The 57,671-nt window shown below is 69.9% G+C and carries 41 protein-coding genes (2 of these 41 cut by a window edge); 18 read left to right on the top strand and 23 right to left on the bottom strand.

All coding sequences use genetic code 11. The features are described 5' to 3' along the window. The 3 genes in view from ACQPXB_RS21975 to ACQPXB_RS21965 are tightly spaced (at most 33 nt apart) and all read right to left on the bottom strand, a layout consistent with a single transcriptional unit that may run on beyond the window. Positions 1–176, bottom strand: partial view of a hypothetical protein gene (locus tag ACQPXB_RS21975; RefSeq protein WP_432855275.1) — the 5' end (the start) only. The gene continues 307 nt to the left of window position 1, outside the view; 176 of the gene's 483 nt are visible here — the first part of the coding sequence; its start codon is at positions 174–176; its stop codon lies off the left edge, out of view. Next, positions 173–3,373, bottom strand: coding sequence for an RHS repeat domain-containing protein (locus ACQPXB_RS21970; protein WP_432855272.1), 3,201 nt, complete (start codon positions 3,371–3,373; stop codon positions 173–175). The genes ACQPXB_RS21975 and ACQPXB_RS21970 overlap by 4 nt, the downstream gene beginning before the upstream one ends. A gap of 33 nt (positions 3,374–3,406) precedes the next feature. Continuing rightward, positions 3,407–6,754, bottom strand: coding sequence for a DUF6531 domain-containing protein (locus ACQPXB_RS21965; RefSeq protein ID WP_432855269.1), 3,348 nt, complete (start codon positions 6,752–6,754; stop codon positions 3,407–3,409). Positions 6,755–7,787: 1,033 nt separating this feature from the next. Here ACQPXB_RS21965 and ACQPXB_RS21960 point away from each other — a divergent pair. From ACQPXB_RS21960 to ACQPXB_RS21945, 4 genes are all read left to right on the top strand, one after another. Continuing rightward, positions 7,788–8,771: a recombinase family protein gene (locus ACQPXB_RS21960; protein ID WP_432855266.1), complete on the top strand. Its 984-nt coding sequence runs from the start codon at positions 7,788–7,790 to the stop codon at positions 8,769–8,771. A 1,183-nt stretch (positions 8,772–9,954) separates the two neighbouring features. Next, complete coding sequence (locus tag ACQPXB_RS21955) at positions 9,955–12,069, top strand: hypothetical protein (RefSeq protein ID WP_432855263.1); 2,115 nt, start codon at positions 9,955–9,957, stop codon at positions 12,067–12,069. A gap of 1,190 nt (positions 12,070–13,259) precedes the next feature. Continuing rightward, positions 13,260–13,727 carry a hypothetical protein gene (locus ACQPXB_RS21950; protein WP_432855261.1) on the top strand — a complete coding sequence of 156 codons (468 nt, stop codon included), beginning with the start codon at positions 13,260–13,262 and terminating at the stop codon, positions 13,725–13,727. 269 nt (positions 13,728–13,996) lie between these two features. Next, the gene (locus ACQPXB_RS21945) at positions 13,997–14,683 is read left to right on the top strand and encodes a ZIP family metal transporter (protein WP_432856737.1); all 687 of its coding nucleotides are present in this window, start codon (positions 13,997–13,999) and stop codon (positions 14,681–14,683) included. 84 nt (positions 14,684–14,767) lie between these two features. On the opposite strand, the gene ACQPXB_RS21940 is transcribed toward ACQPXB_RS21945, so the two are convergent. Both ACQPXB_RS21940 and ACQPXB_RS21935 read right to left on the bottom strand, forming a co-directional pair. Continuing rightward, positions 14,768–15,559 carry an MBL fold metallo-hydrolase gene (locus tag ACQPXB_RS21940; RefSeq protein ID WP_432855258.1) on the bottom strand — a complete coding sequence of 264 codons (792 nt, stop codon included), beginning with the start codon at positions 15,557–15,559 and terminating at the stop codon, positions 14,768–14,770. Positions 15,560–15,714: 155 nt separating this feature from the next. Further along, positions 15,715–16,620 (bottom strand): PDR/VanB family oxidoreductase, encoded by a 906-nt coding sequence (locus ACQPXB_RS21935; RefSeq protein WP_432855255.1) that lies wholly within the window; start codon positions 16,618–16,620, stop codon positions 15,715–15,717. A 372-nt stretch (positions 16,621–16,992) separates the two neighbouring features. Between ACQPXB_RS21935 and ACQPXB_RS21930 the strand changes: the two genes are divergently transcribed. Genes ACQPXB_RS21930 through ACQPXB_RS21910 form a run of 5 tightly spaced genes read left to right on the top strand, consistent with a single transcriptional unit; the run spans position 16,993 to position 22,133 of the window. Continuing rightward, positions 16,993–18,078, top strand: a complete 1,086-nt coding sequence (locus ACQPXB_RS21930) for an ABC transporter ATP-binding protein (protein WP_432855252.1) — start codon at positions 16,993–16,995, stop codon at positions 18,076–18,078. Continuing rightward, the gene (locus tag ACQPXB_RS21925; protein ID WP_432855249.1) at positions 18,075–19,460 is read left to right on the top strand and encodes an ABC transporter substrate-binding protein; all 1,386 of its coding nucleotides are present in this window, start codon (positions 18,075–18,077) and stop codon (positions 19,458–19,460) included. The genes ACQPXB_RS21930 and ACQPXB_RS21925 overlap by 4 nt, the downstream gene beginning before the upstream one ends. Then, positions 19,457–20,335 (top strand): metallophosphoesterase, encoded by an 879-nt coding sequence (locus ACQPXB_RS21920; RefSeq protein WP_432855246.1) that lies wholly within the window; start codon positions 19,457–19,459, stop codon positions 20,333–20,335. The genes ACQPXB_RS21925 and ACQPXB_RS21920 overlap by 4 nt, the downstream gene beginning before the upstream one ends. 3 nt (positions 20,336–20,338) lie before the next feature. Beyond that, positions 20,339–21,277 carry a carbohydrate ABC transporter permease gene (locus ACQPXB_RS21915; protein ID WP_432855243.1) on the top strand — a complete coding sequence of 313 codons (939 nt, stop codon included), beginning with the start codon at positions 20,339–20,341 and terminating at the stop codon, positions 21,275–21,277. 10 nt (positions 21,278–21,287) lie between these two features. Next, on the top strand, positions 21,288–22,133 hold the full coding sequence (locus ACQPXB_RS21910; protein ID WP_432855240.1) for a carbohydrate ABC transporter permease: 846 nt from the start codon (positions 21,288–21,290) through the stop codon (positions 22,131–22,133). A gap of 33 nt (positions 22,134–22,166) precedes the next feature. Here the strand turns inward: ACQPXB_RS21910 and ACQPXB_RS21905 are convergent, their stop codons facing one another. The 7 genes from ACQPXB_RS21905 to ACQPXB_RS21875 form a co-directional block, all read right to left on the bottom strand. Further along, positions 22,167–22,679 (bottom strand): AAA family ATPase, encoded by a 513-nt coding sequence (locus ACQPXB_RS21905; RefSeq protein WP_432855237.1) that lies wholly within the window; start codon positions 22,677–22,679, stop codon positions 22,167–22,169. 278 nt (positions 22,680–22,957) lie between these two features. Then, positions 22,958–24,181 (bottom strand): MFS transporter, encoded by a 1,224-nt coding sequence (locus ACQPXB_RS21900; protein ID WP_432855233.1) that lies wholly within the window; start codon positions 24,179–24,181, stop codon positions 22,958–22,960. A gap of 22 nt (positions 24,182–24,203) precedes the next feature. Next, entirely contained in the window at positions 24,204–25,403 is a 1,200-nt protein-coding gene (locus ACQPXB_RS21895; protein WP_432855230.1) for a cytochrome P450, read from the bottom strand. Between the two features lie 8 nt (positions 25,404–25,411). Further along, the gene (locus ACQPXB_RS21890; RefSeq protein WP_432855227.1) at positions 25,412–27,568 is read right to left on the bottom strand and encodes a beta-ketoacyl synthase; all 2,157 of its coding nucleotides are present in this window, start codon (positions 27,566–27,568) and stop codon (positions 25,412–25,414) included. A 28-nt stretch (positions 27,569–27,596) separates the two neighbouring features. Continuing rightward, positions 27,597–34,478 carry an SDR family NAD(P)-dependent oxidoreductase gene (locus ACQPXB_RS21885; protein WP_432855224.1) on the bottom strand — a complete coding sequence of 2,294 codons (6,882 nt, stop codon included), beginning with the start codon at positions 34,476–34,478 and terminating at the stop codon, positions 27,597–27,599. A gap of 95 nt (positions 34,479–34,573) precedes the next feature. Then, a complete protein-coding gene (locus ACQPXB_RS21880; RefSeq protein WP_432855221.1) occupies positions 34,574–35,191 on the bottom strand; it encodes a GDSL-type esterase/lipase family protein in 618 nt (205 codons plus the stop codon). Positions 35,192–35,204: 13 nt separating this feature from the next. Continuing rightward, positions 35,205–36,404, bottom strand: a complete 1,200-nt coding sequence (locus ACQPXB_RS21875; protein WP_432855218.1) for an NAD(P)/FAD-dependent oxidoreductase — start codon at positions 36,402–36,404, stop codon at positions 35,205–35,207. Between the two features lie 247 nt (positions 36,405–36,651). Between ACQPXB_RS21875 and ACQPXB_RS21870 the strand changes: the two genes are divergently transcribed. Then, complete coding sequence (locus ACQPXB_RS21870) at positions 36,652–37,182, top strand: PaaI family thioesterase (RefSeq protein WP_432855215.1); 531 nt, start codon at positions 36,652–36,654, stop codon at positions 37,180–37,182. A 105-nt stretch (positions 37,183–37,287) separates the two neighbouring features. Here the strand turns inward: ACQPXB_RS21870 and ACQPXB_RS21865 are convergent, their stop codons facing one another. The 8 genes from ACQPXB_RS21865 to ACQPXB_RS21830 form a co-directional block, all read right to left on the bottom strand. Beyond that, on the bottom strand, positions 37,288–39,042 hold the full coding sequence (locus ACQPXB_RS21865; RefSeq protein ID WP_432855212.1) for an AMP-dependent synthetase/ligase: 1,755 nt from the start codon (positions 39,040–39,042) through the stop codon (positions 37,288–37,290). Positions 39,043–39,055: 13 nt separating this feature from the next. Further along, positions 39,056–40,393 (bottom strand): acetyl-CoA carboxylase biotin carboxylase subunit, encoded by a 1,338-nt coding sequence (locus ACQPXB_RS21860; RefSeq protein ID WP_432855209.1) that lies wholly within the window; start codon positions 40,391–40,393, stop codon positions 39,056–39,058. Further along, positions 40,390–40,875, bottom strand: coding sequence for an acetyl-CoA carboxylase biotin carboxyl carrier protein (locus ACQPXB_RS21855; RefSeq protein ID WP_432855206.1), 486 nt, complete (start codon positions 40,873–40,875; stop codon positions 40,390–40,392). Before ACQPXB_RS21855 ends, ACQPXB_RS21860 begins: the two co-directional genes overlap by 4 nt. Continuing rightward, positions 40,872–42,605 (bottom strand): acetyl-CoA carboxylase, carboxyltransferase subunit beta, encoded by a 1,734-nt coding sequence (gene accD, locus ACQPXB_RS21850; protein ID WP_432855203.1) that lies wholly within the window; start codon positions 42,603–42,605, stop codon positions 40,872–40,874. Before accD ends, ACQPXB_RS21855 begins: the two co-directional genes overlap by 4 nt. Further along, the gene (locus ACQPXB_RS21845) at positions 42,602–44,176 is read right to left on the bottom strand and encodes a PfaD family polyunsaturated fatty acid/polyketide biosynthesis protein (RefSeq protein WP_432855200.1); all 1,575 of its coding nucleotides are present in this window, start codon (positions 44,174–44,176) and stop codon (positions 42,602–42,604) included. Before ACQPXB_RS21845 ends, accD begins: the two co-directional genes overlap by 4 nt. Positions 44,177–44,228: 52 nt before the next feature. After that, positions 44,229–45,161 carry a LysR family transcriptional regulator gene (locus ACQPXB_RS21840; protein WP_432855197.1) on the bottom strand — a complete coding sequence of 311 codons (933 nt, stop codon included), beginning with the start codon at positions 45,159–45,161 and terminating at the stop codon, positions 44,229–44,231. A 107-nt stretch (positions 45,162–45,268) separates the two neighbouring features. Beyond that, on the bottom strand, positions 45,269–46,141 hold the full coding sequence (locus tag ACQPXB_RS21835; protein WP_432855194.1) for an alpha/beta hydrolase family protein: 873 nt from the start codon (positions 46,139–46,141) through the stop codon (positions 45,269–45,271). Beyond that, the gene (locus ACQPXB_RS21830) at positions 46,141–46,662 is read right to left on the bottom strand and encodes a YiiD C-terminal domain-containing protein (protein ID WP_432855191.1); all 522 of its coding nucleotides are present in this window, start codon (positions 46,660–46,662) and stop codon (positions 46,141–46,143) included. Before ACQPXB_RS21830 ends, ACQPXB_RS21835 begins: the two co-directional genes overlap by 1 nt. A gap of 117 nt (positions 46,663–46,779) precedes the next feature. On the opposite strand from ACQPXB_RS21830, the gene ACQPXB_RS21825 reads away from it, so the two are divergent. From ACQPXB_RS21825 to ACQPXB_RS21790, 8 genes are read left to right on the top strand one after another with little or no spacing between them, the layout of a single operon-like run. Next, on the top strand, positions 46,780–47,781 hold the full coding sequence (locus tag ACQPXB_RS21825; RefSeq protein ID WP_432855189.1) for an acyl-CoA desaturase: 1,002 nt from the start codon (positions 46,780–46,782) through the stop codon (positions 47,779–47,781). Positions 47,782–47,792: 11 nt separating this feature from the next. After that, positions 47,793–48,053 (top strand): acyl carrier protein, encoded by a 261-nt coding sequence (locus ACQPXB_RS21820; protein ID WP_432855186.1) that lies wholly within the window; start codon positions 47,793–47,795, stop codon positions 48,051–48,053. Then, entirely contained in the window at positions 48,050–48,940 is an 891-nt protein-coding gene (locus ACQPXB_RS21815) for a class I SAM-dependent methyltransferase (protein WP_432855183.1), read from the top strand. Before ACQPXB_RS21820 ends, ACQPXB_RS21815 begins: the two co-directional genes overlap by 4 nt. Beyond that, positions 48,937–50,160 (top strand): cytochrome P450, encoded by a 1,224-nt coding sequence (locus ACQPXB_RS21810; protein WP_432855180.1) that lies wholly within the window; start codon positions 48,937–48,939, stop codon positions 50,158–50,160. Before ACQPXB_RS21815 ends, ACQPXB_RS21810 begins: the two co-directional genes overlap by 4 nt. Further along, the gene (locus ACQPXB_RS21805; RefSeq protein WP_432855177.1) at positions 50,157–50,891 is read left to right on the top strand and encodes a thioesterase II family protein; all 735 of its coding nucleotides are present in this window, start codon (positions 50,157–50,159) and stop codon (positions 50,889–50,891) included. The genes ACQPXB_RS21810 and ACQPXB_RS21805 overlap by 4 nt, the downstream gene beginning before the upstream one ends. A gap of 2 nt (positions 50,892–50,893) precedes the next feature. Then, on the top strand, positions 50,894–53,023 hold the full coding sequence (locus tag ACQPXB_RS21800; RefSeq protein WP_432855174.1) for an AMP-binding protein: 2,130 nt from the start codon (positions 50,894–50,896) through the stop codon (positions 53,021–53,023). 3 nt (positions 53,024–53,026) lie between these two features. Then, positions 53,027–54,235, top strand: coding sequence for a cytochrome P450 (locus ACQPXB_RS21795; RefSeq protein ID WP_432855171.1), 1,209 nt, complete (start codon positions 53,027–53,029; stop codon positions 54,233–54,235). 29 nt (positions 54,236–54,264) lie between these two features. Further along, positions 54,265–55,062: an alpha/beta fold hydrolase gene (locus ACQPXB_RS21790; RefSeq protein ID WP_432855168.1), complete on the top strand. Its 798-nt coding sequence runs from the start codon at positions 54,265–54,267 to the stop codon at positions 55,060–55,062. 3 nt (positions 55,063–55,065) lie between these two features. On the opposite strand, the gene ACQPXB_RS21785 is transcribed toward ACQPXB_RS21790, so the two are convergent. From ACQPXB_RS21785 to ACQPXB_RS21775, 3 genes are all read right to left on the bottom strand, one after another. Then, the gene (locus ACQPXB_RS21785; protein ID WP_432855165.1) at positions 55,066–56,001 is read right to left on the bottom strand and encodes a LysR family transcriptional regulator; all 936 of its coding nucleotides are present in this window, start codon (positions 55,999–56,001) and stop codon (positions 55,066–55,068) included. 382 nt (positions 56,002–56,383) lie between these two features. Continuing rightward, positions 56,384–56,710 (bottom strand): hypothetical protein, encoded by a 327-nt coding sequence (locus ACQPXB_RS21780; protein ID WP_432855162.1) that lies wholly within the window; start codon positions 56,708–56,710, stop codon positions 56,384–56,386. Positions 56,711–56,729: 19 nt separating this feature from the next. Next, a protein-coding gene (locus ACQPXB_RS21775; RefSeq protein ID WP_432855159.1) for an RHS repeat-associated core domain-containing protein crosses the window boundary here: on the bottom strand, positions 56,730–57,671 show its 3' end. The gene runs 4,182 nt beyond the window's last position; only the last 942 of its 5,124 coding nucleotides appear in the window; its start codon lies off the right edge, out of view — the gene reads right to left on this strand; its stop codon occupies positions 56,730–56,732.

Raw genomic sequence — 57,671 nt, 5'->3', positions numbered from 1 at the left:
GAACCGAGCAGGATCACGTCGCCGTGCATGACGCGGAACGAACATTGTGCGTGGATCGTGTGGTCGGCCCCCGCATCATCGGGCCGGAACACGACGACCACGATGTTCACGATCCGCCTGATCTCGACCAGGCGCATGCCTGCCAGCGCCTGAACCGCTTCGGCGATCGGGTTCATTCACCACATCCGAACATACGAAGTCCTTCTCGCAGGATCTCCTGGTACCGGCCGCCCAGGTCGTGGATGTTGCCGTGCCAAGCCCGCCGGTCCGCGTTGGTGAGCGTCTTCCCCGTGAGCTGCCGCACCCGTCGCACGATCTCGTTCCAAGCGCTGTCCGCTTCTTGCTGCTGATTTTCCCGGCTCGACGACGTGGTCCTGCCGTCATCGTCGTAATTGTCTCCCGAATCCCAGTTGCGCAGGACCGAGTCGTCGAGACCACCTCCGCCGGTCGCAGCGTACATCGTGCCGCCCATGAGGACCGCCGCGCCCGCGCCGGCCGCAGCGGCGACGCCGATGGCCAGCCCCGCGCCGACCTCGGCGACGCCGACACCCGCCGCGACGATCGCGCCGCACGGTTCCAGGATCGCGCAGCCGATCCCGCCGATGATCGCGCCGCCGATCGCGAGTCCCAGCCCGATGCTGTCCCAGAAGCTGAGGCCAGTACGGTCGGCGTACTGAAGCGGGTTGCCCCCGGCGTACGTGTACGGCGTGCGGGTCGTGTCGAGCAGCGGGTCGACACTGATGAACAACGCCGTCGCCGGGTCGTAGTATCGGGCGCGCAAGTAGACGAGCCCGGATTCGCTGTCGGTGTATTGCCCCGTGTAGCGCAGCGGTGTGCTGGCGCTGCCGGACGAGGTGGCCACGCCGTACGGCGTGTAGGTGTAGCTGCCGGCGACTGCCCCGGCACCGTCCAGCAGCGCAAGTGTGGAACCGATCTGGTCGTGGACGAACCAGGAACTCGAGGACGTGCCGATCTGTTCGATCGGCAGCCGTCCGGGGCCGTAGAGGTAGCTCGTGGTTCCGTCGGTCAGGATGTTCGGCGTGCCACCGTTGTCCCAGACAAAGGTCGTGGTCACCCCGCCGACGGTCTTCGACGTCCTCAGGCCGTCGCCGTTGTAGCGATAGGTCGCCGACGTCGACGGCCCGGTGAACGTCGTCAGTCGGGCAGCCTGGTCGTAGCCGTAGGTCGCCGAACCGGCGGTCTTCCGGTTGCCGACGCCATCGAAGGTCACGGTGGCGGCCCCTGCGGGCGGGGTGGCGCATGTCGGGTTGGGGGCGGTGGCGCCGGGCAGGGTCCAGCACAGCTGGCCGGCCGCATCGAACGACTGGGTGGTGGCGCCGACGGTGGTCGGGTTGTCCGCGGCGTCGGTGCTGTAGGCCGCCGACCCGTCCGACGCCAGTTGCTCTTTCGCGTTGTAGCCGAAGCTTTGCGACGCAGACCCCACGGCCCGGTTGGACAGCTGCCCGACCGGATCTCGGCCGTAGGTCGCCGAGAAGACGGTCGTCGCGCCGGTGACGGCCGTGGTCGAGATCAGCTGATCAGCGTCGTCGACACCGTCGGTCACCGTGGTGCCGTTCGGATAGGTCGTGGTCCTCGGCGTGCCGTCGTTGTCGTAGCCGAACGTGGTCTTGTTGTCGTTCCAGTCGACCACGGTCTTGAGCCGACCGGCGTCATCGAAGGTACGGACCACAGGGCTGGCGTGCCCTGGGTAGGTGATCGACGTCTGGTTGCCGTCGTCGTCGTAGCCATACGCGACCGCCGCTCCGGAGCCCTGGGTCTGGGCGACGACCTCTCCGAAGGCGTCGTAGGTCCACGTCGACGTCCCGGTGAAGTCGGTCATCGTCACCCGATGCCCGTCCGGGTCGTACCCGTACGTGACGTTGGGCGTCACACCGTCGGAGTACTTCACCGACTGCGTTTCCCCGGCCGGGTCATAGCCGATCGTGGTGACGCGGCCTGTCGCGTCGGTGCTGGTCACGACACGACCGGCCGGGTCCAAGTGCGACCTGGTGGTGCGATTGTCGGGATCAGTTCGGGAATTCTCCCGCCCCTGGCCGTCGTAGCCGTAGGTGGTCTTGGCGTTCAGGCCGTTGACGGTGTCGGAGATCGTGCCGTCGGAGTTGTAATCGGTGATTTGCGTTGTGTTGTCGGGCTGGGTGACTTTCACCCGCTGGCCGGCCGGGTCGAACGTCGAGACCGTGGTGTGGTGGTTGGCGTCGGTGGTCGATGTCTTGTTGCCGTCGGCATCGTAGGTTGCCGAATTCGTGTGGTTGAGCGGATCGGTGGTGGCGATGACGTTGCCGTCGGCGTCCTGCCGGTAGGAGGTGCAGCCCTTGGCCGGTGGCGTGCAGCCGGGGTTCACGCCGGCTGCGGTGCCGTTTTCGTCGACTGTGGACGTGAGCCATCCGGTCTCGGTGTCGTAGCCGGACTGCGCTTTGTCACCCGCCGCGTCGGTCACCGAGATCTTGTCGCCGAAGGCGTCGAACGCAGCGGTGGCGGTTTTGCCGTTGGGGTCGACTACGCGAGTTCGATCCGAAGGGTGCTGGGCGTCGTCGTAATAGAAGTTGGCGGTGCGGATGGGCGCGGGCCCGAAGTTGCCCGTGGTCGATTCGACGACGTTGTTGGCCCGGGTGATCGTGGTCGAGGTCAGGTCGAGTACGCCGGCCGCGCCGACTGGAATGTGCCCCGACTGGTCGTACTGGTTGACCGTCGCGACACCGTTCGGGTCGATGGTTTCCAGCAGGTTCCCCGCGCCGTCGTAGACGTAGTTCGTGGTGAAACCGAGGGCGTTCGACTCGGATGTCTTGTTGCCCTGGTCGTCATAGGTGAACGTCTCCGCGCCACCGTCGGGGTCCGTCTGCGTGGTGACGCCGAGGGTGACCGGGTCGTAGGTGTACGAAGTGGTACCGGCATCGGACGTGCCATACCCCTTGGTCTCCGAGATCAGCAGACCGTTCTGGTACGTATCCAGTTTCTTGTGACCGGCCGGATCAGTCGTCAGGGTCTGGCCGGTGGCCAGACCGCCGTCCGGGCCATAGGTGAACGTCGTGGTGTGGCCGTTCGGGTCGGTTTGTGTGTGCACCCGCTCAGCGCTGTCGTAGACCATGGACGTGACCGCGGTCGGCGAACCGGCGAAGTTCGCCGGCGTCCGCATCGACGTCATCAGGTGGTTGGCGTCGTAGGTGTACTTCGCGTGATCGTCGTCCTTGAGCACCGGCGTGCGGGTGGTGCCCACGCCATAGACGTCGGTGAGGTTTCCGCTGTCGTCGTAGCCGTAGGTGATCTGTCGGCCGGCGGTGTCGGCCAGCCCGGTGATGTGGCTGCCGGTCCAGGTCAACGTGTACTTGCGGCTGTTGGGATCGGTGACCGTCAACAGGCGACCGGAACCGTCGTAGGTCAGCGTCGTCTAGTAAGGTGGCGACGCCTTACTGCCGGCCAGGTCCGTCTCCGCCGTCAACCGCCCGCTCGCGGCGTCGAAGGTGAAGATCGACCTGCCGCGCCTCGTGTACACGTAGTTCGAGCCCGCCTTCACTAGCGTGGCGTCGAAACGCGGTGCTGCGGGAGAGTACATACCAGCGGTGTCGAGGAAGGTGACGGCTGAGCCGTCTTCTTGCTTGACCGTAACGTTCCCTGTCGGGCCGTCGGTGGCTGCCGACAGGTTGTAGGAGAAGGTCCATCCCCAGCCGAACGGGCCATCAGCGGCCAGCGACTCGTTGGGGCCGTTGGGGTCGGCGATGCCTTCGGCGTAACTGCGGGAGAAGTTCAGCGCCGCGCTGCGTCCCGGCGTGGCAAGGTCCGGGAACTCTTGACCGAAGTAGCCGGTGGACGTATCGACGGGGTCGCCGGCGGTGCGCGTCGCGCAGCCACACGCGATGAACGCGGGGTTGCTGCCCCGCGGTGCGTCCTGAATCCCGGGCAGGCCGCCGATCGGCTGGCCGGGCGTGCCGCCCTGCGGGACGAACGCGACCGCGTCGAAGGCCACGTCGAAGTCGGAGTTCCCGAAGCCGCCGTTGTCGATCGAGCTGCCGTTGTTGTTGAGGGTGACGTTGCCGCCGTTCTGCATGGCGAACGTGCCGATCGTGACCCACTGCTCGGAGTTCCAGGCCTGGTTGACCCGGATCTTCCACGGGGCGACGCCTCCGCCGGGGTTGATGTTGTAGACGACGTTCGTGGCTTCGGCGCCGAGGCCGGGCAGGTGCAGTTTGACCTTGTAGTACTGCAGTGAGGGTAGGTTCGGCGTCCACACGCCGGTGTTGATCAGTGCCGGGTTCGAGCCGTCTTCGGTGTGGGTGAACAGCACTCGGCCGCCGAGGCCTGTGCCGAGTTGGTGGGTGTCGATCGCGCCGATCGGGTCACCCGCGGAGTTGGTGCCGTAGGTGTACGTGAACGTGCCGTTGCTCGACCAGTTCGCTGCTCCACAGCCCTGCAGGTTCAACCGCGACGGTTCGTCGTCGACGATGATCGACCCGCTCGGCACCTTAGACGTGTCCTGGCTGCAGGTCGGTGGGTTCTGCGTCGGGTTCGCCGGTTCCGACCCGCCGGAGACCGCGTACGGACTGGTCGCACACGTCGTGGCACAGTTCGGGATCCACGTCACGGGGTTGTGCCACCAGCACTCGAAGTCGTCGAGCATGCAATGGCTCGCACCCGGATTGGAGGAGTTGGTGGCATTGGGATCGCACTGGTTGCCCGTGAGCGAGCACATCGCGGTGAACGGCGCCGGCTGCACCCAGTTCTGCCCACCGTTGTAGGTCGGCTTCGCATACGCCTGACTGCCATAGCGAATCAGCGGGCTCGCGGTCCAGCCCAGCACGCGTTCCTGGTAGGGCCAGCTCGCGGGGTGCGCCGCGTCGGCGTAGGTGTCCTGCAGGTACGGGTCGCGGTTGGGCGGGTAGTCCAGGTTCGCCGGGTTGTTGGTCCAGCCCAGACCCCACGTGCCGTGCGGGCTGGTGCAGGACGGGCCGGGGGTGCAACCGGTGGTGTTGCCGTTGGCCGCGTTCGGCTGGATGCCCGAGTTGTATGCCCAGGCCGCGAAGTACCAGTTCTCCAGGTAACGCGGGTCGGCGTTGTTGGCGGTAATCCCGGCGGAGTAGAGCTGGTTCCAGGTGCTCTCGAGGATCTGCAGGCCAGCGGCGATGTTCTCCTGGTAGTCGACCGCGACCTTCCACTGGCCGTGCTCGGACAGCGAGTGGTCGCCGATGTGCATCCCATCGGTGACCTGACTGATGCCGTAGCCGCAGCCGGAAGCGGCGTAGTCGATGGAGACGATGTCGCCGCCGGCGCCGTAGTAGCTGGCGATCAGCGGGTCTCCTGCGGTGCCGGCCGGAGCGTGCCAAGAGGCCTGCGACCAGTTCGACTCCTGAGCCATGATGCCCTCGAAGATCGACCGTGGCACGGTGTTCGTGCCGCCCGCCGGGTGTGACAGCGGGATCAGCGGGAAGTCGCTGTTCGGCGCATAGGCGACCAGGCCCATGTTGTCGAAGCCGGCTGGGCGCGTGTAGGCGCTCCCGGTGAGCAGACCCTGCTCGGCCATTTGCACGGCCCAGTTGACCTGGGCGGGGTTGGGCTGCATGACCTGCCGGTTCGCGTTCAACGGAGGCACTGCACAGTTCGGCGTCTGTGCCTGGGTGGCGTTCGGCGCTGCGGTGGCCGCCGAAGCTGCGTCGCCCTTCGGGCGCAGCCGATTCTGGTGAGGCGCCTGCGCGAGCGTCGGTGCAGCGGAGTATGTGGGTACGGCAGTGGCCGCGGCAGTGGTGGCGGCCGGGATCGCGGGCGTGAGTACCTTGCCAGTCTTCGTCGCCAGTAGCGCAGGCGCAGTCTTCCGCCCGTCGGCATCCGGGCCGAGAAGGGCGTCACCGTCCAAGGACGACGCTTCGGCACCGTGCGCGAGAGAAGTATCGCGCACGCTCCGTACGCCCGCGGCAGCCAGCGCCGCGGCTGCTCCCGGGGTGGCGCCGGAGAGCACTGCGTGACCGGCGCGGCCCTGGAACAGCTGAACGCGAGTCAGGTTGCCGGAGCCGAGCGTGGTGACCGTGCCGGCGTGCTCGTGTGCCGCGGTCGCCGTGCGCGTACCCGGCTTCGCATGCAGGAAGCTAACGCCACCGTCGGCGGCCGGGCGTACGTCGTAGACGTCGCCGGGCAGAGTGGCCACCACCGTGGGAATTCCCTTGGCGGAGATGGAGACCAGCCGGTTACCCGCGACACCGACGACGCCGAAGGCAGTGGGGACAGCGGAGGTAATCTGCCCCGGGGACGTCGTGTCCGCGCCGATCTTGCCGGTAGCCAGGTTCGCAGTGAGCAGCCGGGTCTGCCCGTCGAGGGCGACGGTGAACACCGCGGCGTCCCCCGTGCCGCAACCCGGTGAGTAGTACTTGAGGCCGACGCCACCGGCCAGAGCGTGCACTACTCCCGTGCCGAGGTTGACGGAGTAGGCGAACGCACCATGGTCACGCGCGGCTTGGGTGTTCACCGCCGAGGCCGGCAGGATCGCGACCGCGGCGTACTTCCCATCGCCGGACACGCACTGGTAGCCGGTCCACGAACCGTCATCGAACCCGGCCGGGTGGATCAGCGCGACCTCCTGCCACGCGAACCCGGCGATCTCCCGACCCAGCTCGACGTGATAGCCCTGCGCATCGCCATACCCATCGACCGCGACGTCGGCGGATTTCACCGCGTCCGGACCAAAATCCGCCGGTTTCGGCGACGCGGCAGGCTGCGCGGACACTGCCGGCTTCGGCGCCGCGCCGACCACCGAAGTGGTCGCCCCGAGCAACGCCAGCACACTGAGCAAAACCGTGAGAATCCGGAAACCGGACATTCTTCGAACACGATCGATCCCACCGGACACGGCAGATCCTCCCCTGAACGACCGGCCGCCGGAATTGCGGGCGCCGCAGGGAAATCTAACCGCCTGACCTCCAGCTACCATCGTCCGTTGGAGTGATCTTCGGAACGGCATACGGAGAATTGGGCATTATCATCTCTTGAGGATTCGAATGTATACCCAATGGGATAAAGATGCCGAACACGCAAAAGGGACCACGTCACCTTGCCGGCTTCGCCGTCGCAAACATCGGCAGTCGGAACTCGATAACACCTGCGCGGCCTGAGGATCGACGTCCCGGCAACTCCCGGAAGGCGCCGATACACCGAAAGGAAGATAGGAAACCGTCGAGCCGAACGGATCAGCGACCCCGCGTCAACGCGGCAAATGTCCAGCATGCCCGCGCACCCAGCCCCACGGCGCCTGGGTCAGCGCCCGTGCGGCCATTCGGGTGCAGTACAGCTCCAAGCCCGTCATCGGCCTCCGGCAGCCGCGTTCCGCCCTCGACCAGACCCACCTCAAGCACCGAGGTACACGATGATCAGTACTGCCGTGACAGGCACGGTGTCTCCGCGTCGTGCCGGCGCCCGGCGTCGCGAGCACACCGTTGGGAGCCACGGGCTGAGGTTCGCGTTCTACGGGCGGATGTCCACGGTCGAGTTCCAGCACCGGGAAACGTCGTTGGGGTGGCAGCGAGAGGCCGCCGAGGAGACGATCCGAGGGCGCGGCGTGATTGTGGCGGAGTACTTCGACGAAGGATGTTCACGTCGGCTGCCGTGGCGTCAACGGTCGGCCGCGGCACAGCTGATAGCAGCTGCGGAGCAACCGAACCGTTCGTTCGACGCCGTTGTCATCGGCGAGTACGAGCGAGCGTTCTACGGAGACCAGTTCGACACCGTGCTGACCACGCTGCGGGAGCGAGGTATCCAACTGTGGCTGGCTGCCCGAAGCGGGCGGTCCGGTGAACCTCGACGACCCCGTGCACCAGGCGCTGATGCTCTTGCTCGGGTCCCAGTCGCGTCGCGAGGTGTTACGGGCTCGGCACCGGGTGCTGGCTGCGATGCACGTCCAGTCCTGTGTTCAAGGCAGGTTCCTCGGCGGCCGGCCACCCTACGGCTACCGCCTGACCGATGCCGGCCCCCACCCGAACCGGGCCCACGCGAGCTGGGGGCGCCGCCTGCACCGCCTGGAACCCGATCCAGCTACCGCACCGTGGGTGCGGTGGATCTTCCAGCAACGAGCCACCGGACGCAGCGTGGCCGGCATCGCGCGAGAGTTGAACGAACGCGCCGTCCCATGCCCGTCAAGCGCCGACCGCGACCGCAACCGACACCGGACGAAGCACGAGTGGATCGTCCGGACAGTGGTGGGAATACTCGGGAACCCTCGATACACCGGGCGCCAGGTATGGAACCGGCACGGCGCCAGAACAATCGATCCGGCCCACCACCGTGCTCAAATCCGGCCATCGGCGGCGCGAGGTTGGGCACAGTCGGAGAAGATGAGCCATCCAGCCCTTGTCGACGACGCGACGTTCCTGGCGGTCCAGGGCATGCGCGCGGCCCGGCCCACGCAGCGCGGGGACACCAGGACGTACATGCTGACGGGACTCGTGCAATGTCAGTTATGCGGCCGCCGCCTGGACTCGCACTGGGTGAACGGCCGCCCCGGCTACCGCTGCCGCCACGGCCACACCAGCGCCCGCAACCGCCCACCAGAACTCGCCAAGAACGTCTACGTCCGCGAAGACCACCTACTCAACGACCTTAGCGCCCGATTCCCCGCGACGGCCGACGAGGATGGAGCCTCGATCGCCGAGTACCTGAGATCGAATGACCTAACGATCCTGTATGGCGGTCCCACACAAGAAGTCAAGGCATGCAGCCCACCATGCGCACAGGTTGCAACAGCCAAGACCGCTCGAGAGCAGTTTCTGTTGCTCTGACCCTGCCGCGACGCGCGACTTCATGGGGTAATTGAGTGTCCGAGGGGGGACTTGAACCCCTTCGCATGGGAGATCTCCCAAGTTTCGGGAGATCATGTCACCACAGTAGCTGACGCGCCCGTGATGTGCGCACTCCCCCAGCACCCGACTCTCCATACAGCCGGTGGTTGATCACGTTGTCTCAGTGCCGGTGATTGCTGCGTCGCAAGCTGAGCGGCCTGCCCGGCCGCCGAGGCTCAAGCCGAGCCAGGTCTGTCGGCAAGTGCCGACCGGGCGTTCATCGACAGTCGAGCTGACCCGCGGCAGGCGCTGCAATCCCAGACCATCGGGATCGGCGAGGGCAGGGGCTCGGAAGACTTTCTACGGGACCACCGCCACCACGAGCTCGCAACTCTCGGCCAGTTCCAATGCAACGAGCTCGACGTGCACCCAGTTGAACCGCATAGCCGACGCTGGCGGCAGCCCACACCTCCCCGACTCACCAGCAACCAACGCCGCGCTCCTTTTCCCTGAACGCGATCCCGGCCGACGGTGAGGCGCTGCTGGGAGCCGTGATCGCTCTGCGATTCCATCCAGCCGGCGAAAATACGGAGGACCCGGCCCTCGGGCCGCGAGCCTGGCTGGATCCAGGACAACGAACCCGTGACTGTCCCGTGCGCGACACCCCCATGACGTTCACGCCTGAACTGGCGGAGGCGACCTGGCCTCGTCCGCGGAGATAAGGCCTAAACCCTCGTGCGCGATCCGCAGGCATCTGCGCAGCCGCGGCGTCACCGCCGTGATCCCCGAACCGGCCGACCAGGCCGGGCACCGCACACGCCGCGGTTCCCGCGAGAGCCGCCCGCCGCCGTTCGATCTGGTCGACTACCGACGTCGCAACGTGGTCGAGCGTCGCTTCACTCCGCTCAAGAATGGCGCAGTCTGACGACACGCTACGACAAGCTCGCCATCGTCTATCGATCAGCGGTCGTCCTGCCCTCTGTGGTCACCTGGACCACAGCATTGTCAGGCACACACTAGCGGCTGGGAGATCCCCGCCGGAGGCGGCGCGACCCTGGCCAAGTAGTCGCCCATGGAACAGGACAACAACATAGCGCCAACGCAGCACCGATGTGTGGTCCGGCCTGCGCCAGAAAGCCACCAGCAGTCGAGCAAGATCCCTCGGCCCAGATACAGTCAGCTTGTGGCCCGCCAGTACACTTCCCGCACGATCAAGCTCCTTTTTGCCCGCGCGCGTCGGTGCGCGTTTCCAGGCTGCACAGAAGGGCTGGTCCTCGAAGACCGGGACCGGCTCACTGTTGTCGCGCAGATCGCACACATCCGATCCGAGAAGCCCGACGGACCCCGCCACGAGCCCACCTATGCTGATGAGCTGATCAACGAGGAAGAGAACCTGCTGCTCCTGTGCGGCAAGCACCACAAGCCGGTGGACGACCACGAGTCCGTATATCCGGTCGCAGAGCTTCTCTCGTGGAAGCGCGAGCAGACTGCGGCTGGTGGAGACCTTTCGGAACATCAGGTCGAGCGGATCTTTCTCCACGATGACCTCAATCGCCTAGGTCCCGACGCCTTCGAAAAGATGTGCCAAGCACTGACGATGCACGTACTGGGTCCTGAAACCAAGATCTTCGGCGGCCCGAGGCGTGGCGCCGAGGGAGATGCCACATTCAACGGACGAACGACAGGGTTCCCGACACATGACGCACCATGGGATGGCTTCATCGTCATGGAGGCGATGTACGGCGGCGCGAGCCGGACGCTCAGGCACCGCATCGAGCGTGAATTCGAACGCTGGGCCAGTCAGACAGCTCGAGGCGATCGGCGACCGGACTACATGATCTTTGCGACCAACCTCCAGCTGACTGCCGATGATCCTGAACTCGGGCGGTTGACCGCTCTGATCGATTTTCACGCCGGACAGGCCGGGCTCCGCGGCTGGCGGCTCTGGGATGGGACTCAGCTCGCCGAGTTTCTCGACGTCTATCCGAATGTCCGTCGCGCGGTCGGCACCATCTCCACTGCGAACGAGATTGTCGCCGCTGTCCTGGCACAGCTCCCCACCACGCCCGTTGCCGAAGGGGTGTTCCGGCCCGGCGAACCAGGCAATGAAGCGGCGTTCCAGCCCGCCTACGAAGCGGCCGGAGGGGCCCGCAGCCTGGGACACGCTCTGGGGCACGTGCAGCAAGATCGGATCGGCTGGTCCCAGCACTTCTCCGGCGGTATCAACGGTGAACCCGCCGTGCTGTGTGCGCGTTACGGCAAGAACGTCGTAGCCGTAGCAAGGGCAGTGTGGAATGACATCGGGGGTATCGGGGGCGGGATTGCTGGCGGCGGCGCGGCCGGGATCGGGTTCCCAGTGTCCGGTGCCCCATCTCGGGACGGCTACATCGGTTCCGACGCTGAGTCGATCGAGCTGGCCGGCGGCCAGTGGGGACCTGAGAAGGGCGGACGGCTACTGCGCTCACCACGCGAACCGGCCCGCTGGCAACCTGGGCTGGCGTTCGACAGCAACGCATCGAAAGACCGAGACACCTGGGCAACTCTTGCTGATCAGCGCGATCTCCGAATACGTGTAGCCGCCCGGATTCCCCTGTGCGCCGAGTTGTGGCGGATCTCCAGGCGAGGACGCATGCTCGCGGCAGTCGACGCCACGGGGATAACTGCAGTCTTCCATGCGCTGGCGGACCAATACTGCCTTGAAATGCCGGCCGGCTCATGGCAGGAGATCGGCGAACCCGACGGCCATAACAACAGCCGGTTCGCGAGCTACCAGATCACCGCCAACGACAGCGACGGCCGCACCGCACTCGCGCTCTGCATCCGGCTGACACTCCCCGACGGCCTCAACGTCGACGTCCACACCACCGTCGACCTGCGCGTGGACTTTGCCGCACTCACCACCACGGCCGCGCCGCCCGCGGAATCACCTTCGGCGCGCCGCCTCACAGTGGACGCACTGAAGGCCTTCTTCGTTCACGCCTGGCCGACAGCGACAGACGCGCTGCTGCTCGCTGCAACTGACGATCCGCTTGCCTTGCCGCCAGCCGGCGCTGCCCGGTTGGAACTGCACATCCAGAACGAACAACTCGGTCACTCCGACCGCCGTCCGACGATCCCCATCCTGGATATGGTTGACTTTTCGTCTCTTGGGTCGCCACGGGGTACCGGCCCTCGCGCTTTGTCGGTCGGAGTGACCGCAGCTCTGGGCCTGCCGGCGGATGCGATCGCTCAAGCTGTTGACGACGCGTTGCAATGGATGGTCGAGGACGCCGGATTCGTGACACCGGAGCCGACCTGACTCCCCTAGTGACCGCGAGCTGCGACGACGTGGTGTGGGCGATGGACTTGACTAACCCGCCGGGCGATCCCGAGCGCTGCCAGTCGCAGCGTCGCGCGGCTGGTCACGCACGGCGTGGACCGTGTGACGGTTCTCCGCCTACGCCGAACGGTTGGTCACGACACCACGGACGGATCCCCCCTGAAAGCGATCACACACGGCCAACAGCGCCCTCGCAAGCTGAAACCCTCGGGGCGGTTCGGCGTGGCCAGTCGGCCTTGCCTCCGCATCTTGGACCGCGTGACTCAGCTAGCTGCCGCTGAGGCAGTCGCGGTGAACGTTCCTCGACACAGTGAAGGAAACGCCGATTCTGAGACGCGCCTTCCCGAGACTCTGGGCGACGACATAAAATCAACAAGCTGAATTGTGCGCGCCTTCAGCCAACGGATTCGGTGCGCCGGAGTCTAGCTCAGCAACTGTGTCTCGATTGCAACAAAACGCTATGAAATTTCTGCGGAATCGGTGATTTCAGCGCTGACGTCGCGCGCTGCGCCTTGCCCAGGGTTCGTGGTGGACGCAGCGCACCCCGTGCCCCGGCTGGACGACCAGATTCCAGTCCGCGCTGAGGACGGCTGGCGGCCGGAGGCCGGTGAGAACGGGATAACACCACAGGCGGCGAGACCGCCGAGCTCGCCCCCACCCTCGCTGCCCGCGGCGAGACCGCGCACACCACCGAACTCCTCGGTACGCTCGACACTGTTTCCGCTGGCGACCGCTCGTACTGGACCGGCTACAACTACGCCACCGACACGATCTGGCCGCGAACGCACCACGTGGACCGCCGGAGCCGCGCTCTTGGCCCACGCTGCTCTCCACAGCGATCCGGCCACGGTTGACACGTTCACGCCAGCCGCTCGGTGATTGTTGCGCCGACGCGCTACCTCCGCCGGCAACTGCGCTGACATCCCGCCTCCGAGCTGCCGCCTCAGCCGACACCAGGGCGTACTCCACCGCCACGCGCCGCCCGGACACCGGTCCACCAACATCCCGCCCTTGCCTCGACAACGCCGCTCATCCGGAGGTTGAACCCGACCGCACCCGTCGGCCAGTGACCGGCAGAGCCCGCCCCGTGCCTGTTACCGCGACGGGCTCACGCGAGTGGGTTGGGGTGTGGGGTCAGATGTTCTTGCCGGCGGTGATGGACACCGCCGATGCTGTTGATGAACAGGATGATCGAACACCAGGCCGCAGCCGGCGGTGGACGTCTCGTTGTCGCGGCGGACAAGCTCGGCCGCGCTCTGGGCGGCCTTCTGGCGGCGTTCCTGGGTGTCTTCCTAGTCGAGCAGCAGGGTGATCTGTTCGGTGATGCGTGTCTGCAAGCGGTGATAGGCGTCGGAGTTCGGGTCGAGGGAGCCCAGCAGTTTCGTGTCCTGCTCGATCTTCTTGCGCAGTGTCTTCAGGTTCGGCACGGACGCCGGGGGATGATTTCCTCCCACATCCACCGGATCTGGCCTGGCAGCAAGATGTTCAACGGCCAGTCGCGGTGTGAGGTTCCCGCGGCTACCGGCCGCGCGAACTGGGCCATGATGATCGAGAGTGGCCGCGGCGCCTCGGGCGTGTCCGGCTACGTCGGCGACGGCGCCAATCGCTGGCCCTCCTCGTGGCGCGGCACCCGGTGACCGTGCATGGGCCGCAGCGCGTAGTTCGTCAGCCGGGCCTTGAGCTCGGTCATGAAGTCCTGGTTGTCGTTGCTCAGGCGATCAGTTGAGTTGGGTTCCCCGCGACGGCCCCGCGAGAACCAGGAACCACGCCATGCCCTCTGCTCAGGTCACTCTCCTTGGCGCCATCGCCGGGTTCACCATCTACCTCGGGACTCCCGATCGGACGGCTGCGGGCACCGCTGCCTCGGCTGAAAGCGCTGCTGAGCGCGACCGCGACCGGGATCTTGGTGTTTCTGCTGTGGGATGTACTCGCCCACGCCTGGGAACCGATCGACAAAGATTTGTCCGACCACAACATCGGCTCCGCCGCAGGCAACGGCGCAGTTCTGGCGGTCGCACTCGGGATCGGCCTCGTCGGCCTGGTCTACGTCGACGAAGCGGCCACGCGACGTCACGCCGCACCCCAACCTGCCGGTCCCGGTGCCGCCACCGCGGACGACATCGCCGCCTCGACCGGCCTCGGCTCGGCCGGGCGGCTGGCCCTCACCATCGCGGTCGGGATCGGCTTGCACAACTTCGCCGAGGGGCTCGCGATCGGGAACTCCGCCGCCGCTGGTGAACTCAGTCTCGCCGTGCTGCTCGTGATCGGATTCGGGCTCCACAACGCCACCGAAGGCTTCGGCGTTGTCGCCCCGCTGACCGGACGCCGGCCTTCCTGGCGCTACCTCGCCCTGTTGAGATTCATCGGCGGCGGACCGACGTTTCTGGGCACCCTCGTCGGCCAGAGCTTCACCAACGACACCCTGTCCATCGCATTCCTCGGCCTCGCCGCAGGCTCGATCCTCTTCGTGGTGATTGAACTCCTGGCCGTGGGTCGGAAATCCGGTGTCAAAGTGATCACCACCTGGGGCCTGCTGCTGGGCCTGGTCCTGGGCTTCGCCACCGACGCGATCGTCACCGCGACCGGCGCCTGACGTCGCTTCGTTATCGGATTGGCCGGTCGTGCGCCGATGATCTTAGATGTCATCGCGGGACTCTCCAGTAGGCTGTCGCACTGATCAGCCACCCGACCTCATTCCCCCCACAGACACCCGCTCCCCACCTCGCACCAGCCGGATCGGGCCGTCGAAGGCCGACGCGGCCGTCGCGCGCAGGTTCTCGAGCCAGGAACCATCACCAGACGCGAAGTGGGTCAAGGCAAGCGAATGAGCCCCCGCGCGAGTCGCGATCGTCCCGGCGTCAAGGGCGCTCAGGTGGCCGTGGCCGGTGACGTCGGGGGCGTTCAAAGTGGCCTCCGCCAGCAGCAAATCTGCATCCGCCGCCAGCTTCACCGCGGCGTCGGTCATCCCCGTATCCCCGGTATACGCCAAAATAGCCCCACCCGATTCAATGCGGATGCCGCAGTTCGGCAGGACGTGGCGGAGTTCGTGGAGGTCGATGGTGGCGTCGCCGAGGTCGAAGCGGTCGCCGGACTGATACTCGCGGACGTCGAATGCCCGCTCGAAAGCCTTGTCCAGCAAGGGCATCGTGGTGACGGGGAAGAGAGCGGCCCAGCGGGTGAAGACCTCGGTGGCGCCCGCGGGGACGAACAACGGGATGCGCCGGAGCGACCTGAGGAGCGGAGCCGGGCCGCCCGGGAACTCGAGGGTGGCGGACAGCAGGGACTTGCCGATGGGCAGCAGGTCGTAGCAGTGGTCGGCGTGCAGGTGGCTGATGACGACGCCGTCCAGGTCGGTCGCGTCGCTGACCGCGGAGAGGGCGGTCGCGACGCCGGGGCCGCAGTCCAGGAGAAGCCGCGCCGAGTCGGTTTCGACGAGGTAACCCGAACTGGCTTGGCCGTCGGCCGGCATTCCGGACCGGCAGCCGAGGACGGTGAGGTGCATGTTCGCTATCCGATCTACTGGAGTTCGCAGGGCTTCCGCGCAGCATGGCCGGTCCGGACCACCCGAACAGCCAGGCGCGGGAAAGAGCTACCGCACGATTGGCACTGCCTATCGCGGACCGTTCACACGTCCAGGACCAACCGCGCCGAACGGGCCCGCGACACGCAGATCATCATCGACTTGCCCGACGCACGTTCCTCCTCCGTCAGCACCGAATCCCGGTGCTCGACCTCCCCGTCGAGCACCGGCGTCTCGCACGTCCCGCACGTGCCCTCGCGGCACGACGACGGCACGCCGACCCCGGCGAGGTCGAGCGCGTCCAGGATCGACTCCGTCTCCCCCACCTGAACCGTCTGGCCCGACAGCGAAGCGACCACCTCGAACGACCCCGCCGGTCCGAACTCGGCCGTGCGCGGGTGGAAGCGCTCGATCCGCAGCCGGCCCGCCGGGCACAGCTCCTCGACGGCCGCCAGCAGCGGTTCCGGCCCGCAGCAGTACACGACGTGGCCCGCGGTCACGATGTCGGCCAGCGGCAGCAAGCCGTGCTCGTCTTCCGGCAGCACGCGGACGCGGTCGCCGTAAACACCGAGCTCGACCAGGAACGCCATCCGCGAGCGCCGGCGGCCACCGTAGTGCAACGTCCACTCGGCACCAGCCGCCGAGGCCGCGCGAAGCATCGGCAGCAGCGGCGTGATGCCGATGCCGCCGGCGACGAACGAGTACGCGGGCGCCGGGTCCAGCGCGAAGTTGTTGCGCGGGTCGCTCACCCGCAGCGAAGCGCCGACCTCCAGCGAATCGTGCAGGTACCGCGAGCAGCCCCGTCCTGGGTCCTCCCGCAGCACGGCGATGCGCCAGTGGCGCTGTGAGGCCGGGTCGCCGCACAGCGAGTACTGCCGCGTCACGCCCGGGCGCACCTCGACGTCGATGTGCGCGCCCGGCGTCCACGACGGCAGCCCGTCGCCGCTCAGCGCGAACGACACCACGTCCTCGGCCTCCGTCGTCCTGGCCGTCACCCGTACCTGGCGCACGTGTCCACCTCCGCTTCGTGATGCGTCCAGAGTGGGCACCGCGCGCGGGCGGGAGGGCATCCTTCGCCGGTTTCGACTCGCCTGATCGGAAATTGCAATAGACTCGCGTCGTCACGTATCGGGGTACCGATTCCGGTTCGCAATGGCACGATAAAAAATCCTGATAACACCGTCGCCGAAACCGATCGACAACAGTGCACGAAGAGACATTTCAGCAGGTCAGCGACCATACAAAACCGTGAAACAGCCCGTCCCACCGTTCATCCTCCTGACATTCCGGCGTGCTGCAATTCGCTGGCATCAGCGAGGAGATCGAAGGGAAATTCGGTGGGCCACATCCGGATTCGAGGAGCAACCAAGCGTTTCGGTGCCGTGACCGCGGTCGACGGGGTGACGCTCGACATCGCCGACGGCGAGTTCCTCGTGCTACTCGGCCCGAGCGGGTGCGGCAAGTCCACGCTGCTGCGCGCCATCGCGGGCCTGGCCCCGCTCACGGCGGGGCAGCTGGAGCTCGACGGACGCGACATCACGCACACGCCGCCGCGCGAGCGCGACCTGGCGATGGTGTTCCAGAGCTACGCGCTCTACCCGCACCTGTCGGTGGAGCGCAACATCGGCTTCCCGCTGCGCGCCCGGCGCCAGTCGCGCAGGGACGTGCAGCGCAAGGTCGGCGAGGTCGCCGCGACGCTGGAGCTGTCGGAGCTGCTGCACCGTCGCCCGCGCGAGCTCTCGGGCGGGCAGCGTCAGCGTGTCGCCCTCGGGCGGGCGCTCGTGCGCGACCCCGGCGCGTTCCTGCTCGACGAACCACTGTCCAACCTGGACGCGAAGCTGCGGGCCTCCACGCGGTACGAGCTCGTGGAGCTGCACCGCCGCCTGGGCACCACGTTCGTCTACGTCACCCACGACCAGGTGGAGGCGATGACGATGGCCACCCGCATCGCGATCCTCAACCAGGGCCGGCTCGAACAGGTCGGCACCCCGGCCGAGGTCTACGACCAGCCGGCGTCCGAGTTCGTCGCCGGGTTCCTCGGGTCCCCGCCGATGAACCTCTTTCCCGCCACCGTCGTCTCGCGCGGCGGCGAGCTCGTCGCGATCGCGCCCGGTCTCGAAGTCCCCCTCGGCCGCCGCGGCGAGCTGCCCGACACCGAGGTCGTCCTCGGCATCCGGCCCGAGCACCTGCGCCCGCACGGCCCGCGCCCGGCGCTGCACGGCGTCGTGCAGCTGCTGGAGAACCTCGGTGGCGAGGAGATCGCCCACGTCACCGTCGGCGACGCGCGCCTGTGCGTGCGCGGCCCCCGCCCGCTCGGCCTCGAGCCCGGCGACGAGGTCGGGGTCGCCACGGAACCCGCGCACGTCCACGTGTTCCACCACACCACCGGCCGTCGCCTGCTCTGGCAGGACGACCACGCCGACGCCGCCCTCCCCTCCGAAGAAACCGAACAAGGAGTTCCCGCATGAGAATCCCCCGTTCCCGCGTCGGCGGCCTGCTCGCGCTCGCCGCGCTGCTGGGCGTATCGGCCTGCGGCGTCGGCACGCCGACCACGGCCGCGCAACCGTCCACTGTGGCCCAGGCCCCGCAGCTGGCCCCCGGCCAGCAGGTCTCGATCGTGTTCGAGAGCTACAACTTCGGCCTCGCCGGCACCTGGACCGACACCTTCAACGAGCTCATCGGCCAGTTCGAGAAGAAGTTCCCGAACATCAAGGTCACGCCGCAGAAGCCCAACGGCAGCGACCCGAACCCCGCCCACAACTCCACCTCCAGCGTGCAGACCGAGATCGCCGCCGGCAACCCGCCGGACGTCGCGCAGCTCGGCTTCGACACCCTCGCGTTCGCCGCGGGCCAGCTCGGCGCCAAGCCGCTCGACGACCTGTATGGCAAGAGCGAGGTCGACACCGAGTTCGGCGGGCAGTTCCCCTACGCCGGCGCCATCCGCACGATCGGCAACGTCGACGGCAAGACCTACGGCGTGCCGTTCGTGCTGTCCACGCCGGTCCTGTACTACAACGCCACGCTCTTCAAGCAGGCCGGCCTGAACCCGGACAACCCGCCGAAGACGTGGGGCGAGGTCCAGCAGGACGGCGCCAAGATCAAGCAGGCCACCGGCAAGGACGGCGCGTACGCCGACTGCCTCGTGCGCTCGGCCAGCGACTGGTGCTTCCAGAGCCTCGTGCGCTCGGCCGGCGGCCGCGTGCTGTCGCAGGACCGCAAGCAGCTGACCTACGACCAGGCGCCGACCGTGCAGGCCGTGAAGCAGATGCAGGACATGGTCACCTCGGGTGCCATGCCGCAGCTCAGCCAGGTGCAGGCCACGGCCGCGTTCCCGCGCGGTGACCTCGGCATGATGCTCGAGAGCAGCGCCGCGCAGGGCGGTTACCTCAAGGGCGCCCAGGGCGCCGGCTGGGAGCTGCGCGCCGCGCCGATGCCCAGCTTCGGGGACAAGCCGACCGTGCCGACGAACTCCGGCGCCGCGCTCTACGTCTTCTCGAAGGACCCGGCCAAGCAGCGCGCCGCGTGGGAGCTCATCAAGTTCCTCACCAGCGCGGGGGCCTATGACGTGATCACCAGCAAGATCGGCTACCTGCCGCTGCGCCTGGGCCTGCTCGACGACCCGGCCCACCTCAAGCCGTGGGCGGACAAGAACCCGATGATCAAGCCGAACGTGGCCCAGCTGCAGCACATCGAGCCGTGGGTCGCCTTCCCGGGCACCAACTTCCAGCAGATCCGCGACACGATGATGGACGCCGTCGAGAAGTCCGTGTTCCAGGGCGCGGACCCGCAGTCCTCGCTCACGGCCGCGGCCAAGCAGACCGCGTCGCTGCTGCCCGGCGGCGGCAAGTGAGGCTCACGCCTCCCGAGCTGACCCTGATCCAGCTGAGCGACCCGCACATCTGTGCCGAAGGCGAGCTCCTGCACGGGAGCGTCGACACGTTCGCCACGCTGGACACCGCGCTCGGGACGATCACCTCGTCCCGGGCGCGGGTCCACGGCCTGCTCCTCACCGGCGACCTCGCCAACGAGGGCAAGCCCGAGGCGTACCGCAGGCTGGCCTCCGCGCTGGCCCCGGCGGCGGCCGAGCTCGGCGCGGAAGTCGTGTACGCCATGGGCAACCACGACGAACGGGCTGCGTTCCGCCGGGAGCTGCTGCCTCACTCGCCGGATCTGATGGCCACTGTGGACTCCGTGCACTGGATCGAAGGCGTCCGGGTCGTCGTGCTCGACAGCAGCACGCCGGCCCGGCCCGACGGGCGGCTCGAACCCACCCAGCTCGAGTGGCTGGGCGACGAGCTGGCGAGCCCGGCCCCGCGCGGCACGCTCCTGGTCGTGCACCACCCACCACTGCCGTCGCCCGTGCCGTCGGCACACCTGCTGCGGCTGCAGAACGCGGACGACCTGGCGGCGGCGCTGACGGGCACCGACGTGCGGATGATCGTCACCGGCCACGCCCACCACACCGGCTGCGGGTCGCTCGCCGGAATCCCGGTGTGGGTCGGGCCGGCGCTGGCCTACCGGTCGGACCCGCTCCCGCCGCCGGGCCGCATGCGCGGGCGCCGCGGCGCGGGGATCAGCCGCGTCGACCTGATCGACGGAACGTTCGTCGCCACCGCGGTCGAGATCGGCGACGCGCCGGTGGTGTACGACGAGGACAAGGAGGAACGCGTGCGCTACGCCCTGGACAAGTTCTTCGCCCCGGGCACCCCCGGCAAGGACGGGTGAGCGATGTTCGTCGAAATCCCGGCGCCCGTGGTGGTGGTTCCGTCGCGCGTGGCCCGGCCGGCGCTCGTGCGGCGGCTGCTGCGCGGGGCCCCGCCGTACCTCTACCTCCTGCCGGCGTTGGCGCTGCTGGTGATCTGGACCTACCGCCCGCTCGTGCAGACCGCGCAGCTGTCGTTCTTCTCGTGGAACCTGCTGCCCACACAGCCGGCGACGCCGGTGGGGCTGGACAACTACGTGCGCCTGTTCCAGCTGCCCGCGGTAGGCCAGTCGGCACTGCGGACGCTGGAGGTGATCGGGGGCCTGATCCCCTTCACGCTCCTGGTGCCGGTGCTGGTCGGCCTGCTCGGGCAGCGCGTGCGCGGCCGGGCTCGCGCGGTGTACCAGGCGCTCGTGTTCGCTCCCCTGCTGGTCGCGCCCGTGGCCAGCGCGACGGTGTGGGAGTGGCTGCTCGAACCGTCGGGCGGCGCGGTGAACCGCGTGCTGGGCACCCACGTGAACTGGCTGCACGACACCACGTGGGCGCAGCCCGCGATCATCCTGGTGACCGGGTGGCACCTCATCGGGTTCGCCGTGCTCGTCGTGTCCGCGGGACTGTCGAACATCAACAGCGACTACACCGAGGCCGCGATGATCGACGGTGCCTCGCGCGGCCAGATCACCCGCTGGATCACACTGCCTCTGCTGTCGCCGACGCTGGTGTTCCTGGCGCTGATGACGGTGCTGCTCTCGGCGCAGTGGACCTTCCCGCTGATCGACACGATCACGCAGGGCGGCCCGTCGGGCGCCACCACGAACGTCTACTACCTGTTGTGGGACTACAGCTTCCACAGCTTCGACGCCGGCCTCGGCACGGCGGCGGGCATGGTGCTGTTCGTGGTCTTCGGCATCATCGCCGCGGGACTGGTGCTGCTCGGCGAGAAACTGTCCGTCCACGACGACTGAGGAGGCGTCCATGGTGGACTCCATGCTGCTCCCCGGGCGGGGCCCGCGCTGGCGGGCCCTGCCCGGGCACCTGGCGCTCGGCGCGCTCGGTGTGCTCTGCATCTTCCCGATCTATTGGCTCTACGCGACTTCGCTGCGCCGGCCCGACCAGGTGCTGTCGCTCTCGCCCATCCCGTGGCCGCTTTCGCTGGGCAACTACGCCGACGCGATCCAGCTGGTCGACATCCCGCAGCTGCTGATCAACACGACGCTGGTGGCGCTGCTGACCGCGCTGGGCCAGCTGCTCACGGGGCTGCTGGCGGCGTATGCGTTCGCGGGCTGGAATTTCCCGCTCAAGCGGCTGTGTTACCTGCTGTTCGTGGGCACGTGGCTTGTTCCGTTCCAGGTGACGATGCTGCCCAACTACGTGCTGCTGCTGCAGCTGGGTCTGCTCAACACCTTGGGCGGCGTGGTGGTGCCGAACCTGTGCTCGGCGCTCGGCGTGATCCTGCTGCGCCAGCACCTCGACGGCTTCCCCAAGGAGCTCCTGGAAGCGGCCAAGATGGACGGCCGCTCCTCCTGGCGTACCTTGTGGACGGTCGTGGTGCCGAACCTGCGGGCCCCGCTGGCCGCGCTGGCCATCCTGCTGTTCGTCACCGCGTGGAACGAGTACTTCTGGCCCGCGATGGTGCTGCAGCGCAGCAACGACGTGCTCCAGCTCGGGCTGCGCAGCTTCATGATCAGCGAGGGCGGCCAGGGCACGTACTGGGGCCCGCTGATGGCAGTCGCGGGGTTGGCCTGCCTGCCGATCTTCGCGCTGTACCTGGTGCTGCGCCGCCACATCGTCAGCGCGTTTGTGAGGTCTGGCCTGAAGTAGAAAGCCCGCGGCCGATGGGCCGGCCGGCCGGGGTCAGATGTCGGTGCTCGAGGGCCAGGTGTCCGCCGCCCATTCCGGCCAGCCCGGGCAGCCCGCCGGTGGGGCGGGAATCTCGCCGCCGGCGAGTTCGGCGGCATCCGGCACCTCGAACTGCTCTCGCCACGCGTCCAGGTCGACCTCGCGGATCGGGAACGTCTGATGCGGTGTCGTTTCCTGGCGGTGCGCGATGCGGGCGAGCTGGACGTCCTTGTCCACCGGCAGGTAGATCACCTGGCACGACGCCCCGACCGACCGCGCGAGCCAGCGCAGTGCCGACCGCTCGTCGCGGCTCCACGGCCCGAAGTCGAGGACCACGCTGATCCCCAGCCGCAGCGCCTGGAGCGCGACCGAGATGAGCCGCCCTTCGAGCGCCCAGCGTTTTCCGCCGGCCATCGAATCGCCGAACAACGGGATCATCCAGTGATCCGGGGTCAGCCGCAGTGCCCGATGGATTGTGGCGAGCTCTCGGGCACTGGTGGTTTTCCCGGCCCCGGGGAGCCCGACCATCAGGAGCAGGGTGGCGGCACGCGGGGGCTGCGTGGTGCCGGCTCCGGGTGCAGGGGGGTGCTGAGGATCGAAACGCTGCGATTGAGACATGACTTCCCTGATCAGCCAGGACGACCCGGCGTCACAAGAACCAGGTGACTGCCGGCAGGACACTGATCCGGCGGTACGTCCTCGCACCGCCCCACACGGGGCAGGCAATGACCGCGGTTACAGGAACCGCGGTACCGCCGCTAGGCGGTAGTTGTGGTCATGGGAGCGCAGCAGCACATGCCTCGATCCTAGCGGACAGTCGATCCTCCGGCGTCATCGGCGGTGGCTGTCGCCGGCGGGGTGTGCCGCACGAACGAGAGGATCAGGCCGATCGCGGCGAACGCGGTGGCGAAGATCCAGATGTGACCGGCGCCCAGGCCCGAGATCACGACCCCGCCGATGGCGGAGCCGAGCGCGATGCCCAGGTACATGGCCGAACCGTTGAGCGAGAGCAGCATCGGCGACAGCTCCGGTGGCGCGTCGGCGATCATGCTGTGCTGCTGCGCGGGCAGGAACGCCCAGCCGACGATGCCCCAGACGAAGACGTACACGAACGTCGAGACCAGCGTCTGCGAGGCGAGCGGGAACAACGCCATGTCCACGGTGAACACGGCCAGCGTGCCGAGCAGCACCGGGCGCGAGCCGAAGCGGTCCACGAGCGAGCTGCCGAAGCCGAGGCCGACGAGCGCGCCCAGGCCGTGCGCCATGATCAAGGCTCCGACAGCGCCCGCCCCCACCGCCGGAGCGGCGGCGAAAATCGGCTCCACGTAGGTGTAAACCATAAGGCCGGCGCACATACCCGCGATGGTCACGACCAGCGCCAGCAGCACGGCCGGACGCCGCAGTGGCGCCAGCCGTTGCCGCAACGGCACCGACGGAGCAGCGCCGCCCGCCGTGACGCTCAGCGCGATGCCGACGGTGGCCAGCACCGCGAGCGCGGCGACGAACACGAACGCCGAGCGCCACGTCCACAGGCTCGCGAGCCAGATCCCGATCGGCACACCCGCGAGCGTGGCGATGGAGATCCCGCCCATCACGATGGCCAGCGCGCGGCCGCGTCGTTCCGGCGGCACCATGCCGGCCGCGGCCGCCGCCGCGAGCGGGCTGTAGAGCCCGGCGAGGCAGCCGGCCGCGATCCGCGCGACGGCCATCACCCACGGCTCCCACGCGACGGCCGCGAGCAGGTTCACCACCACGAAGGCCGCGATGGAAACCAGCAGCAGCCGTCGCGGCGAGCGCACCCGCACCAGCGTCATCACGACCGGCGAGCCGAGCGCGTAGGCCAGCGAGTACGCCGTGACGAACAGGCCGCCGCCGGCCACCGACATGTGCAGGTCGGCCGACAAGTCCGACAGGATGCCGGCGATGAGGTAGTTGTCGGTGCCGGCGCAGAAGGCCCCGAGCGCCAGCATCACGACGGGCAGCCAGCGCACGGTGGACCTCGTGGCCGCGACGGCCGTGTCGGAGGTCATCGGACTCCTTTCGGGTCGACGGTCACCAGGTGACCGGGAGGGTGTCCAGGCCGTAGAAGTTGGTGTTGGGGCGCCACGCAATGTCCTCGAACGGCACGGCCAGGCGCAGGCCCGGGAAGCGGCGGAACAGCGCGGGCAGCGCCATCCGCAGCTCGAGACGGGCCAGCGGCGCACCGATGCAGTGGTGGATCCCGTGCCCGAACGCGAGGTGCGGGCCGGACTTGCGCGTCGGGTCGAACCGGTCCATGTCCTCGCCGAGGCGCTCGTCGCGGTTGGCGATCGGCGGCGAGCACATGAGCAGCTCACCGGCCTTCACGAGCAGGCCGGAGATCGTCACGTCCTCCTGCGCCACGCGGGGAAAGAGGTTGTGGGTGATCGACAGGTAACGCAGCAGTTCCTCCACCACCTGGTCGAGCTCCTGCTCACCCGCGAACAGCAGCGGGATGTACTCGGGGTGGCGCAGCAGCACCAGCGTGCCGAGCGACAGCATCGACATCGTGGTCTCGTAGCCGGCCTGCACCATGAGGTCGGCGACGCCGGCGAGCTCGCGATCGGTGAGGTCGTCGCCGTGCTCGCGGATCAGCATGCCGAGCATGCCCTCACCCGGGTTCGCGCGCTGCTCCCTGACAAACTCGACCATGATCGCACCGGCGCGTTCGGAGGCCTCGCGGCGTTCCTCGACGGAGAGCGAGAAGTCGGTGAACTTCGAGCTGAGCGGCAGCAGTTCCGTGCGGCTCTCCACGGACACGCCGAACAGCTCGCAGATCACCAGCATCGGCAGGCGCAGCGCGAACTGGCCGACGAGCTCGGCGCCGGGCCCGCCCTGTTCCATCTCGTCGAGGTGCTCGGCGACGGTGGCCTCGATCCGCGGCTCCAGGCGGGCGAGGCGGCGCTTGGTGAACTCGGCGGCGAGCATGCGGCGCAGCCGGGTGTGGGCGGGCGGGTTGTAGACGATGAACCAGCCCGTGCCCTCGACGCCGTCTTCACCGTCTTCGCCTTGCGTGCTGGCGAAGTACGGCGGCGGCGCGCTCGTGAAGCGCTTGTGGTCGCCGAGGATCAGGCGGACGTCGTCGTAACGCGTGACGAGCCAGGTCTGCACGCCCCAGTGGTGCTCCACGCGCGTCACCGGGCGCTCGACACGCAGTCGTTCCAGCTCGGGCAGGGGGTCGAATCCGTCGCGCCGCGCGAACAGCGGCGGCAAAGGCGTTTCCACGTCGGTCATGTCTCTCCTCACCAGGGTCGGGCGCCGGCGCCGCGCAACTCCACGGCGACGCCCGTCAGTTCGTAGATCCGCAGCCCGGGCTTCCACACGCTTGCCTCGCCGAGCACGCGGACGCGGCCGGGCCGGCGCTGCACGTCCTCGATGTGGACCTCGAGCGTCATCTCGCGGTCGTCGGCGAGGATCTGGCCGCGATAGCGCCACGACAGCGCCACGTCGGTGGGCACCACGAACTCCGGGTCGGTCAGGCCGTCGGCCAGCCCGGCGTCGAGCGCCCATTCCTGCACGGCTTGGAGCACGGCCTCGACACCGAGCGAGCCGGGCATCACCGGGTCGAGGTGGAAGTGGTAGGCGAAGAACCAGTCGTCGGCGGCGACGGGCCGCGCGGCGCGCAGGTAACCGCGGCCGAACTTCCCTCCGCCGTCGACGACCTCGACGGCGTCGAGCAGCGCCAGGTGCCCGCTCGTGCTGCGGACGCCGGTGTCGTTCGTCCGGCGAGCGGCGACGTCGATCGTGCGGGGCGGGGTACTCGGCTGCCACGGCGGGGCGTAGGCGCCGTTGTCGAGGCCGTTCTGGTTGGCGAGCGCGGTTTCGTTGAAGAAGCCGAAGAGGGATTCGCCGGCGTAGAACGGTTCGCCGTCCACGGAGAGCTCGTAGGAGAAGCTCTGCAGCACGGCGCCGACCATCACGGTGGTGTTGAGTAGCCGCGTGGATTGGCGAATCGTCTTGTCCCGCAGGTCGACCTCGCGCAGCACGGTCGCGGTGCCGTCGAGGTTGCGCAGGCTGTAGTCCTCTTCGGGCGCGGTGAGAGTGGCGCCGAGGAAGTAACCGAGCAGCAGGGCGGACTGCAGCGAGGTCTCCATGTACACGACGTTGGGCATGGACGCGTTCGCGGTTTCGGCGTAGTACCAGGAGTCTGCGGGCGAGTCGTACTCGGTGCGGCTGGTCGCGGCGGTGAGGTTGCCGCGTTCGCCCTCGACGGCCATCACGCGGTCGCACAGCTGCAGCCCGTGGTTGGGCATGCGGGTGGCGCGGCGACCGGCGTAGGCGGTGAACTCCGGACCGAGCGCGATGCCCAGGTCGCCGCGGGCGCTGTGGGTCATGTGGAACTCGCCCAGCAGCGCGCGTTCGCCGCCTGCGCTGTAGCGGCCGAACGACGTGGTGATCACGCCGCCGACCGACGGGCCGACCGGCGTGCCCGGGGCTTCGCGGATTTCCAGGACCAGGCCGCGGACCCGCGCGACGACCTCGCCGGCTTGGCGGAGCTCGGCATTGACCCGCAGCCACGGGCGCGGGAAGAGGTCGAGCTGCATGACGTCGAGGAGGAGCTCACCCGGGCCGGTGGCGTGTCGGGTGAGGTCCACTTCGGACTGTTCGGGCCCGGCGTGGAACCGTGCTTGAGCGAGGCAGAGGTGCAGGCCGACCTGCAGCGCGAACACCTGGGACGCCTGCCAGACCAGCTCGATGACGGCCGTGGGGTCGAGCGGGCCCTCGTATTCGGCGCGCAGCCGGCCGCGGTGCCACGGGCCGCCGTGCCGGGTGATCTCCGCGATCCGGGTCAGCCGGGTGTGCGTTGCGGGTGTGAGACGGATGGCGGGGTTGTCACCGTGCTGCTCGTATGCGGGGCCGAAGACCGTGGCGATCTCGCCGCGCACCAGATTCGCGAGGGCGGTGTCGTCGAGGGTGGTGACCGTGGTGAGGGCCAGTGCTTTGAACGCGCTCATCGTGGTGGCGGGCTGGACTTCGGGCGTCGTGTTCGGGCGGCCTGGCTGTGCGGCCACGGTGATACCGGAGTCCGGGGAGTAGCCGACGGCGACGCGGTAGGTCTGTCCGGTCACCGGCGTCGGCTGCGTTGACGGCTGGCCGAGGGCGGCCAGCGTGCGGCGCTGCCAGGCGGTCTGCACGTCCATTGCGGACAGGTGCGCGGCCACCAGTTCGGCGCGGACGTCGCCGAGCAGCTCGGCCACCGGGTCGGTGCCGGGCGCCGGCTCGGGGGCCGGCGGGTGTTCGACCGGGGCGGGCCGGGAGTCCTGAGTGGACAGCGGCGCCAGGTCGGTCGAGGTCGGCTGCTGCGGGTCGGGTGCCGGAGGAAGGGATTCCGGGGCCGACCAGAGGAGGGCGTCGAAGGGTTCGCCGTCGAAGGAGAGGGCGTCGAGCTGGGCGGTCATCGCGGGTCCGTTCCGGTGTCGGGGGCCGTCATCGGTTCTGCTCGCGCAGGCGCACGGCCTCGGCGAACTTCGCGGTCATCTCGGGCGTCGCGATCACCGAGAGGTCGGTGTAGCGCTGGAGCACGCGGCCGTCGGGGTCGCAGGCGGAGACGGTGACCGTCACCTGGGACCCGGTGCGCTGGGGGCGCAGGTCGTCGACCACGACCACGAAGGGGCTGTCGCCCGGCAGGGGCGCGAAGTACTCGATGCGCCCGATCGCCAGGGGCAGGCAGCCGGAGCCGAGGAACCACACGCCGAGCAGCGAGCCGGCCTGGATGACGACGTCCGAGAGCACCGGACTGTGCAGCGCACCGGCGTAGTTCCCTTGCCCGAACGGGGTGTCGGCGAGCCGGCACTCCACGACCAGGCGCCGCTCTTCGCGTTCGAGCAGCCGGCGGACGCCCTGCAGGCGCGGACCGTGGAACAGGTCCGCGGCGCGGTAGACCTCGAGCCCGTCCTCCGGGCCGTGGCCCAGCGGGTGGGCGGGCAGGGTCGGTGCCGCCGGGACCTCGGCGGCGAGCACGAACGTCCCGGTGAAGTGCGAGGGCGGCAGCGCCTTGCCGGGTTCGGTGCTGCGGATCGCGGCGCCCACCGTCAGGCGGTCGCCGGTCCACTCCCCCGCGGCGACGTCGAGGCGGTAGTCGCGCTCATGGCCGCCGTCGTAGACGATGCCCTTGAGCACCTCGAACCCCGTGCACTCGACGACGCGCAGGCCGGGGTTGGCGCGTTCGAGGGCGTTGATCGCCCAGCCGAGGCCGGCCGCGGCCGGGAAGACGGGGAACTCGCCGACGCGGTGGTCGCGCAGCACCGCGTCGGATGCGAGCGCCGCGAGGTCGCGGTGGGCGGAGAACGCGGCGGTGGCCGTGGTGCGAGCCGGCGGCGCGAGCGGGACGGGCGGGCCGATGAGCATCGAAACGTCGTCGGCGCGTTCCGGCGTGAACTGCGCGGCGAACATCCGCGCGCCGGCGGCCATCCCGAGCAGCGGCACGCCGCGGGAGCGGAACACCTCGCGCAGCTGCGGCGTGACCATGCCGCCGTCCCAGGCGCCCCAGTTGACGGCGGTCACCTGGGTTGCCGGGCGCTCGCGTTTCCAGCTCACGGCCACGCGGTTGAGGGCCTCGTTGGCCGTCGCGTAGTCGGACTGGCCGGGGTTGCCGAGTACGCCGGCCACGGAACCGAAGAGGATCACGTGGTTCAGTTCGGCGCCTTCGAGGGCGGAGAGGACGTGGTGGAGACCGTCTACTTTGGTCGCCAGCACGGTGCGGATGTCGGCGGCGGTCTTGGCCGGGAGGAGGGAGTCGGCGAGGGCTCCGGCGCCGTGGACGATCCCGGTGACGCGCTCGCGGAACGGGGCGAGTGCCGTGTGGGTCGCGTCGGCGTCGGTGATGTCGACGGCGACGTAGCGGGCCCGCTCGCCGAGGGAATCGAGGGTTTCGCGGATCTCGCGCTGGGCCAGCAGGTCGCGAGTGAGGCGGTCGACCTGCTGCGGGGTGGGCTTGTCCCCGTTGGCACGCAAGGCTTCGATCACCGCGGGCTTCACCGCGTCGTCCGTGATGCCCGTGGCCCACGCCGGCTCGTCGGTGAGCTCGGTGCGGCCGAGGAGGATGAACTCGGCCGCCCGGCGGGTGGCCAGCTCGCGGACGCACCGCGCGGTCACGCCGCGGGCGCCGCCGGTCACGACGAGCACGTCCTCGTCGGTGATGGTGGTTTCCGTGCTGTCGGTCGCTTCCGTCGGGCGGGGCCGGATCATCCAGCGGCTGCGGTCGGCGTCGATCGCGACCTCGCGGGTGTCGAGCGCCGCGTCGGCGAGCTCGGCCACCACCGTCTCGGCGAGCACGTCGTCGCCGAGCTCCGGCGCCAGGTCCAGCGCCCGGCAGAACAGCGCGGGCGACTCGAGCGCGAAGGTCTTCACCAGCCCGCCGACCCCGCCCACGAGCGCCGCCGCGGCCGGCCGGTCGCCCCGGTGGCCGAGCGCGCCGTCGAGCCGCGTGACCGTGACGAACGCGGCGCGGGTGCCCGCCGCGGCCGTCCGGTCGAGGCGCTCGCGCACCAGCTTGGCGGTGAGGATGGTGTCCGCCAGCCGGCGCGCGCCTTCACCCCACTGCGCGTCCGACGGAAGCACGATGAGGCACAGGTCTAGGCGCTCGTCCTGCTCCTGCGCCAGGATTCGTTCGATGGCTTCGCCGTCCCACGTGGACATCCCGTCGCCGTCTCCGGCCGGCACCTCGACCGTCCGGACGGCCCACCCGTGCAGCTCCAGCCCGGCGGCCAGCACCTTCGCGGCCGTGTCCCCGTGGTCGACGACCAACGCCGTCTTCCCCTCGCCGAACGGCTGCTCCAGCCGGTCGATGTCCGGCAGGCGCACCTGCTCGATCCGCAACAGCACCGGCTCGGCCTCGACGGGCGCCTGGACCGGCACCTGGGGTGCCGTGGGGGCGGCTCCTCCGGCGATGAAGGCGACGATGTCCTTCAACGTCCGCAACTCCGCCACCTGCTCCGGTCCAACCGGCGGCACTCCGTCGACCTTCTCGCCCAGCGCACCAAGGATCTGCACCCGCTTGATCGAGTCAACGCCCAGGTCAGCTTCCAGATCCATGGAGACGTCCAGCATCTCCACGGGGTAGCCGGTCGTCTCGGCAACCACCTCGACCAACGCCGCCTCCACCGAAGAAGCGCTGAGCCCGGCCGGCGCGGGAACGGCAGGAGCAGCGCTGCCGGCGATGAAGGCGACGATGTCCTTCAACGTCCGCAGCTCCGCCACCTGCTCGGGCCCGACCGGCGGCAATCCGTCGACCTTCTCGCCGAGAGCGCCTAGGATCTGGACCCGCTTGATCGAATCGACGCCCAGGTCAGCTTCCAGATCCATGGAGACGTCCAGCATCTCGACGGGGTAACCCGTCTTCTCGGCAACGACCTCGACCAGCACAGCCTCCACAGAGGACGCATTCAGCCCAGTCGGTGCGGGAGCCGCGGGTGCGGCGCTCCCCGCGATGAAGGCGACGATGTCCTTCAGCGTCCGGAGTTCGGCGACCTGTTCAGGTCCGACCACGGGCACGCCTTCAACGCGCTCACCCAGAGCACCGAGGATCTGGACCCGCTTGATCGAATCGACGCCGAGGTCCGCTTCCAGATCCATGGAGACATCCAGCATCTCGACGGGGTAGCCGGTCTTCTCGGCGACCACCTCGACCAACGCCGCCTCCACAGTGGAGGCGCTCAAGCCGGCCGGGATGGCGGCCGCAGGAGCGGACGCGGCACCCGCGATGAAGCCGACGATGTCCTTCAACGTACGCAGTTCCGCTACCTGTTCGGGGCCGACGACGGGCACGCCCTCGATCCGCTCGCCCAGAGCGCCCAGGATCTGCACCCGCTTGATCGAATCGACACCCAGGTCCGCCTCCAGGTCCATCGAGACGTCCAGCATCTCCACCGGATAGCCCGTCTTCTCCGCGACCACGGCCACCAGCGCTGATTCGACGGAAGACGCGTCCAGGCCGGCCGGCGCGGGCGGCTCGATGACCGGCGTGGCCGAGGAGCCGTTCGCCGGAGGGAGCTCGGCGGGCGGCGCGAAGGAGGGGAGCTCGGGAAGGTCCGGCAGCTCGGGCCGGAAGTCGACTGGCGCGTCCACAGTGGACGCAGCAACCGGCGCGGCGGCAGCGTGTTCCAGGTCCGTCAGCGAGGCCAGGATCTCGTTGACCCGCGTGTGCGAGCGGCCGATGGCGAGGCTTTGGTCCTTGATGGCGTCGACGGTCGCGCGGAGCTGCGCGTCGACCGCGCCCGTGCGTTGGGCCTCGCGGAGGACCGACACGAGTTCGCCGGTGACGGAGAGCTGGGTTTCGGTGTAGCGCTCGTGCAGGGCCAAATGCTGCTGCGCCACTGTGTCCAGGCCGGGGCCGGAGGCGACGGGAACCGGCGGCTCCTCGTGAACAAGCGGCACCGGAGCGGCAACAGGTGCCAAAGCAGGCGCAGGAGCAGGCGCGACAGCCGCCGCTACGTGTTTCGCCGCCTCGGCGGCCTCCGCGACCGCCTCGAGCATCGTCGGCTCGCCGATCAGGCCCGCGTACAGCTCACGACGGGAATCCGGCACGTAGTCGCGGCCGGTCAGCTCCACGACCATCCCCGTGGCCTCGGCCTCGGTGAACGGCTCGGCGTCCGCACGATTGACCGCGCGGATCGGCGCGCCGAGCACCGCCAGGCGCAGCGCGGCCTTCTTCAGGGCCACGTCACCGTCGCCCGTGGGGCCCTGGTCGGTCGGGATGGCGACCACGCTGTCGCCCAAGGTCCGCTGGACGAGCTGCGTCAGCACCGTCTTCGGGCCGAACTCGACGAACACCGTGCAGCCGTCGGCGCGCATCGCCTCCAGGCCGCGCACGAATTCGACGGTCTGCAGCAGCTGCCCGGTCAGCACCTCGCGGTTGGTCTCCACCGACGGGCCGTACGAACCGCCGGCCGAGTTCGCGTAGACCGGCAAGCGCGGCTCGCCCACAAAGGTGTTCGCCACGACCTCACGGAACGGCTCGACCGCGTGCGCCACGTACCGCGTGTGGAAAGCGCCCGCCACCGGCAGCTCGCGCACGGTCAGCCCCTGCGCGCGGCAGGCGTCGGCGAACTCGCCGACCGCCACCGTGCCGCCGCCGACCACGACCTGGTCCGGCGCGTTGTGGTTGCAGACGCTCACGTCGGGGTGCCCGGCGAGCAGCGCCGTCATCTCGTAGCGTGACGCCTGCACCGCGGCCATCGTGCCCGGGTCACCCAGGCCGCCGGCCACGGCCATCGCGTCGCCGCGCGCCTTGGCCAGGGTGAAGAAGTCCTGATCCGCCAGCGAACCCGCGGCCCACAGCGCCGTCAGCTCACCGAAGCTGTGGCCCATGAACCCGGCGCACTCCAGCCCGCGCTCGGCCAGGAAGCGGTACTGCCCCGCCGACAGCGCCGCGATCGCCGGCTGCGCGTAGTCGGTGCGCCGCAGCGTCGCCTCCTGCTCGGTGCGCGCCTCGGGGTCGAACACCGGCGGCGGGAACACCACGTTCGCCAACGGCCGTGGCGAACGACCGAACACGCCGTTGGCCTCGTCGAACATCGTGGCGACGGCCGGGTTGTTGAGCACCGCGGTCAGGCCCATGTCCACGTGCTGGCTGCCCTGGCCGGCGAACAACGCGCCGATCTTCAGGTCCGCCACCGCGCGGCGGCGGAAGAACACGCCCTTGGGGTGCGCGAACTCGTCGCGCGCCTCGGCGAGCTCCACCACGGCCAGCTCCCGCAGCGCCGCAGCCTCCTGCTCACTGCGCGACACGAACCCGACGCGCGCGTGGTCGTCGGGGATCCCGCCGTCGCCGTTCGGCGCGGCGCCCGAGCGCAGCAGCGTTGCCAGCGTGTCGGCGTCCGGCGCGTGCCAGAGGTGGACGCGCGCGGTGCGGTGCAGCGTCCGCAGTCCTTCGCGACCGGACGAAACCTCCTCCAGCACGGCGTGGAAGTTCGTGCCGCCGAAGCCCATCGCCGACGCGGCCGCGCGGCGCTTCGGCCGCTGCGGGTCGCGGATCCACGGCCGGGTCTTCGTGTTGACGTAGAACGGCGACTCGCCGTCCAGCGCGCGGTTGGGCTTGGTGACGTTGATCGTCGGCGGCAGCACCTTGTGGTGCAGCGACAGCGCGAGCTTCATCAGGCTCGCCGCGCCGGCCGCGCCCTTCGTGTGACCGATCTGCGACTTGACGCTGCCGATCGCCGCGTACCCGACCTCGTCGGTCTCCGCGCGCAGCACCGTGCCCAGCGCGGTGAGCTCCGTCTGGTCGCCGACGCGCGTGCCCGTGGCGTGCGCCTCGAACAGCCCGATCGACGCGGGCGAGCAGTCCGCGTCCTCGTACGCGCGGCGCAGCGCCGCCTCCTGGCCTTCGGCGCGCGGGGCGTAGATGCTCTTGAACCGGCCGTCACTCGACGAGCCGATGCCGCGGATCACCGCGTACACGCGGTCGCCGTCGCGCTCGGCGTCGGCGAGGCGCTTGAGCGCCAGCATGCCGATGCCCTCGCCGACGAGCGTGCCGTCGGCGGTGTCGTCGAGTGGCCTGATCTGCCCCGACTTAGACAGCGCACCGACCTTGCTGAAGCAGAGGTAGCCGAAGATCGAGTTCTCCGTGTCGCAGCCACCGGTGATCATCAGGTCCGAGCGGCCGGACACGAGCTCGTTGATCGCCATGTGCACGGCGGAAAGCGAGCTCGCGCACGCCGCGTCGACCGTGCAGTTCATCCCGCCGAGGTCGAGGCGGTTGGCCACGCGGCCGGCGATGACGTTGCCCAGCAGGCCGGGGAACGAGTTCTCTTCCCACGGCGCGAAGGCCGCCGCGTACTTCTCGGCGATCAGCTCGGCGTCGGCCTGGGTCAGCCCGCAGCTGCGCACGACCTCCTTGAGCACGGGCGTCGAAAGCCGCGCGGCCAGCGGGTGCGACAGCGTCGTCGGCCCGGCCACCCCCAGCACGACGCCGGTGCGCTCCGGCCGGTACCACTCGGAGCCGACGGCCCCGGCGTCGGCGAGCACGTTGCGCGCGACGAGCAGGCTCAGCAGCTGCACGACCGTGGTCACCTCGAGCTGGTTGGGCGGCAGCCCGAACTCGGTGGTGCTGAAGGGAACCTCGGGCACGAACCCGCCGCGGCGGCAGTAGGTCTTGTCCGGCGCCGCCGGGTCCGGGTCGTAGTAGTCGTCGAGGTTCCACCGCGACGGAGGCACCTCGGAAGTGCAGTCGGCCGCGTCGACGACGTTCTGCCAGAAGTCGCGGAAGTTCCGGGCCATCGGGAACAGCCCCGAGAGCCCGACGATGGCGATCGGGTTGTCCGCGAGCCGTCGCGCGACGGCGTGAGGTTCGGGCCGGTGTTCGTCGTTCACGTGCCTACCCCTGTCTCAGGCTGCAATCCGGTCGGGAAAAGCAGGACTGATCGCCGTTGATCAGCGCGGGTCGTTCGGTGGGTGCTTCGGTGGGTTCAGATGAGCGCGCTGCGCGCCTCGTCGACGAGGTCGGCCAGCGCCGTGCCGATGACCTGGTGCCCGGCTGCGCTCGGGTGCATGCCGTCGGGGCACCACATGACCGGGTCGGCGGTGACCGGCGCGTTCGCCAGGTCCAGGCACACGAGGCCGAGGTCGAGCACGAGCCCGTCGAGGAACTCGTTGGCCTCGGCGAACCGCTCGCGCAGCACGGTCCGGGCGGCGTCGGCCAGACTGGGCAGGCGGTCGGGGATGCGCGGCCAGTTGGTGGTGAACACCAGCCGGCCGGGCTGGGCAAGGCTCGAGAAGATGTGGGTGAGGTTGCGGCGGAAGCGGTCTCCGTCGTAGTCGGTGACCAGGTCGTTGCCGCCGACGATCACGCCCATCAACGGCGCCGGGCGGCTCAGCGCGAGCGGCAGCTGGCGCTCGACGACGTCCTGCGTGGTCGCGCCGTACGAGCCGAGGTTGAGCACGGCGCCGGAGACGCCCAGGCACTGCGCGAAGTGCGTGGTGAAACCGGCGAACGAACCGTCGGCCCGCACCGCGCCGCCCCGGCCCTCGGCGAAGCTGTCGCCGATGACGGTGAGCTCCGAGTCCGACGCTTTCAAGTCCGGCACAGGAGTTCCTCCCCTAGGCCGAAGCGCCGAGGAGCTTCGCCATGCGCTCGGGCGCGAAGAACTCCTCTCCGGTCATGCCGCCGCCGATCATCGCGAAGAAGTCCTTGGCGTACTCGGCGTTGCCGCCCAGCGCGCGGAACACGGCGTGCAGCTGCGGAGTGAGCTCCAGCGTGGAGATCGAGCAGGTGAACTCGAAGCCCGAGTGGGACTTCGCGTCGCGCTCGCGCTGGTACTCGGCCAGCGCGTCGGCCATGGGCATGGTTCCGTCGAGACCGTCGTGCACGCGTTCGGCCAGCAGCTGCGCGTACTCGAACGCGTCGGAGATGCCCAGGCCCGTCAGCGGGTCCTTGTGGTAACCGGCGTCGCCGACCAGGGCCCAGCCGGGGCCGTGGGACTGGCGGTAGTAGTTGTCCGGGTACCGCATCGGGTGGAAGCGGTCCTCGCGCTTGCCGTGCGTGGCGAGCTCCTCGGCGAACTCGGGCACGATGGCGCGCGCGATCGCGTGGAAGTTGTTCTCCGGGTCGGCGCGGAACTCCGGCAGGGCCTCGGTCTTGCGCATCACGGCCACAAGGGTCTTGTCGTCGTGTGTGGGCCAGATGCCGACCTGCTCACGCTCGCCGATCCGGCTGTGGAAGTCGGCGCGCACGCCGCTGAAGTAGCTGTAGTAGATGAAGCACTCGGCCGGCACTTCGCGGTAACGCTGGGCATCCACGGCGTCGGCGACGAACGAATTGCGCCCGTCCGCGCCGATCACGATCGGCGCGCGTTCCTCCTGCAGTTCCCCGCCGGCCACCGAACCGCGAACGCCGACCACGCGGCCGTCCTCGAAGATCAATTCACGGACGGTGAAACCTTCGCGCACCTCGGCGCCAGCGGCGCGCGCGCCGTTCACGAGAATGGTGTCGAGCACCGTGCGCCGGGGCGCGTAGGTCGCGTCGATGCCGTTGATGGAATCGGCGAAGCCCGCGATCACGATGTCGCGGTAGGAAACGGTCATGTGCTTGATCGCCGGCACCCCGGTGGCGACCAGCTCGTCGAGCAGGCCCCACGCGGCGAGCCGCGCGAGCCCGCGCTGCTGGAGGTAGTGGGTGGAAACGGTGTCGCTGGGGAAGGTCGCGCGGTCGACGACGAGCACGCGGTGACCGCGTTTCGCCAGCAGCATCCCGACCGGTGAACCCGCGCAGCGCGCGCCTACCACGATCGCGTCATACATCTGGGCGCCTCCAGGAGAATCGCTCGGTTCTCAGGTCGATTTCCACAATCCGCATGCGGTCACCGGCGACCACGCGGCACAGTCAACCCCGTAACCACCCCTTTTCTTGATCAAGATCTCGCCTTTCGATCGCACCATTTACCGAGCCGATCACCGGCGAATACTTCCTCGTCCGGCCAGCCGGACGAGGTGGTTGCTTAAGTCCCCGTTCATCGCCCGGCAGTGCGGCCGTGCCGTAATTCAGCACATGGTTGCCGAAAACGGCGCGGCCCGCGGAATCGCCGCGGCCCAGGCGCGACTCGTGAAGCTGGCCGGATCAGGAACACCCGATTACGAACAGATCCGCCGCACGGTGGACACCCTCGTGCCGTTCGTGAACCTGGCGGGCGTGCGGATCAAGGAACTCGCGGCCGGCACAGCCGTGGCCGAGGCGCCCGCGTCGCCGGACATGCTCAACCACCTCGGCACCGTGCACGCCGGGGTGCTGTTCCTGGCCGCGGAAGTGGCGTGCGCCGGGGCGTTCTCGGGGGCGATCGCGCCCCGGATCCTGCACGTGCGCACGTTCGTGCTGCGCGACACGCGCGCGACGTTCCTGCGGGCGGCGCACGGACAGATCCGGGCGCACGGCACGATTACGGGCCCGGCCCTGGCCGAAGCGGTCCAGAGCAAGGGCGAGGCGCAGCTCGATCTCAGCGGGAAAGCCTTGCTGCAGGACGACAACGGCGCGCTCGTCGCCAAAGTGGACTTCGACTACTTCTGTCTGCTCGCGGCGGCGTAAAACCACGGCGTTTCGAAATGACGCCGATGGAAAATCGCCGATTGAAAACACAGCGGCGCGGTGAACCCGGGGGTCACCGCGCCGCTGTCTGTCGAATTGGTGTTCTCAACCGCCGTACAGAGCCGCGATCTCCGCCTGGAACTGTTCCTCGATCACGTGCCGCCGCAACCGAAGCGACGCCGTCAGCTGCCCCTTCTGTACCGAGAAGTCCTCCGGCAGCACGGTGAACCGACGGATCGACTCCGCGCGCGAAACCAGCTCGTTCGCGGCGTCGACCGCTGTGGCGATCTCCCGCAGCAGCCGGCTGTCCATCGTCGGCACGCCGGCCGAACAGTCGACGCCGTCGGCCTCGGCCCAGCCCGCCAGCGCGGGCCCGTCGAGCGTGATCAACGCGGTGACGAACGGGCGACCCTCCCCCACCAGCAGGCAGTTGCTCACCAGCGGGTGCAGCCGGACGCGGTCCTCCAGCGGCGCGGGCACCACGTTCTTGCCCCCGCTGGTGACGATGATTTCCTTGCGCCGGCCGGTGATGTGGAGGAACCCGTCGTGGTCGAGCAACCCGACGTCGCCGGACGCCAGCCACGGGACGGACGCACCGTCCCCGTCCGGCCAGTAGCCCGGGAACACCTGGTCGCCGCGCACGAGGATCTCGCCGTCGTCCGCGATCGCGACCGTCGTGCCGGGCACCGGCCGCCCCACCGCGTTCGGCCGGTTCTGCCCGGGCGCGCTCATGCTGACCGTCGACGAGGCCTCGGTCAGCCCGTACGCGCCGAGCACCTCCACGTCGAGGCCGGCGAAGAAGTCCGCGGTGGACGGTTCCAGCGAAGCCCCGCCCGCGATCACGTACTCCAGCCGGCCACCCAGCAACCTCCGCAGTTTCTCCCGCACGGCGAGGAAGTCCGGCGTGGGCTCCGGCGCCACCGAGCCGTGCCGCCGGGCGTGTCCGAGCGCCACCGCCGCCGCGTCCACCGCGGCGTACTGAGCCTCGCCGATCACCACCCGCGCCGCCTTCCGGATCTTCTCCAGCAGGTACGGCACGCCGACCAGGAACGTCGGGCGGAACGACGGCAGCTCGCCCAGCAGGTCCGCCGGCGTGGCGACCAGCCCGGTCCGCACGCCCGCCCACACGCAGCCGAACTGAGTCACGCGGCCGTAGACGTGCGCCAGCGGCAGGAAGAGCAAAGTTGACGCCGGCGCGCCCGAGGTCGGGCGGAACACCTCGTGCAGCAGCTCCACGACGTTCGCCGCGGCCGAAAGCACATTGCGGTGCGTCAGCACGCAACCCTTGGGCAATCCTGTGGTGCCGCTCGTGTAGACGATGGTTGCGAGATCGTCCGCGCGGACGGCAGCTCGGCGCCGGTCGACCTCCTCGTCCGCGACCACCCGCCCGCTCTCCGCGAGCTCACCGAGCGACGAGCCGAGGAGCCAGCACCGCCCGGTGACCGGCTCCCCGGCGACCTCGCCGATCAGCGCACTCTGCTCGGCCGTCTCGGCGAAACACGCGCTGGGCCGCGAATCGGCGACGATGTGGCGGATCTGCTCGGCCGACGACGTCGGGTAGACCGGCACGGTGACCGCCCCGACGCTCAGCACCGCGAAGTCCGCCACCGACCACTCGTAGCTAGTCCGGCCGAGGACCAGCACGCGGTCCTCGGCCTCGATCCCGGCCGCCAGCAGGCCTTTCGCGACCTCGCCCACCTCGCGGCCGAACTCCGCGTACGTGATGTCCTGCCACTCGTCCCCGGCCTTGCGGCTGAAGACGACGTCGCCGGGAACCTGCGCGGCCTTCTCGTGCACCACGTCTGCGAGGCCCTCGTCCTCGTCCGGCTTCACCAGCGGCGCAACGGTGTACTCCTGCACGACACCCTCCCGGTCACAGTGCTTCGACGAACGTCGTGTCGTGCTCGGCCGCGCGGAAGCGCGGGTGGTCGAGCACGTCGCGCAGGAACTCCGCGGTCGTGGCCACGCCAGCGCCGCGCACGTCGACCTCGCCCAGCGCGCGCCGCATACGGGCGATCGCGGCATCGCGATCGGGCGCCCACACGATGACCTTCGCCAGCAACGAGTCGTACACCGCGGGCACGCGGTAACCCGGGAACGCGTGGGTGTCCACCCGCGTGAACGGCCCGGCCGGCAGGCGGCACTCGTCGAGGACCCCGGGTGCCGGCGCGAAATCCCGGGCCGGGTCCTCGGCGTTGACGCGGCACTCGATGGCCGCACCGGTCACGCGGACGTCGGCCTGGCTGTAGCCCAGCGGCTCGCCGGACGCGACGCGGAGCTGCTCCCGCACCAGGTCGAGCCCGGTGACCGCCTCGGTCACGGGGTGCTCGACCTGCAGGCGGCAGTTCACTTCCATGAAGTAGAACCGCTGGTCACCGTCGACCAGGAACTCGAAGGTCCCCGCACCGACGTACCCGGACGCCTCCGCGCCCCGGACCGCGGCCGCGCCCATCTCCTCGATCAGCGAGCCCGGCAGCAGCGGCGCCGGCGACTCCTCCACGAGCTTCTGGTGCCGGCGCTGCAGCGAGCAGTCGCGTGCGCCGAGGTGCACGACAGCGCCGTGCTGGTCGGCGAGCACCTGGATCTCCACGTGCCGCGCCGAAGCCAGGTACCGCTCGACGTAGAGCCGCCCGTCGCCGAACACGGCCTGCGCCGCGGCGCGCGTCTGCGCCCACGCGCGGGGGAACTCGGCCGCGGAGTTCACCACGGCCATCCCCCGCCCGCCGCCACCGGCGACAGCCTTCACGATCACCGGAAACCCGATCTCGCTCGCCAGGGCCGCGGCTTCGGCGGCCTCCAGCGGATCGCGGCTGCCGGGCAGCAGTGGCAGCCCGACGCCCGCCATCAGCGAACGAGCGCTGGACTTGTCACCGAGCTGCACCATCACCTTGGCCGGCGGGCCGACGAACGTGAGGCCCTCGGCCTCGCACACCTCGGCGAAATCCGCGTTCTCCGACAGGAAGCCGTACCCGGGGTGGATCGCCTCCACGCCGCGGGTGCGCGCCGCCTCGATCACCGCGGGGATGCTGAGGTAGCTGTCCTTCGCGGCCGGCGGCCCGATCTGCACGGCCTCGTCGGCGAGCCGCACGGCCGCCGAGTCGCGGTCGGCGCTCGAGTGCACCACGACCGACCGGATCCCGAGCTCGGCGCACGTCCGGATCACCCGGACCGCGATCTCGCCGCGGTTGGCGACCAGCAGGGACCCGATCACGACGCCGGTTCCAGCACCAGCAACGGCTGCCCGTGCTCGACGGCCGTGCCGTCCGCCACGCGGAACTCCGCGATCCGGCCCGCGCGATCCGCCTCGACCGGGATCATCAGCTTCATCGCCTCGATGATCCCGATCTGCGTGCCGACGGCGATCGTGTCGCCCTCGCTGACGAACGGCTTGGCCCCGGGCTCCGGCGCCCGGTAGAACGTGCCGACGGTCGTGGCGCAGACCGCGATTCCCGTGGCGGCGGGTTCCTCGACGACGGGCGCCGGCCGAGGAGCCGCGGCCTCGACCGAGTCCACCACCGGCATCGCGACCGTCGGCCATTCGACCTCCACGGCCACGCCGTGGGCGCTGACCCGCACGGCTTCCGGGTGCCGCGCCGACTGCGCGCACAACACCAGCACCTGCTCGCGCAGGGCCGTCACCACCTGGTCCACCTCGTGGGGCGCGAGGGGGTTCGCGTTCACGGTCGTCGTCACCGGGCCTTCTCCGAGTTGTCGGTGCTGGGTTTCTGGGACAGGTCGTCGAGCAGGACGGAGCCGTCGGCGCCGAAGGCCCGGAAGCGCGCCCGGCGGCGCGTGACGAGGTTCATCTGATCCAGCGGCACGAGCTGCGCCAGCGTCTCGGCGAGCGCGGCCCGCATCGCGGCGGCGATCCGCACGTCGTCGGCGCCGGCACCGCCTTCGGGCTCGGGGATCACGCCGTCGACCACGCCCTGGCGCAGCAACGACCGCGCGTCCACGCGCAGCGCTTCGGCCGCCTTCGGCGCGGCCGCGGGGTCCTTCCACAGGATCGCGGCGCACCCTTCGGCGCTGATCACCGAATAGACGGCGTTGGCGCACATGAGAACCTGGTCAGCGAACGCGAGTGCGAGCGCACCACCACTGCCGCCCTCACCGGTGACCACGGCGATCACTGGCACGGGCAGCCCGGCCATCAGCTTGAGGTTCTCGGCGATCGCCACGGACTGGCCACGACGCTCGGCCTCGATTCCGGGGTACGCGCCCGCGGTGTCGATCAGGGTCACCACCGGCAGCCCGAGCTTCGCCGCCAGCCGCATGATCCGCGCGGCCTTGCGGTAGCCGGCCGGGCTCGGCATGCCGTAGTTGCGCCGGGCAAGCTCGTCGGCCGTGTGGCCCTTCTGCGTGCCGATCAACGCGATCGGCTGGCCCTCGAACCGCCCGAGACCTGCGACGAGCGCCGGGCAGTCCTCGGACATCCGGTCGCCGTGCAGCTCGTGGAAGTCTTCGAGCAGCAGGGCCGCGTAGTCGAGCGTCGTGGGGCGGTCGAGCTTGCGTGCCGCGCGCACGCACTCCCACGCCGAACGCTCGGGCAGCCGCTCGGGATCGGTGATGAGCGCGTCGGGGACCGACGGGGTGTCGGGGCGCCGCTCGGGCCGGCGCGTGGCGATCGCGAGCACCCGGCCCAGCGCGGCACGCAGGGCGGCGCGCGGGCGGATCATGTCGACGATGCCGTGCTCCAGCAGGAACTCCGCGGTCTGGAAGCCGTCGGGCAGGGTCTGCTTGATCGTCTGCTCGATCACCCGTGGCCCCGCGAACCCGAGGCGGGCGCCGGGTTCCGCGATGATCAGGTCGGTCGAGGTCGCGAACGACGCGGCCACGCCGCCGAACGTCGGGTCGGTGATCAGCGAGACGGTGAGGATGCCCGCCTCGTCCAGCTGGCCCAGCGCCTGGCTGGTCTTGGCCATCTGCATCAGCGACAGCACGCCTTCCTGCATGCGCGCCCCGCCCGAAGCGGTGACCAGCAGCAGCGGCGTGCGCTCGGCGAGCGCGATCTCGCACGCGCCGGTGATGGCCTCCCCGACCGCCGAGCCGAGGCTGCCGCCGAGGAAGCGGAAGTCCATCGCCGCGACGACCACCGGGTTGCCGTCGATCTTCCCGCGAGCGCACACCACGGCCTCGGTGAGTCCGGTGCGCGAACGGGCGTCCACGAGCCGCTCGGCGTACGGGCGGGTGTCGGAGAACTCCAGCGGGTCGCTGCCGGACACCACCAGCTCCAGCGGCCGGATCGAGCCCTCGTCGAGCAGGGCCTCCAGCCGCTCGGTCGCCGTCAGCGGTGCGTGGTGGCCGCACTCCGGGCAGACGCGCCCGGCGCGGGCGAAGCGCCTGCCGTACATCATTTTCCCGCAACCTCCGCACACCAGCCACGACGGTGCGTCGTTGCGGTCGATTTCCTGCGTCACGGTCATCGCGAAACCTCCCCCAGGGGAACTGGGATGTACGTCGTGCACCGGGCCGGCAGGCGGACGCCGGCGGCGCGCAACTGGCTCACGCGGACCGCGAACGCGGCCCCGCGCATGAGGTGGACGGCGAGCTCGGCGACGTGCCGGTGCCCCGGCGCGGCGAGGTAGGTCCCGCCCACCCACTCGTTGAACGCGCCCATCGCCGGCCCGCACCAGATCTGGTAGTCGGCGGCGCGCTCGGGCGTCGCGGCCATGCTCCAGCCCGACGACCGGCCGAGGTACCAGCGGAAGACCAGCGCCATCCGCCGTTTCGGGTTGCCTTCGGCGCGCTCGATCTGCTCCGGGTCCCGCGCGCTGAAGTAGCGCACGCAGTCTTCCCACACCTCGTCGAACGAGCGCTGGAAGACCCGCTGCTCCAGCTCCGCACGATCGGCCGCGGGGATGGCGTCGAGGCCGGCGCACGAGCGGTAGGTGTCGTACAACCGCTTCGCGCGGCCCGGGAACATGGTGCCGCGCTTGAGGACCTGCACGTCGACACCCAGCTCGAACATGTCCGACGACGGCGCCATCTCGGTGTCGGCCACGCCGGCGGAGGCGAGCAGGCGCTTCACGGCTTCGGACTGGTCGGCCTCGACCGAAGCCTGGTTGATCGAGCCGGTGACCACGTAGGACGCGCCCATGGCGAACGCCGCCGACGCCGCCGCGGGCGTGCCGATCCCGCCGGCCGCGCCGATGCGGACGGGCACCGCGAACCCGTGCTCCCGCTGCACGCGGTCGCGCAGGGCGACGAGCGCGGGCAGCAGCACGACCAGCGGGCGACGGTCGGTGTGACCGCCGGAGTCGGCCTCGGCGGTGATGTCGTCGGCCATCGGGACCGACGCGGCCCGCTCCGCCTGCTCAGCCGTGATTTCCCCGGCTTCGCGCAGGCCGCGCAGCAGCTCGGTGGGAGCCGGCCGCAGGAACTTCTCGGCAACCTCGGACCGCGAGACCTTCGCGATCACCCGGTTGCGGGCCACGACCTGTCCCGACGCGTCGCGCTGCAGGCCCGCGGCCCGGTAGCGCACGACCTGCGGGGTGAGGTCAAGAAACGCCGACGCTTCGACGCAGCGGACTTCGTGGCGCAGGCAGGCGTCCACGATCGCCCGCTCCAGCGCGGCCTCGCTCGGGCTGTGGATCAGGTTGCAGGCGAACGGCCGGCCCGGCGCCTCGCGGCGGATCGTGCCCAGCGCTTCGTCGAGCTTCGCGGGCAGCACCCCGGCGGCGCCGAACGACGCCAGGAAACCGTTGCGCGCCAAGGCCGCGACCATGCGGGCCGACGCGATGCCGTTGGCCATGGCGCCGGCGTGGTAGGCGTGGCCCACCCCGTGCGCCTTGCGGAATTCAGGGTCCCCCAGGGATTCCGGCCGGACCGCGGGAACAGCGGCGAGCACCTTCGCGCGCCGGGCGGCCTCGGCGTCCGCGGTGAGAGCGACACCCAGCTCGTCGCGGACCACGAACACCGGAGAATCCACTGTGGACAACAGGTGGTAGATCGATTCCTCGTCCCTGGCCGATTTCGGCAAGGTAGCTATGCTCACACCGCAATTCTTCGGTCATCACCAGGCCCGGTCAACGCGAAGGGCCCGGTTGTCATGACCTGATTGACTTGCGTAATGGCGGGCTGGAGAACGGACCGACGGCGTCGAGGCATTCCAGAAACGAATTCCGCAGCCGGCCGTCCTCGTCGTCACGCCACACCACGTAAAGGTCGACGGTGGGCACAGGATCGTAGAGCGGAACCGCGACCGTGCGCGCGCCGCCCGCGACGGCACCGGCCAGCATCGCACGCGAAATGGATGCGAAACCCACGAGTGATTTCGCCGTCACGAGAATTTCGGTCGTGGCCGGGTGGTCGATTTCGTGCACGACGTCGAGCCCGATGCCGGCTTCGTCGGCGGCGCGCACGATCGCGTCGTACATGGCCGGGCACAGGTCGCGTTCGAACAGCACGCACGGCTGGCCGGCCAGCTCCGCGAACGGCACGCCGGGGCGCCCCGCCCATTTGTGCTTCTGCCGCACCACGGCGACGAGCGACTGGCGCATCAGGCGCCGGTAGCGGAATTTCGCGGTGCCCGGGCGGCCGTAGACCAGTGCGACGTCGAGCGCGCCGCTTTCGAGCGCCTGCAGCTGCGGGCCGGTCCGCTTCTCCTCCAGCACCACGGCCACTTCGGGGAAGTCGGCCTGCATCTTCTCCATCACCGACGGCAGCACGTGCTGCGCTGCGGGGAAGTTGTAGCCGACGCGGATGGTGCCGGAGCGGCCGGCGGCCGCCTCGCGGGCGGACCGCCGGGCGTGCTCGACCTGGCGCACGAGCTCGCGCGCCTCGACCTCGAACGCCTGGCCCGCGCGGGTCAGGCGCACCTCGTGGGTCGTGCGCGCGACCAGCTCCACGCCGAGGGTGCGTTCGAGCCGTTGCAGCTGCTGGCTCAACGAGGGCTGGGTGAGGTGCAGCTTCAAGGCGGCGCGGCCGAAGTGCAGCTCGTCCGCGATCGCCAGGAAGGCCAGCACGTGCCGGTACTCCATCACCACCTCCGCACCCCGTGGTGATTCATCCTCGTCCGCCAAGACGAACGCGCCGTGAACGGACCTCGAACCCGGGCCGGGCGTGGCGAACCTCACCGGGACCGGCGTCAGGCGGGAGATTTTCCGGCCGTGATCCACGCCGCCACCGCCGGGCCGACGAGGTCGCTGTCCTTGATCCACGAGGCGTGCCCGAGGTGCTCGAGGCCCGAGGAGGAGTCGATGTGCCAGCGCGTCAGGTTCGTGGCGGACATCCGGCGACACAGGAACCGGACGGTGGACTCCGGGCCCAGCGGGTCGTTGTCCAGCGAAATCACCAGCCGCGGCAGGGAAAGCGCGCCGAGCAGCCGGTCGTAATCGCGGGAGCTACCGCGCGGCCGGTAGCGGCTGGTGCGCGCGTGACGCACCCAGTCGGCCATCACACCGCCGGTCATCGGGCCGATCCCGCCGCCACCGGGCCAGTTGCCCTTCAGCCGGCAGATCAAGCCGACCCACTGCGTCGTGGCCAGGATCGACAGCCGTCGCGCGGCGGGGAACGAGCGCCAGTACACGGAACCGGTCCCGATGGTCGTCACGCTCGCCACGCGGTCCGTTTCGGCCGCCGCGTAGAGCAACGCCAGCTGCCCGCCGACGCTGTGGCCGAACAAGTGCAGCGGCGACTGGGGAAACCGCGTCCGCACGGCCGACACCACACCCGGCAGGTCGACCTCGAGCAGCTCGCGGTAGCCGAAGCCGGGACCCTCGCCGAGCTTCGGACGGCTGTCGCCCTGCGCCCGCAGGTCGACCGTCGCCGCGGACAGGCCCGCGGCGTGCAGAGCCTTCACCAGCGGCAGGTAGAACTTCGCCTTGATCGCCATCGCGGGCAGGATCAACGCGACGGGCGCGGCGGGGTCGGGGTGCGCCAGCACGCGCAGGGCGAGACTCGCGCCGTCCGGCGTCGCGACGGTGATCTCCTCGAGCCCGGCGGGAGCCTCCGTCGGCATCACGCCTCCTGGACGAGGGTGACGACGTAGTCGAGCTGGACCTTGCCGACGAGCACGCCGGCCTCGTCGAACAGCAACGCGCGGCCGTCGACGTCCAGGCGCTGCTCGCCGACCGACGCCAGCACGGTCTCGACGTCGTTGCGGTCGATCGTGCCGACGGCGCGCAGGCGGCCGACCGCGGGCTTGCGGAAGGCGACACGCGAGTCGCGCAGCACGAACGAGCCGATGGCCGAAAGGCGCGTGGCCATCGCGCCGACGAACGCGCACGCGCCGGCGACGTCGGCGGCCAGGAACTGCGCGCCGGCGTGGACGGTGCCGAGGTGGTTGCCCAGGTGCGGTTCGGCGGGGACCTCCACGACGGCGCGGTCCGGGCCCAGCTCCGAGACCACGACGCCGGCGTGCGTGCCGAACGGGATGAGACGCGAGACGACGCGCTGCAGGAGGGCGTAGTCCGGGTTGTCGGGATCGATCGCGGCGAACACGGCTCCGAAGCCCGTGGGGGCCTTCAGCTCGGTTGTCATGGCCCCTAGTCCCCCACGGCGCGCGGCAATTCCGCGGCGCCATAACCAAAACCAATCGGCCGAATGCGGTCCCGTCTCACCGGGTCGCGCTTCAGCCGGTCGTGATTACCTCGGCCCGTGTCCGCAGAAGAAGTCACTCCCACTTCGGAGTCCGCCGAGTCCGGCAGCGGCAACAGGCCCCGCCGGAAAGTGCTGAGCAGCCCGTACCTGCACCGGCTGCAGCGCCGCCACTTTCTGCTTTTCGACATCCTCCCGATCGTCGGCACCGCGGGTGCGCTCGCTTTTCTCGCCGTGCACGCGATCCGGCTCACCGACATTGTCCTGCTGTTCGTGATGTGGTTGTTGACCGGTCTCGCGATCACCGTCGGATATCACCGGCTGTTCACGCACCGCACCTTCAAGGCCACGACTTCCGTGACGGTCGTGCTCGCCGTACTCGGTTCGATGGCCGGACAGGGTTCGGTGATCTCGTGGGTCGCGCTGCACCGCCGCCACCACGAGTGCAGCGACCGCGAAGGCGATCCCCACTCACCCAACCTTTCCGGCTCCGGGTTCAAGGGCCGGCTCAAGGGCCTCGCGCACTCGCACTTCCTGTGGATGCGCCGCCACGAGTACCCGAACATCGTCCACTACGCACCGGACCTGCTGAAGAACCAGCCGCTGGTCCGCGTCGCGCGCCTGTACTACTACTGGGTCGTGCTGGGCCTGCTGATCCCCGCGCTGATCGGCGGTCTCGTGACGATGAGCTGGACCGGCGCGGTGAGCGGCCTGCTGTGGGGCGGTCTCGTGCGGATCTTCCTGCTGGAGCACATCGTCTGGGCGATCAACTCCTTCCTGCACATGTTCGGCACCCGCCCGTACGAGTCGCGGGAGAACAGCCGCAACGGCGGCATCTTCGCCCTGATCACACTCGGCGAGGCGTGGCACAACAACCACCACGCGTTCCCGGACTCGCCTTCGTTCGGCCTCGACTGGTACCGGCTCGACCCAGGCTTCTGGCTGATCCGGCTGCTGGCCGCGTGCGGCCTCGTCTCCGAAGTCGAGGTGCCCACCTCAGAGCGCCGCGCCGCCAAGCGGCTGCCCTCGAACCCCACCCCCGCCACCGCGACCCGAGCGTGAGGACGACCGAAGTGGACACCAGCGAGGAAGCGATCCTCAAGTTCTGCCGCCGCTACGTGGCCGACCTGCTCGACATCGAAGTCGACGCCGTGGACCCCGAAGCGGACTTCGACCACCTCGGCATCGACTCCGCCATCGCCGTCGCGCTGCTGACGGAGGTCGAGGAGCACTACGACGTGGACGTGGCGCCCGAGACGCTGTTCGACAACCCGACCCTGCGCGCGGTCGCGGTGTACCTGCACGAGCAACTGCGCCAGCGCGTAGCGCCATGACTGTCTCGACGCCCGGAACCGTCCCGACCGCGGAGCTGGCGGCGGGCGCGATCCGCCACCACTACGACGTCGGCGACGAGTTCTACCGCCTGTGGCTGGACAGCTCGCTCACCTACTCGTGCGCGATGCGGGAAGACGCGGGCGACACGCTCGAAGCCGCCCAGGAACGCAAGCTCCAGTACCACCTCGACGCGATCGACGCGACGGACGCCGAAGCCGTGCTGGACATCGGCTGCGGCTGGGGCGCGCTGCTGCAGCGGCTCACCGGCCCGCACCGGGTCCGGCGCGCCGTCGGCCTGACGCTGAGCGAGCGGCAGGCCGCGTACGTCGCCGAGCAGGACCACCCCGGCGTCGAAGTGGAGCTGGAGAGCTGGACCGACTACGAGCCCGACACCCGGTTCGACGGGATCGTCTCCATCGGCGCCTTCGAGCACTTCGCGCGGCCCGACGACTCGCCGGAGGAGAAGACCGGCGTCTACCGCCACTTCTTCAGCCGCTGCCGCGACTGGCTCACGCCCGCCGGCGCGCTGTCGCTGCAGACCATCGCGTACGCCAACATGTCCCGCGACGACGCGAGCTGCTTCATGCAGCAGGAGATCTTCCCCGACGCGGACCTGCCCACGCTCGCGGAGATCACCGCCGCGGCCGAGGGCCTGTTCGAGGTCCGCTCGATGCACAACGCGCGGCTGGACTACGCGTGGACGTGCGAGCAGTGGGCCCGCCGCCTGCGCGCGCACCGCGAGGAAGCCGTCGCGCTGGTCGGGCCCGAGGTCGTGGCGCGTTACGAGCGGTACCTCAAGCTGTCGGCGCTCGGCTTCCGGATGGGCAAGATCGGCCTGCTCCGGCTCGTGCTGGTGCCGTACGCGAAGGGGCACTTCACGCGATGAGCGCGGCGGTCCGGTTCAACCCGCTGGGCGCGGCGTTCCGCGCCGACCCGTACCCGCAGTACCGGCAACTGCGCGAAACCCGGCCGGTGCACAAGACGCTCGGCATGTGGGTGGTGACGCGCCACGAGGACGTGCAGCGCGTACTGCGCGACCGCACGTTCAGCGCCGGCCTCATCCCGCAGCTCGTGACCAAACAGGCCGAGCGCGTGTCCGGCCTCGACGTGGCGCGGATCGAGCGACTGGGCCGCAAGTCACTGGTGTTCACCGACAATCCCGACCACGCGCGGCTTCGCGGCCTGGTGAACCGGGTGTTCACCGCGCAGGCGGTCGCGACGCTGCGGCCGCTCGTCGAGAAGGTCACCGGCGAATTGCTGGACCACGTCGTCGTCGCGGGCCGCACGGACGCGATCGCCGAGCTCGCGGCGCCGCTGCCGGTCACGGTCCTCTCGGAGTGGCTGGCCCTGCCGGACGAGCTGCGCGAGCACGTCGGCCGATGGACCCACGACATCCGGTTCCTGCTCGAACCCGGGCTCATGCGCGGCGACGACTTCGCGCGCGTGTGCGAGGTCGTCGAGAAGTTCGTGGCCGCGCTGGACGAAGTGCTCGCCGAGCGGCGGGCCCGTCCTGGCGACGACCTCGTGAGCCGCCTGCTGGCCGCTCGGACGGGCAGCGGCGACCGGCTGGCCGACGAGGAGCTGATCTTCGTCTGCGTGATGTGTTTCGTCGCCGGAAACGAGACCACGAAGTCGTTGGTCGGCAACGGATTGCTCGCACTGCTGCGGCACCCCGACCAGCTCGCATTGCTGCGCCGCCAACCGGAGCTGGTGCCCGCCGCTGTGCAGGAGATGCTGCGCTACGACTGTCCGCTGCAGCTCACCAAGCGCCTGGCCACACAGGACGTCGAGCTCGGCGACGCGGTGATCCACGCGGGTGACCAGGTGCTGCTGTGCCTCGGCGCGGCCAACCGCGACCCCGAGGTCTTCGACCGGCCGGACGAGTTCGACGTCACCCGCTCGGCCAAGGGGCACCTCGCGTTCGGCCACGGCATGCACGGCTGCCTCGGCGGCCTGCTCGCCGAAGTGCAGGCCGAGGTCGCGTTCGAGCAGCTGCTGCGGCGAACCGACGCGATCGCCTTGTACACCGGGGAAGTCGAGTACCAAGACCACAGTTTCATCGTCCGCGGGCTCCGCGGCCTGCCCATTTCGGTCGGCGCCCGATGACCGGCATCGCGAGCCTCCCGTGGCTGCGGTGGACGGGCACCCCGGCGGACACGCGCCTGATCTGCCTGCCGCACGCCGGTGCCGGAGCGGCGTCGTTCGCCCGCTGGCCCGAGCTGTTCCCGCCGGGTATCGCGCCGGTGCGGGTGCAGCTGCCGGGCCGGGAGGACGCGGCCGCGCAGCCACCGCTGCGCCGGCTGCCCGACGCCGTCGCCGGGCTGCTACCCCAGGTGCAGGCGCTGGGCGAGGGTCCGCTCGCGCTGTACGGGCACAGCATGGGCGCGCTGCTCGCGTTCGAGCTCGGCCGCGCCCTCGAAACCGCCGGCCAGGCGCCGGTGCACCTGTTCGTCTCCGGCCGCCGCGCACCGCACCTGGCGGCGCGCAAGGCGCCGATCCACGTCCTGCCCGACGACGAGTTCGCGCTCGCGCTGACCGAGCTGGGCATGGCCACGGCGACCCAGGCCAGCCCGGCCTTCCGCCGCTACGCGTTCCCGCTCATCAAGGCCGATCTCGCGCTGTCGGAGGAGTACCACCACGACCGGCGGCCGCGGCTGAGCTGCCCGATCACCGTGTTCGCCGGCACCGAGGACCCGATCGTCGACGCCGACCAGGTCACGGCCTGGCGCGTGGTGACGAGCGGGCCGTTCGCGACCCACTCGTTCCCCGGCGGGCACTTCTTCCACCAGCAGCACCGCGCCGAGATCGCGGCGCGGATCACCGAGGCCCTGGAGTGAGCGTGCTGCTTCCCGAAATCCTCACCGGCCGCGCGCAAACCCAGCCGGACCAGCGAGCCTACGTCTTCGTCAACGAGGACGGCGACGAGACCGCGGAGCTGACGTACGCCGCGCTGCACACGAAGGCGCTCGCCGTCGCGGCGGAGCTGTCGCGGCACTGCGCGCCCGCTGATCGCGCGCTGCTGCTGTTCCCGCAGTGCCTCGATTTCATCGTCGCCTACTTCGGCTGCCTGTACGCCGGTGTCGTCGCGGTGCCGGTCAACCCGCCACGGCGCAACCGGATCCAGGAAGCCACGCGCAGTATCGTGCGCGACTGCGAGCCGGCCGCGGCGTTGACGCTCGCCGGCACGGCCGAGCTGAAGTCCGCTGTGGACGCGATCTGCGGCGAGCTCGCCTGGATCGCCACCGACGAGCTGCCGGACGAACTGCCGGACGCGGACTTCACGCCGGTCGCGGTCACCGCGGACACCCTGGCGTTCCTCCAGTACACCTCGGGCTCGACCTCGAAGCCCAAGGGCGTGCTGGTCTCGCACGGCAACCTCGTGGCCAACCAGGCGATGATCCAGCACGGCTTCGGCCACGACGCCGAGTCCACCGTGGTCGGCTGGGCCCCGTTCTTCCACGACCAGGGCCTGATCGGCAACGTGCTGCAGCCGCTCTACGTCGGCATCACGAGCATCCTCATGTCCCCTAGCGCCTTCATCCGCCGTCCGGCGCTGTGGCTGTCGACGATCTCGCGCTACCGAGCACACACCAGCGGCGGCCCGAACTTCGCCTACGACGCGTGTGTCGCGCAGGCCGCGCGCGCCGGCGTGCCCGACGACCTCGACCTCTCGTCCTGGCGGATCGCCTTCAACGGCGCCGAGCCCATCCGGCCGGCGACCCTGCGCCGCTTCTCGGAGACCTTCGCCTCCGCCGGGTTCCGCGAATCGGCGTTCTACCCGTGTTACGGACTGGCCGAGGCGACGCTGATCGTCACCGGCAGCCGCAAGGGCCGGGGACCGCTCACGCTCTCGGCCGACGTCGACGAGCTCGCCCGCGGCAGCCTCGCCCCGAAGGCCGACGGCCGGGAGCTCGCCGGGTCCGGCACCGTCCTGCCCGGCGGCGACGTGCGGATCGTGGACCCCCAGACCCTCGAGCCGCGCGCGGCCGGGGAGGTCGGCGAGATCTGGGTGGCCGGCGACCACGTGACCCAGGGCTACTGGAAGCGCCCCGAGGCGACGGCCGAGACCTTCCCCGCGCGCCCGGACGGGCGATTCCTGCGCACCGGCGACCTCGGCGTGCTGTCCGGCGACGAGCTGTACGTGGTGGGCCGCATCAAGGACCTCGTCATCATCCGCGGCCGCAACCACTACCCGCACGACCTCGAGCACAGCGTCGAGTCGGCGCACACGGCGCTGCGGCCCGGGTCCGTCGCCGCGTTCACCGTGCCCGACGGCGAGGACGAGAAGCTGGTGATCGTCGCCGAGATCAAGCGCGACGAGCGCCACGACGCCGACCAGGGTGAGGTCACGGGCGCGATCCGCGCCGCAGTGCTGCGGGAGCACGACCTGACGATCGGCGTGCTCGTGCTCGTCCGCCACGGCGAGCTGCAGAAGACCAGCAGCGGCAAGATGATGCGGGCCGCGGCCCGGCGCCGTTATCTCACCGGGGATTTCGCCCGGTGGCCGCAGGAGAAGCGAGAGGACACAGCGATGACCGAACCGAACCCCGACTTCGCCCACGCTGTGAGCACCGTGGTGCTGAGCATGCCCGCGGCGAAGCACCTGGGCTTCACCTTCGGCCGGATCGAGCGCGGCGAGGTCGAGATCGTGCAGCCGTTCCGCGTGGAGCTCTCCCAGCACAACGGGTTCTTCCAGGGTGGCGTGCTCGGCTCGCTCGCGGACTTCGCCGCCGGTTCGGCCGCGGGCACGCTGCTGCCCGCCGACTGGGTGAACATGACGGTGGACTACACCGTGAAGCTCGTGGCCCCGGCCAAGGGCGACCAGGTGATCGCGCGCGGCCGGGTGGTCAAGGCGGGCCGCACGATGACGGTCGCCGCGGCCGACCTGTTCGCGTGCACCGGTGACGAGGAAACGCTCTGCGCGACGGCGCTGGTGACCATGCGCAACGTCCCGCTCCCGAAGGGCTGAGCCGTGACCGGCAGAGCGTACGTCTTCGACCTGTTCGCCGACGGGTTCGCCGACGACCCCTACCCGCACTACGCGGAGCTGCGCGCCACCGCGCCCGCGCACGAGCATCCGCTGGGCTTCTGGCTGCTGTCGCGCTACGACGACGTCGCGCGGATCCAGCGCGGGCACTCGGTCGACGAGCAGAACCTCACGACGCTGCCGGCGTGGAAGCGCGATTCGGACAAGCTGGGCAAGGCCAACCGCATGATGGGCGGCCTGTCGCTGCTCGACCGCGACCCGCCGGACCACACGCGGCTGCGCAAGCTCGTCACGAGCGTGTTCACGCGCCGGGCCGTCGAGGCGCTCGAACCGCGGATCACGGAGCTGGTCGACACCGCGCTGGACCGGATGGCGGCCGCCGGCCAAGCCGACGTCGTCGCGGAATTCGCCTTCCCGCTGCCGTTCACGGTGATCTCGGAGCTGCTCGGCATCCCCGCCGTCGAGCACGACCGGCTGCGCGAACTCACCGGGACGCTGGCGCTGGGCCTCGAGCCGCTGCCCAGCCTCGACCTGCAGGCGCGCACCCGCGCCGCGAGCAGCGAGCTGACGGCGATGATCGCCGACCTCGTCGGCTGGAAGCGCGCCCGCGGCGACGACGACCTGTTCACCGCGCTGCTCGCCGCCGAGGACAACGGCGACGTGCTCAGCGAGGACGAGCTGGTCGCGCAGGTCGCGTTCCTCTACGTTGCCGGACACGAGACCACCGTGAACCTCATCGCGGCCGGGCTCCTCGCGTTGCTGCGCCAGCCCGCGCAGTACGCGCTGCTGCGCCAGAACCCGGAGCTCGCGGCCAACGCCGTCGAGGAACTGCTGCGCTACGACACCCCGGTGCACCTGATGCGGCGCATCACGGTGGAGCCGGTGCCGGTGCGCGGGTCGGTGATCCCCGCCGGCAGCTGGGTGGTCGCGTGCCTGGCCGCGGCCAACCGCGACCCGGAGTTCTGGGGCGCCGACGCCGACGAGCTGCGGATCGACCGCGAGGGCGCGCACCAGAACGTGTCCTTCGGCGCGGGCGTGCACCACTGTCTCGGCGCCGCGCTGGCGCGGCTGGAAGCCCGGGTGGCGTTCGCGCGGTTTTCGCAGCGTTTCGCCGCGCCGCAGCTCGAAGGCGTGACGTGGAACGGCCGGATCAACGTCCGCGGCCCGGCCACGCTGCCGGTGACCGTGCGCTAGCAGAGAGAAGCTTCTCTAGGAGAAAAACGATGCCGACCTTCGAACGCGACGGCGCGACGATCGCCTACACCGACACCGGGGCGCCGGACGCGCCCGCGATCATGTTCGGCCACGGCCTGCTGTTCAGCGGCTGGATGTTCCACCCGCAGATCGAGGCCCTGCGTGCGCGCTACCGGTGCGTGACCATCGACTGGCGCGGCCAGGGCGAGAGCCCCGCCGCTCCCGGTGGTTACGACATGGACTCGCTGACCGCCGACGCCGCCGCCCTCATCCGGAAGCTCGGCCTCGGGCCGGTGCACTGGGTCGGGCTGTCGATGGGCGGGTTCGTCGGACTGCGCCTGGCCGCGCGGCACCCGGAGCTCGTGCGTTCGCTGGTCCTGCTCGACACCAGCGCCGCGGGTGAGGAACCAGCCAAAACGCGCCGGAACAACCTCCTCGCCCGCGTGCAGCAGCTGGTCGGCATCAAGGCGGTGCTGGGCCAGGTGAAACCGCTGCTGTTCGGCCCGGCCTTCCTCGCGGACCCGGCCGCGCGCGCAGCCGTCGACGAGTGGGTCCGCCAGGTCTCGAGCGTCGGCCGCGGTGGTCTGCGCCAGGCCGTGCTGGGCGTGAGCGGGCGCGCCGCGATGGCCGCCGAGCTCCCGGCGATCACAGCGCCCACGCTCGTCGTGGTCGGGGCCGACGACATCGCCACGCCGCCGGCCGAGTCCGAATTCCTCGCCGAGCACATCGCCGGCGCCGAGTTGCACGTCGTGCCCGACTGCGGCCACACGAGCAGCCTGGAGCAGCCCGCGGTGATCACCGGCCTGCTGGAGAAGTTCCTCGCCTGAGGCTCACGCGATGCGCGCCTCCGCCCGCGCGGGCGCCTGGAACGGCCCGACGGCCTCAAGACAGTCGAGGAACGCCGTGCGCGGGCCATGGGGCCCGTCGCCTTCGCGCCACACGACGTAGAGGTCGATCATCGGCACCGGGTCGTAGAGCTGGACCCACGTCGGGCGCACGCCCCCGGCGGTCCCGATGCCGAAGATGCCGCGCGACACCGACGCGAACCCGACCAGCGGCTTCACCGAGACGAGGATCCCCGTCGCCACGGGGTCGTCGACCACGTGCGCGACACTGAGCCGCACGCTCGCCCGCTCGGCCGCGGTCATGATCGCGTCGTACATCGCCGGACACTTCTCGCGGGAGAACAGGATGCACGCCTGCCGGGCGAGCTCGGCGAACGGGACGCCCGGCCGGCCCGCCCAGCGGTGCCCCTGGCCCACGATGGCGATCATCGGGAGGCTCAGCAGGTGCCGGTGGTGGAAATCGCTGGTGACCGGGTGTCCGTAGACGAGCGCGACGTCGAGCTCGCCCTCCTGGAGCGCGGCCAGCTGCGATCCGGTCCGCCGCTCCTCCAGCTTCACCGAAAGCTGCGGGTGCTGCGTGTGCATCATCGCCATCGTCGCCGGCAAGATATGCTGCCCGGCCGGGAAGTTGTACCCGACACGGACCGTTCCCGTCCGCCCCGCAGCGACCTCGCGGGCTGAGTCCGCCGCCTTCTGCGCCTGCGCCATGATCGCGCGGGCGTCCACCTCGAACGCCCGCCCGGCCGAGGTCAGCCGCACCTCGTGCGACGTCCGCTCCACGAGCTGGACCTCCAGCGTCCGCTCGAGCCGCTGCAGCTGCTGACTCAACGACGGTTGCGTCCGGTGCAACCGCGCCGCAGCCCGCCCGAAGTGCAACTCCTCGGCGACGGCGAGAAAGCCCTCCAGATGTCTGAACTCCATTTCCAGCCTCCGCACGGTTGTGGTCGCCAGCGTCGTCCACGCGTGAGAACGGGCGGTGAACCTTCGCTTCAGGCCGCAAGACGCCCGGATTAGATGCTGGTGCCACGGGCCGAGTCAGCGCGGGCGAAGTCTCCCCGGGGTGCGGCAATGCCACCGAAACATGGAGCTTATCCACAGTCGGCGACGGTGATTTCACTGTCCACAGTGGGAAGTTCGGGTGACTTCCTTGACTTCGCCGCCCTTGACCTCACGCCAACAGTAATTCGTCCACTGCGCACGCATTAGAAAAACGTCCAGGTTGAGGTCCCTTCCTGACGCCCGCAGAGCCAACGCGCGTGGTTGGAGCCGCAGTGCCCCAAGGCCCGCTGACCGTCGACCGCGGTCACGTGGAGCCCTGGTGCTCCCCGCCGGTGTCGAAGTGGCGGTCCAGGTACTCCTCCGGTGGCAAGGCGCTCTCGCGCAGCAGCGAGAACACCTCGCTGCCCGGCGCGAGTTCCGTCTCCCCGGTTGCGTAACCCTGGGCAAGACCAAGGTAGGTGACCCCGGTGTTCTCCGCGTACTCCCGGGCCTCCGACTCGCCGTGGGCGAGGGCCGTCTCAAGATCCCCCGCGCGCCACAGCGTGATCCGCTCCTCGTACGGCCGTTCGTCGGCCGCGGTCCATCGGAAGACGCAGCGCACCGCGAACCACTCGTTCATTTGTTCGGTCATGATCCCGTTCTTCCCGACTTCACCAGGCAAACAACGCCGCCAGACCCGCGCCAATAGCCCCAAGCGCCTCCCCGACACCAGTAACGAACGCCGCCACCACGATGACCGCGACGACCACCACCGCGACGACCACCAATCCCGTTACCACGTCGTTGACGAAGTCGTTCTTGTTGTTGTTCGACCGCTTCTGCGCGTTCCGATTGCCCTGGTACTTCTCGGCCTGCTTGATCTTCTGCTGCGCGCGGTTGTAGGCCTTGCGATCGTAGCTGGGATCTCCGGCGTTCTTCTTGTCGACGGCCTCCTGCTCGTCCTTGCTGAGCTGCGCACCGGACTGTCCGCCGGGCCGGTACCCGCCGCCGCCCTTGCCCATCGAGTAGGTCTGGCAGAGGCCGGATGGATCGGTGAAGGTCAGCGGGTTCTCCGACGCGTAGCCGTAGGCTGCCCCGGTCGCGTCGACGAGCGGGGCGACGGTGAGGAACTCTGTGGTGACCGGGTCGTAGTAGCGGGCACGGAGGTAGCTGAACCCGGTCTCTGCGTCCGTGTAGCCGCCGGCGTACTGGATCGGGGTCTTCGCGCCGGTCGAGGTCGCGATCACCCGGCCGTACGGGTCGTAGGCGTATGTCCCCACGATCGCGCCGTCTGCGCCGAGCAGAGCCCGGGTCGAGCCCTGCGCGTCGTGGAAGAACCACTGCGTGCCCGACGTGGAGACCTGTTCGATCGGCACTCCACCCGGCCCGTACACGAAGTCTGTGACGCCGTCACTGAGCAGATCCGGAACCTGGCCGTCGTCCCAGGTGAACGCGTTGGCGACCGCACCCGAGGTCTTGGTCGTGCGCAGGCCGGAACCGTCGTAGGCGTAGGTCGCGCTGCCATTCGGACCGCTGACCGAGGTCAGCCGGTCGGCCTGGTCGTAGCCGTAAGTCGTGGCCGAAGCGCCTGCCGGGGTCACCGAGGTCCGGTC

Source organism: Amycolatopsis sp. CA-161197, from assembly GCF_050942255.1.
In the GTDB taxonomy this organism is placed as follows: domain Bacteria; phylum Actinomycetota; class Actinomycetes; order Mycobacteriales; family Pseudonocardiaceae; genus Amycolatopsis.
This window is presented reverse-complemented; position numbering and strand designations above follow the sequence as displayed.

Bases quoted from the DNA above. Each gene is read 5' to 3' on its own strand.
- ACQPXB_RS21815 (WP_432855183.1), top strand. From the start codon at position 48,050: ATGACTGTCTCGACGCCCGGAACCGTCCCGACCGCGGAGCTGGCGGCG.
- ACQPXB_RS21805 (WP_432855177.1), top strand. From the start codon at position 50,157: ATGACCGGCATCGCGAGCCTCCCGTGGCTGCGGTGGACGGGCACCCCG.
- ACQPXB_RS21925 (WP_432855249.1), top strand. From the start codon at position 18,075: ATGAGAATCCCCCGTTCCCGCGTCGGCGGCCTGCTCGCGCTCGCCGCG.
- ACQPXB_RS21940 (WP_432855258.1), bottom strand. From the start codon at position 15,559: ATGCCGGCCGACGGCCAAGCCAGTTCGGGTTACCTCGTCGAAACCGAC.
- ACQPXB_RS21790 (WP_432855168.1), top strand. From the start codon at position 54,265: ATGCCGACCTTCGAACGCGACGGCGCGACGATCGCCTACACCGACACC.
- ACQPXB_RS21900 (WP_432855233.1), bottom strand. From the start codon at position 24,181: ATGACCTCCGACACGGCCGTCGCGGCCACGAGGTCCACCGTGCGCTGG.
- ACQPXB_RS21875 (WP_432855218.1), bottom strand. From the start codon at position 36,404: ATGTATGACGCGATCGTGGTAGGCGCGCGCTGCGCGGGTTCACCGGTC.
- ACQPXB_RS21840 (WP_432855197.1), bottom strand. From the start codon at position 45,161: ATGGAGTACCGGCACGTGCTGGCCTTCCTGGCGATCGCGGACGAGCTG.
- ACQPXB_RS21910 (WP_432855240.1), top strand. From the start codon at position 21,288: ATGGTGGACTCCATGCTGCTCCCCGGGCGGGGCCCGCGCTGGCGGGCC.
- ACQPXB_RS21915 (WP_432855243.1), top strand. From the start codon at position 20,339: ATGTTCGTCGAAATCCCGGCGCCCGTGGTGGTGGTTCCGTCGCGCGTG.
- ACQPXB_RS21810 (WP_432855180.1), top strand. From the start codon at position 48,937: ATGAGCGCGGCGGTCCGGTTCAACCCGCTGGGCGCGGCGTTCCGCGCC.
- ACQPXB_RS21835 (WP_432855194.1), bottom strand. From the start codon at position 46,141: ATGCCGACGGAGGCTCCCGCCGGGCTCGAGGAGATCACCGTCGCGACG.
- ACQPXB_RS21870 (WP_432855215.1), top strand. From the start codon at position 36,652: ATGGTTGCCGAAAACGGCGCGGCCCGCGGAATCGCCGCGGCCCAGGCG.
- ACQPXB_RS21785 (WP_432855165.1), bottom strand. From the start codon at position 56,001: ATGGAGTTCAGACATCTGGAGGGCTTTCTCGCCGTCGCCGAGGAGTTG.
- accD (WP_432855203.1), bottom strand. From the start codon at position 42,605: ATGACCGTGACGCAGGAAATCGACCGCAACGACGCACCGTCGTGGCTG.
- ACQPXB_RS21780 (WP_432855162.1), bottom strand. From the start codon at position 56,710: ATGACCGAACAAATGAACGAGTGGTTCGCGGTGCGCTGCGTCTTCCGA.
- ACQPXB_RS21895 (WP_432855230.1), bottom strand. From the start codon at position 25,403: ATGACCGACGTGGAAACGCCTTTGCCGCCGCTGTTCGCGCGGCGCGAC.
- ACQPXB_RS21890 (WP_432855227.1), bottom strand. From the start codon at position 27,568: ATGACCGCCCAGCTCGACGCCCTCTCCTTCGACGGCGAACCCTTCGAC.
- ACQPXB_RS21830 (WP_432855191.1), bottom strand. From the start codon at position 46,662: ATGACAACCGAGCTGAAGGCCCCCACGGGCTTCGGAGCCGTGTTCGCC.
- ACQPXB_RS21905 (WP_432855237.1), bottom strand. From the start codon at position 22,679: ATGGTCGGGCTCCCCGGGGCCGGGAAAACCACCAGTGCCCGAGAGCTC.
- ACQPXB_RS21950 (WP_432855261.1), top strand. From the start codon at position 13,260: ATGCTGTTGATGAACAGGATGATCGAACACCAGGCCGCAGCCGGCGGT.